This is a genomic window from Pseudomonas sp. NPDC087804, assembly GCF_044742965.1.
Taxonomy (GTDB): domain Bacteria; phylum Pseudomonadota; class Gammaproteobacteria; order Pseudomonadales; family Pseudomonadaceae; genus Aquipseudomonas; species Aquipseudomonas rustica.
On sequence record NZ_JBIUVN010000007.1, the window covers coordinates 92,427 to 150,097 of the forward strand.

Sequence of the window (57,671 nt, forward strand, 5' to 3'; positions counted from 1 at the left end):
CGATGGCAGTACTCCGTTGGGCGAACCGACCGCCAATGCCTCGGGTGACTGGAGCCAGGTCGTCACTGGTTTGACTGTCAAAGGTTACAGCCTCACGGCGCTGGCGTTGTATGGCGATGGTGCGGAGTCTGCGGCCCGAACCTTTACGGTGGCTCAATCCGTTGCGCCGACCATAGCCAATGTCACCGATTCCAAAGGCACTGTTGCCCATGGCGGGACGACGTTCGATCGCTCTGTCACCGTTACCGGCAAGGCCAGTCCGAATCAGAAAATCCGTCTGCGCGATGGCAGTACTCCGTTGGGCGAACCGACCGCCAATGCCTCGGGTGACTGGAGCCAGGTCGTCACTGGTTTGACTGTCAAAGGTTACAGCCTCACCGCACTGGCGTTGTATGGCGATGGTGCAGTATCGCCAGAACGAACGTTTACCGTCACCGCCGCCTTACATGACTGCACAGATTTCACTCTTGGAAACTTCAACGGCTGGCAAACCGTACCGGCGGGCGCGAACATACTGAGAATTGAAGGCGATAACTACTTGATAAGAATGCCCAGATTGATACCGGAAGTAAGAAAAACCTTTACTTTGCAGGCCGGCCAATACCAATTTACTCTTCGAGCTCGTAGTGACGATTCACGAGCGATTCTGCAGATAATGTTCCAGGATCGAAACATATGGGATTTGACGACGACTTGGGCAAACTACCACGCGTCTCTCACACTGACGGGTACCAGAAACGTAACTATCCAGCTAGCAAATGCCGGTAGCGAAGGGACCTACATAGATTTCGATGACCTTTGCGTAAAACTCATGACATAAAGGAGTTAGTGATTAAAAAAGCCTCGCGACCTGCGAGGCTTTTTTCGAATGAGCGTCAGACGGTTTCGTTACCAAAACCAACGCACCCCCAGTGTCGCCCCCCACGGCTTCTCAATATGTTCCCCATTCGAGTAATCAAAGTCCGCATGCACCTGCCACTTCTCGGACATCGCCACTGCCACACCTGCGCCAAACTCGCCGCGTGTGCCTGACAGGTCATTGTTGAATACGTTGTCGTTGACCTTCACTTCATTATTCTTCGCAAACTCATGAGCGACCGCCATGCGCAGATAAGGCTGCGCAATACTGGCCTTGCCGAACTCGAAGTTACGGCCAACCGTAACGCCCGCCTTGCCGAGCAAGGAACGCGTAGTGTCGCCGTCGGCTGTCATGTCGTTGTCCAGGGTGTAGCGTTTGCCCTGAATTTGCACCGCAGACCATTGGGTGAACGGTTCGATGAAGTAGCCGTCGGCGAGTTTGAATTGCCGACCAAATTCCGCCGAAGCGCCGAGGCCCCAGTTGTCGTAATCACCCTTGGCGCGGGTGGCATCGCTGAGGTTAACCTTGGACTCGTTGCGGAACCGGTTGAACTTGAGCACACCGTCGAAGTAGTAGCCGGTGTCGGCGTCCAGCCAGGTTGCGTAGGGCCCGACGTAGTAGCTTTTTACGGTGCCCGTGGTGCCGTGATCGAGATTCAGATCCGACTTGCTCGTCCCCGCCAGCACACCGACCAGCCACTGACTGTCGCCGACTCGCGCATCGGCGCCCAGCGAGATCCCTTGCTGATTTTGCTGATAGCCCACGCCCGAGCCATCAGCGACGTTGTACTGGCTGCCATAGGTGCGCATCCAGCCGCCGGACTGACCACCGTTCAAACGCAGTTCGCCCATGCGGGTGCGCAGTGACGACTGTTCGCCATACCAACTGGTGACCGGGGTGTTGAACAAGGCCAGAATCGACTGAGCACCGGGGCTGATGACTTCGGTGGTCGGATCGAGGTACCACTCTTTGCCGCCCTCGGCATTGGTTCGACTGGCCAGGCTGTAAGACCAGGTGCCGAGATCCACCGCACGATCGCCCGCCAACGTAAAACTGGCGCCATCGGTGGTGCCGGTACGCACCAGTACAACCTGCTCGGGGGCTACCGCATCCAGCCCGGAGGCCGCGACGGCAAGCCCGTAATTCCCCGTCGATTGTCCAGCCACTATGAGTTTGTCACTCTCGCCGCTGCCAAAATCGCCCTTCATCACAAACGTACCGGTGGTACCTGCCAACGTGCCGACGTTGAGTGTGTAATAAGTGCTGGTTGCCTCGGCAGCGCCAAACGTGACGCTGCCACCATTCATGGCCAACGTACCAATGTTGTCGTTACCCGTCAGCGTCCAGTTTGATTGGCTTTTGATGTTAACGCTGTTGACCTTGTCGAGACGCCCGGTGAGTTGCGACTGATTTTCCAGGGTGACCGACTCAGTGGTGTTTAACCCATTGACCAGTACGTCACCTGTCATCTGGCTTTGATTGAGCGTCAGATTGGCGGTGCTGTCATCGCTGATATTCAGGTTGCCGAGAAACGTGCTGTTGTTCAGCGCCATCTGCGTCGTCGAGTTACCGGCGACCCGGACATCGCCGGCGAGTTGACTTTGATCGAAGTTCAGATCGACGTGGCTGCCACCCGCGATGTTCACATTGCCGGTGAGTACGCTGTTGTTGGCAAAGTTCACGGCCGTCGTGTCGGGCAGGCTATCGATCAGTACATCGCCTTTCATCTGGCTCTGATCGAAGGTCAGGCCAGCGCTGCTGTTGCCGGTGAAGCTGACGTTGCCTTCCAGATTGCTGCCGTTGGCAAACACGAGGGTCGCGGTCGAGTCATTGACCAACACGTCGCCTGTCATTTGAGACTGGTCGAAGATAAGGTCGCCCTTGCTGTTATCTGCGATATCGATATTGCCGCGAAGTTCGCTGCGGTCAAGGTGCAGGGCAGTGGTGGAGGCTTCACCAACCAGCACGTCGCCCGCCATAAGACCATGTTGGAACGCGAGATTGGCCGTGCTGTTGTCAGCGACGTTCAGCTTGCCTTCAAGCGTACTGCCGACCACCTCCATCGTTACATTCGAAGCTTCCTGAACGTCCAGCAAGATGCCATTGCCGGAAAGCAGGCGTGTGTAATTAAGCACTTGAATATGAGAGGTCACCCCGGATGTCGCGAGGATCGCCGCGCCGGTCTGTCCTTGCACCTGGACATTATCAAGAATCACGTTGGCGCCGTTGCCTATGCCTTGAGTGTCGGGCCGTAAGCGAATGCCATGCAAACCACCCATGATGCTGCCGCCTTTGGCATGCACTTCTCCCCCAAAGGAATTCAGGCCCACCCCCGTCGCCGCAGTGGCCGTGAGGTGAGTATCGGTCATGACGGTCGTGCTGCCGCCGGACGTTTCGAGCCCTGCCGTTCGGCCAGTGATCTGGCTACCACTGATTACTGCGCTGGAGCCGGTGGGGCTGCCCGCCACCCGATTGACCGACATACCCATACGATCACCCGTCACAATGGCATCGGTCAGACTGGCACTGGCGTTGGTGACGGATACGCCGGCGTTGCCGGAGCGTCCGGCATAGGTTCCACCTACTGCGTTAAGAACGGATCCGCTGTTTATTAACACCTCGAACGTATTGGCACCGTTGGCATTCAATACACCGCCGTTGCGTGCGAGGTAGTTGTCCTGCGCCGTAGTCTGATCAATATTCAGCGTTTCGCCCGCTTCGATAAAGGTCGCTGCACACACTAGGGGGCTTGAAGAAAAAATGGGGACCAAGGTTAACCAGATAAAGTTTTTACTGATCAATCCTAACGAAAATTGAGGTGTACAAACGCCCATGAAACCTCCTTGAAACTTTCAGAAGACAAGCCTTCCCACGAATCAGATGATTAAAACGAGCGCACGATACAAGGAATCAGGTAATTACTCTGTAGGACTAATCTTAAGTTAAGCAAGAATTCACCTCCGCAAATGTAAGAAATTGACAGACGACAAAGCCCCCCGCCTGTCAACTTCAAAATTCACACAAAATATTTAAGGAAGAGGGCAGAAACCACCTTCATTATTGATCATTACAACCCTGACCTTATGTGACCCTCCCGATCGATCATGGCCATCAATCTCAGCGACATAGCTGATTTCCCCTTCTCCATCGCCGATCGTTTTCAGCGCTGTTTCGAACGGCAAATAAACCTCAAACCCAAGAACATGCTCTAGCCCCTTCAGCTCTTTTTCAAACAGAAAATCCTCAATGGGATCAGCATCTGGATCCGAGGACTTACCAACCCACTTGAACTTTAATTTCATGTTCGGTGCAAAATCCGTATCACCGTCAACTTTAACGATGGCACCCCAGCCCACCACCGGAATACTACGAAGTGAACTGCAGTTAAGGAACTCGCGATTGGCAGGATTGGTGTACAGATTCAGAATCTTGGGAGCTGGCAAGACGATTGGAATAATATAAGCGTCCACCGCGGTCGGTGGCGACGGGTTTTCATTGTCACCATTTGCCGTTGGGTTGGAAATAACATACCGCGCTGACTTAATACCATTACCACTGTCCAGGAACACTGCCTTGGGCAGTTTGAAAGGAATTTTAAATCCTGCGACCTCCGTCCCGTCAACCTCGTATTGCCCGTTGGGCGGTGGCACCTTAACGCCTTCCCAGACAAGATCGACGATATCGCCGTCCTTGTAACCGGTGTAAATAGTCAGATCAATATCAATATCATTGCCCACGTCCGCTTCTACCAACTTGTCATTGCCGGTGCTGCCTTTGACAATCAGTTTTGTCAGGTTCGGATTGCCCAACTCCGGATCGGGCTCAGGGTTAACCGGACCTGCAATAGACAAGTCAACCTTGAGGGGCACTGCGGTTCCTTCGGGATAAGGTTTGCCCTCCCGTAAAATCTCGTAAGTAAGCGTTACGTCTTTCGGCCCGGGATCAGTACCCTTCACATCCAGAAACGGCACATCAACAATCACCGCAGTCTTACCGTCAGTAGGTTTAGGTGGTTGAATTTTCCCATCAAAGGTTACGCGAACGGCGTCCCCTGGAATGCCATTATCAAACACCGGAATGACGACCCCTAACGAGGGAACTGCATCGTCCAGATCTATCAGATCATCATCTTCATGTAGTGGAACCTCTGGAGGCTTCAAAGCACTTGGGGTGGGTCGAAGCTGAATGGTGAATGTAAACGGATTGGATGACGGCCCGATATTGCCGACCCGATCTTCGTATTTACAATAAAAAATATGCTGGCCTTCGCCCATCGTTTCGATAATGTTTTTTTCAATTTTTATTTCAATGGGTAACGTCGTGTCTTCGACAACTTTATAAGAACCCACCGACACACCAGGGTCGCTCTTCCCATAATATCCGTTGTAAATATCACCTGGCTTAATATCACCTGGGGCATCAAGCGTCATGGTGATGCCATCGAGGTCAGCCAGAATATCTCGTGTCACCAGACCATCAATAACTTCAACCGGAGGAGTACCCGGCGTAGCGGGTAATCCAAAACCGGGAGCGGTAGTATCGATAAAAAATATCAACGATTCTGATTGACTGTCATTACCCCCGTATTCGATTTTGTAAGACAAATTGAACAACCCTGACGTCGTCGTAAAGGCTCCGCCCAATGTCATTAGAAATGGATTGTCTGGCACCATTGGAAGGTCTACCCATCCCCCAAACGGTACCCCGTCTTTACAAAGGGAGATAAATGTTTCATCGGGTTTTGCGCCAGGAGGAACTTGCACATCATTAAGTTTAACGGGGCAGTCTTTCCCCTGAAGGATAACTGGCAACTTGTGAATATCGTCCCCCGCGATCGGGCCCAACATCCCTTCAACTTGCGGCGCCGCACCGGCTGTCAATAAAGACTTACGCAAGGCACTCAACTGTTTGCGAGAAGATTTTTTTGCCGCCGACAACTCTTTAAAATAAGTCATAACCGATCTCCTGATCAAATAGACGCGCCAAGTCATTTGCTTCCACTACTGATTGACGAAGCGGACTCGGCATTCACTGCATTACACGATTTGAAACTGCTTCAGTCTTCCTGACACACATCATTAGTTGGCGAACAGATGTCGCCGCTGGGCATAGTCCGGTTGATGATGACAAAGTCCGGTCGAGACGTTCCGCGCCCGCCTCCTGACTTACGCAATTTGTAATACACCAGTGCGGAACCGTTATTGACCATGGGGGCGATCAACCTGTCGTAATCCGCAACGACAATATCGATGTCTGTGCCAGGCACCCGTGTCGGCAGCGGGTGTTCAATTTCCCGGTAAGTTCCGGGAATAGGTCGTGTACCGTTGGGCCCCGCGCATCCCTGCCATATAACAATGAGCGTATCGCCCTGCTCGATATTCGGGTCGGCGGGAATTCTTACCGTGACGCCCTCCCACAATCGGGGTCTGGCGCAACAATGGAGCACGCCTTCCTTTCCGGCATGGGGAAACAGTGGTTCCTTCATGTTGTCGATGACGACAATGTCGACCCTGACATGGGTCGGTAGCGACTGTTGCTGATTCACTCCGTTGTCGGTGGTGTAGAACACCGGCAAGGCCGGATTCTTTTTATCGCTGTCGATTACATGCCACGGCACGATAAAGGAGATCGGTTGACCGGCCACATCGCCAGGCTGAACTTTGTACTGAGCAACAGCCCCTGTGTAACTGCCCCAGTGAAGTTCCAGCAACTGTCCCGCTTCGGGTGCGTCGTACAGCGTCAGTGACACAGTGGCCGGGAATCCGTGATCCTCAGTGAGCAACGTGTTGAGGGTGGCTGAATGCTCCCCATACACCTCAACCAACGCGAGGTCTTCATTAATCAGGGCGGGTGCCTTGTCATGATCCTGGCCCGCCAGCGTCAGGTTGACTGCGACCGATATCTCTGGCGAAGGCCTTCCGTACGCCGCTCCCGGCCTTATTTTGTAGTAAATCTTTGCTCGAAATGGCCCGTCGCCTCTGTCGTGCAACGCCGGCCAGGGCACGGGGGCTTTCAACGGAAAACCGGCAAGATCCACGGGAATCTCGGCAAGCGCGATACCGTCCCAGAAAACCGCGACCCATTGCGCGGAATCCGCAAGGTCGTATTGATCGATCTCAACAAACAGCCCGTCCCGGGCCTGCTGCCGATCCACCAGACCTCTGGCGGACAGCGGAACCCTTGGAGGTGGCAGGGCACCGGGAGCGGGAGTCAGATCAACATTGATCGGCGAAAGAAAGGAGTGTCGCCCTTCATTCCCCGCGCGATCTCTGAGGAAGTAATAAAGGAAGCGTTTACCCGCGCCACCAGCACGAATTTCATCGGCGTACACCGTGATGTTCAGGCGTTTCGCGGCGATGTCTTCGGCACTGAATTCCTGCTCACGAACCGGGGTCTCGGTGTCCGGAGGGTCTTGCTCCGATGTCCAGTAATACACTGCCCGATCGCCGCTTTCGGCGTCGATATACCAAGGCACCAGCACGTTGACCTCACCCTCTTGCTCCAAGAAGATTTCGTCGACAGTGCCGCCCAATTCGGCGGGGAATATCACGGCCCCTGGCTTGTTGCCGAAATTGGGCTTGTTGGTATCGATCGTCAGGGTTTTACGGTCTCCGGGGTTCGGATTACTGCCGTAAATGGAGACGCGGATCGCCACTTCATACACGCCGTGCGACAGAAGATCCCGGGGCACATAAAGGGTTTGTGGCCAGCTGATGGGGTCGCTGGTCGGGTACCAACGCTCATCGACGTTATTGAAGACCCCGCCTTTGGGCATAAAACCCAACTCAACAAGGTCGAGCTCACCCGGTGCCATTCCTTGGCCGAAGTCTTCGAAGGTCACCGCCAGCCTGTCACCCAATGCTGTCAGCGGCAGCAATCCCTTGGGATCATCCGGATCGAGCACAGCGGGGACTTTGGGTGCTTCCATCGCGGCAGCTATTTCAGCGAGGCCATCGATCGGCGGCTCGGCAGGATGTTCATGCTTGTCCATTTCCCGGCCTTCCCTTATGAAAGTTGCGGAGCGGCGCGATTTGCGCCGTCAATGCATGGCTTCATTTAATGCGCGAGGGCAGGTTCTGACTACTGTCAGAAATTACAGGTTTTGCGACCGTTCGTCGGAGAACTGCCCACCTGAGCTTCCTCACACGCCGGGAATATCATTGAGATCCATTATTTTCAGACGTAAAAAAACCCGCCCTCCCTTTCAACCGGGAGCGCGGGTTTTGTCGTTTCAGCCTCGGATCAGACGGTATCGACCTTCAACGAATGATCGTTGAGCATGCCGGTGATGATAGTCGCCGTGTCGTGCCCGCTGGCAATCATCCCGCCGGCCCCCGGTGTTACACCGTAGTGGCTGGCGAGGTTGACGCCGGCCAGGTCGATGGTCTGGTTTGGCGTGGCACCGGCCATGGCGCTGACGTCGATGCTGGTGAGCACCGACGCGCCCGTGCCGGTGACGGTGAAGTGCAGGTAGTCATCGAGCGACGCCGTGGTGCCGTTTTCACCTTGCAGCAGTTGCGACAGGTCGAGCTTGTCGGTGCCGGGGGTGAAGTCGGTGATGGTGTCGTGGCCGCTGTTGCCCTTGAGGTACTGGAAGGTGTCGGCCCCTGCTCCGCCGGTCAGGGTATTGTTGCCCAGGCCGCCGATCAGCAAGTCGTCACCGCCGCCGCCGTTGAGGATGTCGTTGCCCAGCCCACCATTGATCACGTTGTTATTGTTGTCGCCGGTCAACGTGTCGTTGAAGTTCGAGCCGACGAGGTTTTCGATGCCCGTGAGGGTGTCAGTTCCGGCACCGAGGGTGTTTTGCGCACCGAGCAGGCCGAGGTTGACCGTGACGCCGGCGGTGGCGTGGGCATAGCTCGCCGTGTCCGTGCCGGTGCCGCCATCGAGAAGGTCATTGCCCGGGCCGCTGTAGAGCAAATCGTTGCCGGCGCCGCCGTGCATTTCATTGTTGCCGGAGCCTGCGGTAAGCACATCGTTGCCGTCGCCGGCGTTGATGATGTTGTTGCCGGTGCCTGCGACGAGGATGTCATCGCCGGAGGTTCCGGTGAGGGTGTGGCCGTCCTGATAGCTGATGCTGACGTTGGCAGTGTCGCTGCCGCCATGGTTGTCGTTGGCGGTGTAGGTGCCGTTGAAGTCCGGGGTGATGTCGTGGGCCCCGGCGTAGTTGAGGGTCATGGTCAGTTGGTAGTTTTCCGCCGCGTTGGGGTTACCGCCGCCGCTTGGATCGGCGATGTTGGTGATGTGGATCTGATAGGTCCCATTCGCGGCTGCCGTCAGCGTTTGCCCGTCTGCCAGCGTGGTGTAAGCGCCGCCGTTGATCGAGTACTCCATGGTGACGTGACCGGCCGCCAGGTTGTGATCCAGATTTAGGGTCTCACCCTGACGCAGATTGACGGTGATGCGGTCTTCATCGTTGGCGTTGCTGTTGGTCACTGCGCCGAGATAGCCGCTGACCACCAGCACTGCGGTCATGGTTGCCGCGTTGGCACTGAACGAATTGCGCACGTTAGCCAGGTTCTGGTTGGCCGCGGTATTGGCGTTGGTGCCAGTGAAGTTGATCGCCCCGGTGCCGGTGAAGTCCGCCGCTTTCGAGATCCAACCGGTATTGAACGTCGTTGGCGTGGCGTTGAGCGTATCGCCATTCGGATCGGTGTCGTTGGCCAGTAACAGTTCGCCCGGCACCACCACGTTGCTCGACAGCACGTTGGTGATGACGTGATCGTCCGCCGCCACCGGCGGCGCGTTGGGGATCACTTTCACGGTCAGTGTCGAACTGGCGAGGTCGCCGTCGTTGTCGCTGACGGTGAAGCCGATGTTCTCGGTGATCACCACGGCGGTGGTTTTCTGCGAGGTGTAGGTGTAGTCGCCGGTATCGAGGTTGATCACCAGCGTGCCGCCATTGTTGGTGGCGATGCTCACCGAATTGTTCACGGTGTTGAACGTGCCGTGGTTGGTGCCAACGTTAGTTAACGAACCCTGCCCGCTGAGCGCTTTCGGATCGTAGGTGTAGGTGGTGCCGTCGACGACGATGGTTTTGATAAAGCCGCCATCCGCGCCGAACGTACCGCCCTCGCCCAGTAGCGAACCGGTGACCGGTGCGCCGACCACCGTGCCCGAGAGCACCGAGTTGAGTTGGTTGAGATCTGTCACCACTACAGCGTTGGTGTTGGTGTGGGTGATGCCGTCGTACGCCACTGGATCGAGGTTGGCGTTGCTCACGCCGCTGCCCAGACCGATCGCGTAGTTACGGATGTTGTTGGCGTCGAGGAAGGCTTTCAGCGCGGTTTCATCCGCCGTGCCGATTTCCTGGCCAGTGGTCGGTTTACCGTCGGAGAAGAAGTAGCCAACATTCTGCGCGCCGGTGAGTTTGCCCGAGGTGTTGAACGCAGTCTGCATGGTCGCCACGGCGGCGTCGTAGTTGGTGCCGCCGCCCGCGGTCAAACCCGCCAGTATCGTCTTGGCAGTGGCGATATCGACCCACACCGAGGTGCGATCGGTAGCGCTGCTGCTGAAGGTCACCAGTTGCACCTTCACGTCGCCGAGATCGTCGTATTTGTCGAGCAAGGCACTAATGGCCTGCTTGGCCAGCGCCAGCCGCGACAGACCCGGCACGCCGGAGGCGTCGGCCATACTGCCGGAGATGTCGAGGACGATCAGCAGGTTGGAATCGATCTCCACCGCCGCCACCGAACGATCGGAAGCCACGGCTTTTGGCACGTCATCGACGATGTTGACGACGATGGTGCTGGTGGTGCTGTTGCCCAGCGCATCGGTGGCTTTGTAGGTGAAACTTTCGCTGAGGGTGTTCGCGCCGTCGTTGGCGTTCGGCGAGGTTTTCGGCGCCGAAGTCAGCGTGTAGGTGTAGGTGCCGTCGGCATTCAGCTGGATCTGCCCGTAGCTGCCGGTGGCGCTGCCGACCAAGGTGTAGGTCAGCGCGCCGCTGCCGCCGGTGACCGCGCCGACCAGCGTGCCCGTCGCGGTTTCGCCGGTGTTGGTCGGCTCGCTGCCGGTGACCGTGCCGGCGGCCAGATCCTGGCCGTCCTTGGTCAGGTCGAGGGCTTTTTCGTAGACCGTGACGTCCTGATCGACCGAGGCAATCAGTTTGCTGTCGGCGACGTTGATGGTGATGGTCGTGGTGCTTTCATCGCCGTCGCTGTCGCGGATGGTGTAGGTGAACGTGTCGGTCGCGCCCGCAGGGCTCACCGAGTTCGGGTTGCTGTGATAAACAGCGTTGCCCGCAGCATCGAGGGTCAGGTAACCGAAGTTGCCGTTGATGTTGCTGTTGAGCCCGCCGATGGCCGAGGTGCCGGTGTTGCTGCCGGCGCGCACGCCGACCACCGCCCCGCCTGTTGCTGCGCCATCGGCGCCGGTGACGTCATTGCCCAGCACGCTGATGTTGACGGTACCGCCCTCGGCCACCGAGCCGGTGTCGGCTTTGGCGGTCGGCAGGTCATCGATGATGTTGACGTTGATCTGGCCGTTGGCAGTGCTGCCGTCGGTGTCCGTCGCCACCACGTTGAAGTTCTCGGTGAGGCTGTTGGCACCATTGGCGTTCGGGTGGGTTTCGTTGTCGACCAGGGTGTAGCTGTAACTCACGACACCGGTGGTCGGGTTGTAATTAGTGATGGTGAAGGTGCTGCCCAGCGGCGAAACCACCGATTGCGGGAAGCCTGCGGCGACACCGTTGGTCACCACGGCAATGCCGCCGACCGTCAGGGTTTGCAGGCCGTCGAGGGCGGTCACGGTGAAGGTGCCGCTTTGGGTCAGCAAGGCTGTGTTCGGGCTGGTGCCGTCGCTGAGGTTTTTCTCGTAAACGGTGAGTTCGCCGCCGTTGACGTCGAGACCGTTGAGCACCACCGGATCGTCATTGTTGTGGATGTTCAGCACCAGGTTGGCGGTGCTGACGTCGCCATCGGCATCGGTCAGGGTGTAGGTGAACGTCTCGGTGCCGTTGCCACCGCCGTGCAGATTTTTGAAGTCGGCATCGGTGGTGTCCAGCGTGTAGGTGTACGAGCCGTCGGCGTTGAGCACCAGTTTGCCGTAGGTGCCGGTGAAGGTGCCGGGAGTAATCGGCCCGCTCGCGACCACGTCGGCGCCTTGCACATCGTTGGTCAGCACGTTGCCGGTGAGGGTCAACAGGCTTTCCGAAGCGCTGTTGCCGTTGCTGTCGTTCACTGCATGTGGCACGTCGTCGACGATGCTGACGACGATGGTGCTGGTGACGATGTTGCCCAGCGAATCGGTGGCCTGATAGGTAAAACTTTCGGTCAGGATGTTGGCGCCGTCATCGGCATGCGGCGTGGTGGTCGCCGGCGATGTCAGGGTGTAGGTGTAGGTGCCGTTGGGGTTGAGGACAATCTGTCCGTAGTTGCCGGTGGCACTGCCGACCAATGCATAGCTGATCGCGCCGACCGCGCCAGTGACCGAGCCGACCAGGGTGCCGGACGCGGTTTCGCCGGTGTTGCTCGGGTCGCTGCCGGTGACCGTACCGGGGGCCAGATCCGCGCCGTCCTTGGTCAGGTCGAGTGCTTTCTCGAACACGGTGACATCGGTGTCGCTGGTCGCATACAGTTTGCTGTTGGCGACGTCGATGGTGATGGTTGTGGTGCTTTCGTCACCGTCGGAATCGCGCACGGTGTAGGTGAATACATCCACCGCGCCCGGGCCGTTCACCGCATTGGGATTGCTGTGGTAGACGGCGTTGCCGTTGGCATCCAGGGTCAGGTAGCCGTAGGTGCCGTTGATGTTGCTGTTCAGGCCACCGAGGGCCGAGGTCGACGTGTCGGCGCCGGCACGCACGCCAACCACCGCGCCGGTCGCCGCCGGGCCATCGGCGCCGCCGATATCGTTGTCGAGCACATTGCCGCTGACGGTTCCGCCCTCTGCCACCGACGCGGCATCAGGGTGGGCGCTCGGCAAATCATCGACGATGTTGACGTTGATCTGGCCGTTGGCGGTGCTGCCATCGGTGTCCGTCGCCACCACGTTGAAGTTCTCGGTGATGCTGTTGGCGCCGTTGGCATTCGGGTGGGTTTCGTTATCGACCAAGGTGTAGCTGTAGCTAACGACACCGGTGGTTTCGTTGTAACCGGTGATGGTCAGCGTGCTGCCCAACGGCGTGGTGATCGATTGCGGGAAACCTGCGGCGACGCCACCGGTCACCACGTTGATGCCGCCGACGGTCAGGGTTTGCAGACCGTCGAGAGCAGTGACGGTGAAGGTGCCGCTCTGGGTCAGCGCCGGGGTATTGGGGTCGGTGCCGTCACCGAGATTTTTCTCGTAGACCGTCAGTTCGCCGCCATTGACGTCGAGGCCGTTGAGCACCACTGGATCGTCATTGTTATGGATGTTCAGCACCAGGTTCGCGGTGCTGGTATCGCCGTCGGAGTCGGTGATGGTGTAGGTGAAATTCTCGGTACCGTTGCCGCCGCCGTGCAGATTTTTGAAGTCGGCATCGGTGGTGTCGAGGGTGTAGGTGTACGTGCCGTTGGCGTTGAGCACCAAGGTGCCGTAAGTCCCGGTGAACGTACCGGCGGTCACCGGCCCGCTGGCGACACGGTCGGCGCCCTGCACATCGTTGGTCAGGACGTTGCCGGTCAGCGTCAGTTGGCTTTCCGACGCCGTGGTTGTATTGCTGTCGTCCAGCGCTTTAGGCAAGTCGTCGACGATGTTGACGTCGAGGGTCGCGTTGGCGGTGGTGCCGTTGTCATCGACGACGGTGACGGCGAACTGCTCTGGCAGATTGTTTGCGCCGTTGGCGGTTGGGTGCGCTTCGTTATCGACCAGGGTGTAGCTGTAACTGACGACGCCGGTGGTTTCGTTGAAACCGGTGATGGTCAGTGTGCTGCCCAATGGCGTGGTGATTGATTGTGGGAAACCTGCTGCTACGCCGTTGGTGACGACGGCGATGCCGCCAACGGTCAACGTGGTGACGCCGTCGAGTGCGGTGATGTTGAAGGTGCCGCTTTGCGTCAGTGCACCGGAGTCTGGTGCGCTACCGTCGCTGAGGTTTTTCTCGTAAACGGTGAGTTCGCCGCCGTTGACGTTGAGGCCGTTGATGATCACCGGATCGTCGTTGTTGTGGATCTGCAGCACGAGGTTTGCGGTGCTGGTATCGCCATCGGAATCGGTGATGGTGTAGGTGAAGGTTTCAGTGCCGTTACCGCCACCGTGCAGCGCTTTGAAATCGGCGTCGGTGGTGTTCAGCGTGTAGGTGTACGTGCCGTTGGCGTTGAGCACCAATGTGCCGTAAGTCCCGGAGAACGTACCGGCGGTGATTGGGCCGGCATTCGGGCCGGTAGGTACGCGATCGGCGCCTTGTACGTCGTTGGTCAGTACGTTGCCGGACAGGCTCAGCAGGGTTTCTGAGGCGGTGCCGGCGTTGCTGTCGTCCACGCCTTTTGGCAGGTCGTCGATGATGTTTACATCGAGGGTCGCATTGGCGGTGGTGCCGTTGTCATCGACGACGGTGACGGCGAACTGCTCTGGCAGATTGTTTGCGCCGTTGGCGGTTGGGTGCGCTTCGTTATCGACCAGGGTGTAGCTGTAGCTGACGACGCCGGTGGTTTCATTGAAACCGGTGATGGTCAGTGTGCTGCCCAATGGCGTGGTGATTGATTGCGGGAAACCTGCTGCTACGCCGTTGGTGACGACGGCAATGCCGCCCACGGTCAGCGTGGTCACGCCGTCGAGTGCGGTGATGTTGAAGGTGCCGCTTTGCGTCAATGCACCGGAGTCTGGTGCGCTGCCGTCGCTGAGGTTTTTTTCGTAAACGGTGAGTTCGCCGCCATTCACGTTGAGGCCGTTGATGATCACCGGGTCGTCGTTGTTGTGGATCTGCAAGACGAGGTTTGCGGTGCTGGTATCGCCGTCGGAATCGGTGATGGTGTAGGTGAAGGTTTCTGTCCCGTTGCCGCCACCGTGCAGCGCTTTGAAATCGGCGTCAGTGGTGTTGAGGGTGTAGGTGTAAGTGCCGTTGGCGTTGAGCACCAATGTGCCGTAAGTCCCCGCAAACGTACCGGCGGTGATTGGCCCGGCATTCTCGCCGATGACCACACGGTCGGCGCCCTGCACATCGTTGATCAACACGTTGCCAGTGAGCGACAGATTGGTTTCCGAGGCGGTGCCTGCGTTCGAGTCATCCACGCCTTTTGGCAAGTCATCGACGATATTCACATCGAGGGTCGCATTGGCCGTGGTGCCGTTATCGTCGACGACGGTGACGGCGAACTGTTCTGACAGGTTGTTTGCGCCGTTAGCGGTTGGGTGCGCTTCGTTGTCGACCAAGGTGTAGCTGTAGCTGACGACGCCGGTGGTTTCGTTGAAACCGGTGATGGTCAGTGTGCTGCCCAACGGGGTGGTGATTGATTGCGGGAAGCCTGCGGCTACGCCGTTGGTGACGACGGCGATGCCGCCAACGGTCAACGTGGTCACGCCGTCCAGCGCAGTGATGTTGAACGTGCCGCTTTGAGTCAGTGCACCGGAATCTGGTGCGCTGCCGTCGCTGAGGTTTTTCTCGTAAACGGTGAGTTCGCCGCCGTTGACGTTGAGGCCGTTGATGATCACAGGATCGTCGTTGTTGTGGATCTGCAAGACGAGGTTCGCGGTGCTGGTGTCGCCGTCGGAATCGGTGATGGTGTAGGTGAACGTCTCGGTGCCGTTACCGCCACCGTGCAGCGCTTTGAAATCCGCATCGCTGGTGTTCAGCGTGTAGGTGTAAGTGCCGTTGGCGTTGAGCACCAAAGTCCCGTAAGTCCCCGCAAACGTACCGGCGGTGATCGGCCCGGCAGTCTCGCCAGTGGCCACGCGGTCGGCGCCCTGCACATCGTTGGTCAACACGTTGCCAGTGAGGCTGAGATTGGTCTCCGAGGCGGTGCCGGTGTTGCTGTCATCCACCGCTTTTGGCAGGTCGTCGATGATGTTCACATCGAGGGTCGCATTGGCAGTGGTGCCGTTGTCATCGACGACGGTGACGGCGAATTGCTCTGGCAGAGTGTTCGCGCCATTGGCGTTCGGATGCGTTTCGTTATCGACCAGCGTGTAGCTGTAACTGACCACGCCTGTCGCCGCGTTGAACCCGGTAATGGTCAACGTGCTGCCCAGCGGCGTCGTCACCGATTGCGGAAAACCAGCCGCGACACCGTTGGTGACCACAGCAATACCGCCGACGGTCAGCGTGGTGACGCCATCGAGTGCCGTCACCGTGAAGCTGCCATTTTGCGTCAGCGCTGCCGAATCAGGTGAACTTCCCAGGGCCAGGTTTTTCTCGAAAACCGTCAGCTCGCCGCCCGCAATATTCAAACCGCCGAGGGTCACCGGGTCGTCGTTGTTGTGGATCTGCAAAACCAGATTCGCGGTGCTGCTATCGCCGTCGGAATCGGTGAGGGTGTAGGCGAAGGTTTCGGTGCCGTTGCCACCGCCGTGCAGCGCTTTGAAATCGGCATCGCTGGTATTCAGCGTGTAGGTGTAAGTGCCGTTGGCGTTCAGCACCAGGGTGCCGTAAGTGCCGGTGAACGTGCCGGGCGTCACCGGGCCGGTGGCCACGCGGTCAGCGCCTTGCACATCGTTGGTCAGCACGTTGCCGGTCAGCGTCAGCAAGGTTTCCGAAGCGGTTGAGCTGTTGCTGTCATCCACCGCGCGCGGCACGTCGTCGGTGATGTTGACGTCGAGCGAACCGGTCGCGGTATCGCCATTGCTGTCGCCGGCAACCACGGTGAATTGTTCACTGAGGTTGTTCGCGCCATCGCCCGCTGCATGGGTGTCGTTGCCGTTGAGGGTATAGCTGTAGGTGACGACACCGGTGCTTGCGTTGTAGCCGGTAATGGTCAGGGTGTTGCCCAATTGCGTGGTGATCGACTGCGGGAAACCGACCGCTACACCACCGTTGACCAGGCTGATGCCGCCGACGCTGAGGCTGGTCAAACCGTCCGGCGCGTTAACGGTGAAGCTGCCACTTTGGGTCAGCGCTGCCGGATTGGCGGCCGAGCCGTCAGGCAGATTGGCTTCGTTGAGGTTCAGCTCGCCACCCGGCACGGACAGGCCGTTGAGGGTCACCAGGTTGTTGACCGGTGGCGGCACAATCACTGGTGTGTCGTCGCCGTTGTCGATCACCACGTTGTGGCGTTCTTCGGGGAATTCAGGAATGCCGCCGAACCCGGCGGTGGGGAAACCGATGATCGGATCAACCCGCCCGCCGACTTCCGTCAGCAAGACAAAACTGTGACCACCGCCCGCTTCACCTGGCGCGCCACCCGGAGCGTTTGGCCCGGCGGCAGTGGCTTCAGCGGTTTTCGACGGGTCATCACCGGCGGCGATGGCTTTCTGGATTTGCTCAACGTCGGTCAGTTGCGCTTCGCTCGGCGTCACCGCCTCGGCCGCGTTCACGTGCGCGGCTTGATCGGCGAGCAGTTGCCCGGACAGGGTCATGCTGCTGCCGCGCCCAAGGGTTAGCTCTTTGCCATTTTGCAGATGAACGGCGACGGCGCCTTCGGCCCCGGTGATCAATTGATCGCCGGCAAACAGCCGATCGCCTTCGACCAAGGCGCGTTTTGTGCCATCCGCTGCCTGTGCGAAAACCTGACCAATGACTTTAGTGACGGTACCGATGAGCGTTGCCATGTGAATTCCTCCGCTGCCGACCACTGTCGGCACTGGTTAACGAAGTAGCCCATGGCTCAATCGGGTTGCCGTGGCGACGCTCGCGCCTTCGACAGTTCGTTCGCAGGTTGCGCCGTTCAGGAAACATCAGTGCTATCAAGCACTTGAAAACCCTGATCAATGCAGCATTCCCACGAGCGCTACGTAACGCCGGTGAATCACTCGAGTGACAAAAATCTGTCGCTCCCCAGACGCTACGCGTCCCTCCCCTTCAGCAGTACTTCGCCGTATGTCGCAAAGTGAATGGAACTTTCCTCAAGCCTTTCTGCGCTCCCTAGCGCGCATAAAACAAAGGCTTTCGAGCTGAACAATGTGCCGGATTTTACAAACCGCATAAGTTTTTTTCGGAATAAGCCTTATGAAAATTTTTTCTTAGCTACGCTTCATTATGTTCTTAGCTCTGTTGTTACAAGAGTGAAACGCTTTCCACTAAAAATATCGTCAAATTTTTGGCGACAGTAACACACCATCAGGACTCAGGGAGATGCACCCATGCGCGTTTTAACCCCCCTCTGCAGCGCGGTTTTGCTGGCCATGGCTTGCACATCCCAAGCCCAGGCCATGAACCTCACCGAGGCGATCCAAAGCACCATCGCCACCCACCCGGAACTCGCTTCGCGCGTGGACGCACGCCTGTCGGCTGATGAACAAGTCAAAGTCGCCAAGGGCGGTTTCTATCCGTCCGTCGATTTGAACGCCGCCTACGGGCGCGGCTACAGCGACAACACCAACACCCGCGCCTTCGGTAACCACGACACACGAATTCTCAATTACACCCAGTCCGAGCTGCGCTTGCGGCAAATGCTGTTCGACGGTTTCAACACCGCCAACGAGGTTGAGCGCACCAAAGGCGTGTCCAATTCGCGCGCCTACTACGCGCAAGGCACCGCTCAGGATCTGGCCCTGCGCACCATCGAGGTCTACCTCGAAGTGCTCAAGCGCCGCGAACTGGTGACCCTGGCCACGAACAACCTGCAAGCGCACTTGCGCGTCAACGATCAGATTGGCCTGCGCACCGAGCGTGGCATCGGCAGCACTGCCGACTCCGATCAATCGGTGGCGCGTAAAGCGCTGGCGCAAAACAACCTCGACACCGCTGAAGTCGATCTGGCGGATGCCGAGTCGAACTTCTTCAGCGTCGTCGGGCGCATGCCTGATGAACTGGAAGCCCCGGCCACGACCCGTGGCGAGTTGCCGACCACCCTGCCGGAAGCCCAGCAGAGCATGGTCGAAAACAACCCGTACCTGAAATCGGCGCAGGCCGACGTGCAATCGGCCGAGAGCCAATACGAAGTCGCCAAGTCGCCGTTCTACCCACGTTTCGACGCAGAAGCAGCGGTGGGCGCGAACAACAACGTGCAGGGCGATGAAGGTCACGACAACGAATGGCGTGTCGGCGTGATCATGAACTACAACCTGTTCCGTGGCGGCAGCGACAAGGCGCGACTGGCCTCCGATGCGCACCAGATCAATCAGGCAATGGACATCCGCAACAACGCCCTGCGTCAGCTCAACGAGAACATTCACTTGGCCTGGAACGCCATGCTCAACGCGAAGAAACAGACCCCGACCGCCCGCGAATACGCGGAAACCACCAAGCGTGTACGCGCCGCGTATCAGGATCAGTTCGGCCTCGGCCAACGTACCCTGCTTGACTTGCTCGACAGTGAAAACGAGCTCTACAACGCCAACCGTCGCTACACCGAAATCCGCTACACCGAGGAATATTCGATGTACCGCGTGCTGGCGAACATGGGCCAGTTGCTGAGCAAACAACGGGTGGTGCTGCCCGCCGATGCGATCGCCTCCAGCGAAGTGAAAAACGAAGCCCGCCTCCCAGAGCTGAAATAACCCCTCTGTAGGAGCTGCCGAAGGCTGCATGATCGTTCCCACGCTCTGCGTGGGAATGAAGCCCGTGACGCTCCGCGTCACTGGACGCAGAGCGTCCCTAGAGGCATTCCCACGCAGAGCGTGGGAACGATCATGCAGCAGGGTTGATGTGGGTGTCCGAGCCAGTTCAAAGGAGCGATCAATATGACCAGCATGGAACCCGGCAACTCTGGGGTCGATCCGCGGCTGAGCTTCGATGATCCGTTACTCGACGGTCTGTTGATTCTCTGCAAACTGCATGGCGCGACAGTCAGTCGCGCCAGCCTGAGTGCCGGGCTGCCGCTGAACAAACAACGTCTGAGCCTCGATTTGTTACCCCGCGCTGCTGCTCGTGCGGGGTTGCAGGCGCGGATGTTGCGCCGTGAACTCAAAGACATCTCACCACTGAACCTGCCAATTCTGTTGTTGCTCAACGACGGTCGCACCGCCGTGCTGCGGCGTTTCGGCGATGACGGCAAAGCGCTGATTCTGCCCAGCGAAGCCGATGGCGGCGAGCAATGGGTCAGCCGTGAAGAACTCACCGAACACTACAGCGGCCAGGCCTTGTTCGCCCGGCCGCGCCACGAACTTGAAGACCTGCGCTCGCCGCTGGTGCCGCGCGTGCATGCCTGGTTTCGCGATACCCTGAAGCTGTCGAAATGGCTTTACGGCGACGCGATTCTCGCCAGTTTCCTGATCAACCTGCTGGGCCTGATGGTGCCGCTGTTCGTCATGCAGACCTACGACCGCGTGGTGCCAAACCAAGCGACATCGACCTTGTGGGTGCTGTCGATCGGTCTGTTGATCGGCACCGGTTTCGAACTGGTGCTGCGGGTGGTGCGTGCGCACTTGCTCGACACCGCCGGCAAGAAAACCGATGTGATCCTTTCCGCGACTTTGTTTGAACGCATCACCGGCATGTCGATGAAGGCGCGGCCAGCGACCATCGGCGGGTTTGCGCAGAGCATTCATGACTTCCAGGGTCTGCGTGAATTCCTCACCGCCGTCACCCTGACCAGCCTGATCGACCTGCCCTTCGTCGTTTTGATGCTGGTGGTGATAGGCCTCCTCGGCGGCTGGCTGGTGGTGATTCCGATGTTGGCGTTTCCGATCACGATCATTTTCGCTTTGGCGATTCAGGTGCGTCTGCGCGACACCGTGCAGAAAAGCCTGAGCCTCGGCGCCGAACGCCAGGCCGTGTTGATCGAAACACTCGGCGGTCTGGAAACCCTCAAGGCCTGCAGTGCCGAAAGCGAGCGCCAGCACAAATGGGAAAGCACCCACGGCGCCCTCACCCGCCTCGACAGCCATGCGCGCAATCTCTCGGCGCTGGCAACCAACGGCACATTGTTCATTCAGCAGTTCTCGGGGATGGCGACGATTGTCGCCGGGGTTTACAGCATCATCGCCGGCAACCTCAGCGTCGGTGCGCTGGTCGCCAGCTACATGCTCGGCAGCCGCGTACTCGCGCCGCTGGGGCAGATCGCCGGGCTGATCACCCGTTATCAGCAAGCGCAATTGACCATGAAAAGCACCGACGCATTGATGTCGTTGCCGCAGGAACGCGACGGCAAACAGCGGCCGCTGGAACGCACGCAACTGCAAGGCGCGCTGGACGTCAGCGGCGTGACCTTTCACTACAACGGCCAGAATGCGCCGGCCCTGAGCAACATCAGTTTCAGTCTCAAAGCCGGTGAGCGGGTTGGCATTATCGGTCGCAGTGGCTCGGGTAAAAGCACCTTGGCGCGGTTGGTGATGGGTTTCTATGAGCCAGAAGAAGGCCAGTTGCTGCTCGACGGTCTCGACCTGCGGCAACTGGATGTCGCGGATCTGCGCCAGCAAATCGGCTATGTCGCCCACGACCTGCCGCTGCTGGCGGGCAGCCTGCGCGATAACCTCACCCTCGGCGCACGCTACGTCAGCGATTCGCGGATGCTTGAAGTGGCTGAGCTGACCGGCGTCACCGAACTCGCTCGCCAGCATCCGCAAGGTTTTGATCGGCCGGTCGGTGAGCGCGGGCAATTGCTTTCCGGCGGCCAACGCCAAGCGGTATTACTCGCGCGTTCGCTGTTGCTCGACCCGCCGATCATGCTCCTCGACGAACCCACCAGCGCCATGGACAACAGCAGCGAAGACATCCTGCGCCAGAAACTTCATGGCTGGGTGCAAGGCAAAACCCTGCTGCTGGTCACCCACCGCACCTCGATGCTGAGCCTGGTGGATCGGCTGCTGGTACTCGACAACGGCCGGATCGTCGCCGACGGCCCGAAAGAAGCAGTCATCGAAGCACTGCGCAAGGGCCGCGTCGGCTCTGCGGCGGTGTAGATGCTTAACCATAATTTATGGCTTACACAAAAAAGTGCCCTGCATTGCACAGAACCTGTGCCTTACACAAAACCTGTGGCGAGGGGATTTATCCCCGATTGGGTGCGCAGCGCCCATGAGTTTTTTGAGGCTGCTGCGCAACCCATCGGGGATAAATCCCCTCACCACAGGAAAGCTTTTTGGCCACAGGCATTTTCTGTGGCCACCAGGGAAGTTCTCTGAACACAGGAAGTTCTCTGGGCACAGGAAGGTTCTGTGGCGAAGGGAAGCTCCCTGGCCACTGTTGGGTCATCCAGTTTGATGTTTCTTAATTGAGGGGTATCGCCCCATGTCGGCATCTTCAGATAGCAAATCTCGCGGCTACTTCGACAGTTTCGGCAAAAGCGCCGAGGCTGAGTTCATGCCGGAAACCGCCGGGGCCGCGTTGCAGGATTCGCCGCGCTGGTCGCGGATCACCGTGTGGCTGGCGGCAGGGCTGCTGATCAGTGCGGTGGTCTGGGCCAAATTCGCCGTGCTCGAAGAAGTGACCATGGGCGAAGGCAAGGCGATTCCGTCGAGCAAGATTCAGGTGATCCAGAACCTTGAGGGCGGCATCGTTACCGAGATCTTCGTGCGTGAAGGGCAAATGGTGAACAAGGGCGACACCCTGCTGCGTCTGGATGACACGCGCTTCCGTTCGAACAAAGGCGAGAGCGAGGCCGATCGTTATGCGCTGACGGCGCAGGTCGAAAGACTGTCGGCCGAAGCGGAAGGCCGGCCGTTCAAGCTCTCCGATGAAGTGGTCGCCAAAGCGCCGCAAGTCGCTGAAGACGAGCGCTCGCTGTATGACCAACGCCAGCGCCGACTGGCCAGTGAACAACGAACCCTCAGCGAACAACTGCGGCAGAAAACCCAGGAACTGGCGGAATTTCGTTCCAAGCAGGGCCAGTTCAGTTCCAGTCTGGCCTTGCTGCAGCAAGAAATGAACATGTCCGAACCGCTGGTGAAAACCGGTGCAGTGTCGCCGGTGGAGATCCTGCGATTGAAGCGCAGCGCGGTGGAGATCCGAGGTTCGCTGAACGCCACCACACTCGCCATTCCCCGCGCCGAATCGGCGATTGCCGAGATCCGCAGCAAGATCGACGAATCCGAACAAACCTTCCGCTCCGAAGCCGCCAAAGAGCTAAATGAGAAACGCACCGACCTGTCAAAAATCACCGCGACCAGCATCGCCATCGACGACCGGGTCACCCGCACCACCGTGACTTCACCGGTGCACGGCGTGATCAAGCAATTGAAGGTCAACACCATCGGCGGCGTGGTGCAGCCGGGCAGCGACATGGTTGAAATCGTGCCGCTGGAGGACAACCTGCTGATCGAAGCCAAAGTGCGCCCGCAGGATGTGGCGTTTCTGCATCCGGGGCAGAAGGCGATGGTCAAGTTCAGTGCTTATGACTACACGATTTACGGCGGGCTGAGCGCCAAGCTTGAGTTGATCGGCGCGGACACGATTACTGATGACAAGGGCAACAGCTTTTACCTGATTCAGGTGCGCACCGATAAAAACCATTTGGGCGGGGATGTGAAGCCGTTGCTGATTATTCCGGGAATGGTTGCGACGGTGGACATCATTACCGGCGAGAAAAGTGTGCTGGATTACTTGCTGAAACCGGTGCTGAAGGCCAGAACCGAGGCGATGCGCGAGCGGTAGCGAATGATCGTTCCCATGCTCCGCGTGGGAATGCCGCCCGGGACGCTCCGCGTCCCTTTGCGACTGTGACGCAGAGCGTCACTGGATGAATTCCCACGCAGAGCGTGAGAACGATCATCTATCGCCATGATTACGCTGAAAGGTCTCCTCCCCCATCGCCGCAATCTGCCCCTCGATCAACGCTTCAAAGGGCTTGAGCAACGGTTCAAACGAAACCGGTGCCTCCAGCGTTTGCAATGCCTGCACAATCGCCTCAACCGTCGACAACGCCCCCGGCCCCGGGGCCTTACGCAATCGATAGCGCGACACCCCGCCCTCGGCCAGCGTCACCCGTGGCAACGCCGCCAGCAGTGGATTGAGGTGCAGCATCTTGCGCGCTTTACGCCACGTTCCATCAGGCACCACCAGTAACAACGGCTCATCCGACTCAGCGTAAGCCTGCATCGGCTGCGCATCATCGGCGGGAAACAACAACCGCGCCCGATAGCCCGGCTGATTCAGCAACGTCGGCAAATCCTCAAACACCTCACCCACAATCAACTCGGCATTGCTCAACCCCAGCGCCGCCAATCGCGCGGTGTTCAACGCATGATTGACCTCGCTCGGATGCTGCAACAGCAACACTCGCGTGCGGCTGTCGAGGCTGGGGATCAGCGGGCACAGGCAATGGGTTTGTGGGCGCAGGCAGCGCGGGCATTGAGGTCTGGACATACTTATTTTTCCTACAAGCTAAGCCTGATTGAGCTGTGCTTTGAGCAAATCACGGAAGGTCTGGATCAGCGGCTCGCGGCTACGGCCCCGGCGCATGATCATAGAGAACGGCGCCTGATAACCGAACGTCGCCGGCAGCAATACGCGCAAATCCCCTTTGTCGGCCCACGCCTGCGCGTAATGCTCCGGCAAGTAACCAATGTAGGCGCCGGACAGCACCAGAATCAGCTGCGCCTCCATACTTTCCACGGTCGCAGCGCTGTGCTTGAAACCGTGACGCGCCAGCTCGGCCTGACTCCAGTAACCACGACCGACCATGCGCTGCTGGGTGATGACTTGCTCAGGGATGCGCCGCTCGTTGAACAACGGATGGCGGCTGCTGCAATACAACCAGTGCTGCTCGCGGTACAGCGGCATATAGACCAGACCGCTCATCCGTGTGGAGAACGCGCCGATGGCCAGATCGAGGCGATTGTCCTGCACGCCGAGTTGCAATTCGTAGGGGCTCATCACCGATAAATGCAGGTGCACCGCCGGGTGTTCCTGGCTGTAACCGCCGATGGCTTCGGCGAACGGCAAGGCCTTGTCGCTGACCGTGGAGTCGATCACGCCGAGGTTGAGCGTGCCGCGCAATTCGCCCTTGAGCGCGGCGGCGTATTGCTCGAACCCTTCGAGTTCGGCGAGCAGGCGCAGGGTTTCCTGATGGAACAGCTCGCCCTTGCTGGTCAGGCTGAACCCGCCGCGCCCGCGATGGCACAGCACCAGACCGAGCGCGGCTTCGAGCTGGCTCATGTAGGTGCTGATCGCCGAGGTCGACAGGTTGAGTTCCTGCTGCGCATTGGCGAAACCCTGATGGCGCACGACGCTGACGAAGATGCGCAATAGTTTCAGGTCGGGTAAAGCGTTGGCCATGTGGCTCTCCAAACATCGGACTTTTCCCCTGTAGGAGCTGCCGAAGGCTGCGATCTTTTGATCTTTGTTTTTAGGGTCAAGATCAAAAGATCGCAGCCTTCGGCAGCTCCTACAGGGATATTTAACCAGGTAAAGAGTCTATCCCGGGCCTCGCCATTAGTTTAGAAAAATCTGAACTAAGTATTTGCCCGTAGCGATTCTTTCCCCTCACTACATTTCGCATCATCGGCCCCACAGCGGCGTCCGAACCTGTGCTCAACGGCGCGCCGATATAAATAAAACAAAGACGATGAGGCCCTACCCGTGGACAAGATTCTTCACCAACCACTGGGCGGCAACGAAATGCCGCGCTTCGGCGGCATCGCCACCATGCTCCGACTCCCCCATGTACCGACCGCTGCCGGCCTGGACGCTGCCTTCGTAGGCGTGCCACTGGACATCGGTACTTCGCTGCGCCCCGGCACCCGCTTTGGGCCACGCGACATTCGCACCGAATCGGTGATGATCCGCCCTTACAACATGGCGACCGGCGCTGCGCCGTTCGACTCGCTGGCCGTGGCCGACATTGGCGACGTGGCGATCAACACCTTCAACCTGCTCGACGCCGTGCGCATCATCGAAGAAGCCTACGACAACATCCTCGAGCACAACGTGATCCCGATGACCCTGGGTGGCGACCACACCATCACCCTGCCGATCCTGCGTGCGATTCATAAAAAGCACGGCAAGGTCGGTCTGGTGCACATCGATGCCCACGCGGACGTCAACGATCACATGTTCGGCGAGAAAATCGCCCACGGCACTACCTTCCGCCGCGCGGTTGAAGAAGGTCTGCTCGATTGCGACCGTGTCGTGCAGATCGGTCTGCGCGCTCAGGGTTACACCGCTGACGACTTCAACTGGAGCCGCGATCAGGGCTTCCGCGTGGTTCAGGCTGAAGAGTGCTGGCACAAGTCGCTGGCACCGCTGATGGCTGAAGTGCGCGAGAAAGTCGGCGGCGGCCCGGTGTACCTCAGCTTCGACATCGACGGCATCGATCCGGCCTGGGCACCTGGCACCGGCACCCCGGAAATCGGTGGCCTGACGACCATTCAGGCGATTGAAATCGTTCGCGGCTGCCAAGGCCTCGACTTGATCGGTTGCGATCTGGTAGAAGTCTCGCCCGCTTACGACACCACCGGCAACACCTCGCTGCTGGCCGCCAACCTGCTGTACGAAATGCTCTGCGTACTGCCAGGCGTGGTTCACCGCTGAGGGTTGCGTCATGAACGAACGTGATCAGGTTCTGCAAGCGGCCGCCGAGCTGGTGGCTGCCTTTGCCCGTAACGATCGCGAGGCTTACTTCGGCGCGTTCAGCGCCGATGCAAGTTTCGTTTTCTACACCCTCGAACAGCCGTTGCTGTCGCGCGATGCCTATCAGGCCTTGTGGGACAGCTGGCGCGCCGAGGATGGCTTCGAGGTGCTTGCGTGCACCTCGAGCAACGCCTTCGTCAGCCTGCAAGGTGACGTGGCGATTTTCATCCATGACGTGGCCACCGAGCTGCGCATGCAAGGGGAGCAACACTTCAGCCAGGAGCGCGAGACGATTGTTTTCAAGAAACAAGCGTCGAGCCTAGAACAACAAGGCCATTGGCTGGCCTGCCACGAACATTTGTCCGCGATGCCGGAAGGGCTGCCATCCCCTTAGCCAAAACAGGTGACGCTCACGAACGATGAGCGCGCCTTTGTGATCGGAGCAGATCATGAATAACAACAACAACGAAAAAAGCCTTAGCAGCATTGAAACAAACGGGGTCGAACAGATCCCGGATCATGAGCGCGACGCCCGACCCAGCGACCTGTTTCGCTTGATCTTCGGCGGCGCCAATACCTTCGCCACCGCCGTGCTCGGCAGTTTCCCGGTGCTGTTCGGTCTGTCTTTTCAGGCCGGCGTCTGGGCGATTGTGCTGGGCGTGGTGGTCGGTGCGCTGATCCTTGCGCCGATGGGCCTGTTCGGCCCGCTCAACGGCACCAACAATGCTGTGTCATCGGGTGCGCATTTCGGTGTGCACGGGCGGATCGTCGGCTCGTTCCTGTCGTTGTTGACGGCGATCGCGTTCTTCTCACTGTCGGTGTGGAGTTCGGGTGACGCGCTGGTGGGTGGTGCCAAACGTCTGATCGGCCTGCCGGAAACCAACCTGACCCTGGGTCTGGCCTACGGCTTGTTCGCGTTGCTGGTGCTCACCGTGTGCATTTACGGCTTCCGCATCATGCTGTGGGTCAACCGCATCGCGGTGTGGGCCGCGAGCCTGTTATTCCTGCTCGGCATTTTCGCCTTTGCCCCCGCCTTCGACAGCCAGTACGCCGGCAGCGTGGCCCTCGGTCAGGCAGGTTTCTGGGCGGCGTTTATCGGCGCCGCGCTGGTAGCGATGAGCAACCCGATTTCCTTCGGCGCCTTCCTCGGCGACTGGTCACGCTACATCCCGCGCACAACCCCGAAAGCCCGGATCATGCTGGCGGTGATCGCGGCACAGTTGGCAACCCTGATTCCGTTTTTGTTCGGCCTGACCACCGCGACCATCGTCGCGATCAAGGCGCCGGACTACATCGCGGCGAACAACTATGTCGGTGGTTTGCTGGCGGTGTCGCCGAGCTGGTTCTTCCTGCCGGTGTGCCTGATTGCAGTGATCGGCGGCATGTCCACCGGCACCACGTCGCTGTATGGCACCGGGCTGGACATGTCCAGCGTGTTCCCGCGCGTGCTGTCGCGGGTGAAAGCGACGCTGTTGATCGGCGTGCTGTCGATTGCCTTCATCTTCATCGGTCGCTTCGCGGCGAACCTGGTGCAGAGCGTGTCGACCTTCGCCGTGCTGATCATCACCTGCACCACGCCATGGATGGTGATCATGATCATCGGCCTGTTGGTACGTCGCGGTTTCTACTGCCCGGATGACCTGCAAGTGTTCACCCGCGGCGAACAGGGCGGACGCTACTGGTTCAACCACGGCTGGAACTGGCGCGGTCTGGGCGCATGGATCCCGAGCGCGGCGGTCGGCCTGTGCTTCGTCAACCTGCCAGGGCAATTCGTTGGCCCGCTGGGTGAAATGGCCGGCGGCATCGACATCAGCTTGCCGGTGACCCTGGGCCTGGCTTCGGTGGTGTACCTGACGCTGCTGAGCCTGTTCCCGGAACCGCGGGAAGTGTTCGGCCCGAAGGATGCACGGAGCCAAGGCGCGGAGTCGCCGGTTAAAGCGGCAATGCGACAAGCCGCCTGATTTACGCATGAACCGTAGGAGCAAGGCTTGCCCGCGAAGAACGATAACGCGGTCAGCCTGCTTGACCCTGGCGCGCCCATCGCGGGCAAGCCTTGCTCCTACAGGTTTGGTTTTTGTTTCACCATAAAAAAGACAATCGGAGACACGCCATCATGGCTTTGGATTTATTCGTCGTCCTCATCTACGCAGCCGGCATGCTTTTGCTCGGCTATTTCGGCATGCGCAAGGCCAAGACCAACGAGGACTTTCTGGTCGCCGGTCGTAACCTCGGCCCAAGCCTGTACATGGGCACCATGGCCGCTACCGTGCTCGGTGGTGCGTCCACCGTCGGCACCGTTCGCCTTGGCTACGTGCATGGCATCTCCGGTTTCTGGCTGTGCGCCGCGCTGGGTTGCGGGATTCTCGCGCTGAACCTGTTTCTGGCCAAACCGCTGCTGAAACTGAAAATTTACACCGTTACCCAAGTGCTGGAAAAGCGCTACAACCCGATGGCTCGCTCGGCCTCCGCGCTGATCATGCTGGCCTACGCACTGATGATCGGCGTGACCTCGATCCTCGCGATCGGCACCGTCCTGCAAGTGCTGTTTGACCTGCCATTCTGGGTTTCGGTACTGGTCGGTGGTGGCGTGGTGGTGATCTACTCGGCGATCGGCGGCATGTGGTCGCTGACCCTGACCGACATCGTCCAGTTCATCATCAAGACCGTCGGCCTGATGTTCATCCTGTTGCCGATCTGCCTGTACCGCGTGGGCGGTTGGGACGAGCTGGTGCTGAAGTTGCCGGCCACCGCGTTCAACTTCACCACGATCGGTTGGGACACGATCATCACCTACTTCATGATCTACTTCTTCGGCATCCTGATCGGTCAGGACATCTGGCAACGGGTGTTCACCGTCAAGAACGAAAAAGTCGCCAAGTACGCCGGTAGCGCCGCCGGCATCTACTGCATCATCTACGGCCTGGCCTGCGCCCTGATCGGCATGGCGGCACACGTGCTGATTCCCGATCTGTCCAACGTCAACAACGCCTTCGCCGCCATCGTCAAACTGTCGCTGCCGGACGGCATCCGGGGTCTGGTGATCGCTGCCGCACTGGCCGCCATGATGTCTACCGCCAGCGCCGGCCTGCTCGCCGCTGCCACCACCATCACCGAAGACCTGCTGCCGAAACTGCGCGGCGGTAAACAGTCGAGCCTGGGCATCAACCGCCTGTTCACCCTGCTGACCGGTGTTGTGGTGCTGGGTATCGCTCTGGTGGTAAACGATGTGATCAGCGCGCTGACCCTCGCTTACAACCTGTTGGTGGGCGGCATGTTGATCCCGTTGATCGGGGCGATCTTCTGGAAACGCGCAACCACTGCCGGCGCGATTGCCAGCATGGGCCTGGGTTTCGCCACCGCGCTGCTGTTCATGATCAAGGACGGCCTTGATGCCAACACGCCGATCTACTACAGCCTGGCTGTGGGCCTGATCAGTTTCGTGGTGGTCAGCCTGGTCTCCCCTCGCCCGGCTACCGTGGCGAGCGCGATCTAAGCTTGATGTAACGACTTGATGCTTTCTTCGACGGGTGTGGCGTCGGTTGCCACACCCGTTTTTTTCGTCTGTAGAAAAGTGCTGATGAAGATGCTTCACTCAAGCAGAACAACGACTAGAAAAAACTGCCATGAGAAGAGCTGCCGTGCGTGCCGCCGTGCACCGGTTCATCCGCCGTCTGCTGGAGAACCACGACTTCAACGACCACACCAGCCTGGTGCAATTGGGGTTGGAAAAGGCCGATATCGAGGATTTGATCTTTCATCTGGAAGATGAATTCGGACTGACGGCGTTCACCGCCGAAGAAGACCGCATGCTCAAGACGGCGAAGACCGCGAATGACTTGAGCCGGTTTTTAATAGAGATTGGACGGCATTGAAAGCAAAAGATCGCAGCCTTCGGCAGCTCCTGCACTGATCCATGTAGGAGCTGCCGAAGGCTGCGATCTCTTGATCCTTAAAGAGGCACTTACCGCCGGCGCGGCTGGCGGCGACGCTGCTCGTCATCGGTGCGGATCGGGACAGGTTGCAGAGGCGGTTCGATCAAGCCGAGGGCAACACCCAAGTCGTGCAGCCAGTTTTGAATTTTCTCTTTCATCGTCATGCCCCCTTCAGGGTGGTGCTGAGCGACCGGAATTCTGAGGCCGCTTCGCACTGATAATAGTCCGAAGTCCTACGCAATGCTCGGCGAAATCCGCAATGATCTGTTACTGAATGGAACAGAATCTGCAGCCATTGGTTCAAGCCGTTTCTCGCACATCCGCCGAAGCCGCGGGATAGACAGCCTGCAGCACTTCTATCCACGCATTCGGATCGGCCCCGACCCTGCCTTTGGCCCCATGAGCCATGTTGTCGCACCCCCTGAATGCTCGGCCAGCGGCTACTGACCCAGCGCTTTGCGCAAACGCCGACGCACCCACTGTTCGGCGCTGACGAAGGTGATGCCGAGTAACACCAGCACGGCGCCGATGATGAAGTTCAGGCTCAGCTCTTCGCCGAGCAGAATCACGCCGAAGGTCACGCCGAACAGTGGCGTCATAAACGAAAACACCGCGAGATTGGCCGCCAGATACCGACGCAACAGCCAGAACCACACCAGGTAACTGAAGAACGACACCACCAGCCCTTGGAACAGCACACTGGCCACCGCCACCGTGGTCAGGTTGACGTGAGTGATCTGGCCGCTGAACAGCGCGATCAACAACAGCCCGACGAAACCGACCATCAATTGATAGAACAGGGTCAACGTCACCGGCGCGTCCGACAGACGCGAGGCACGCACGACCACGGTGGTCGCGCCCCAGCAGGCACCGGCCAGAATCCCGAAGAAGTCACCGAGCAGCATGCTCCGGTCGAGGTTGTCCCACGACACACCGCCGGCGAAGGCAATCGCGATGCCGAGAAACGCCAACAGAATCCCCAGCCATTGCAGCGGCCTTAGACGCTCGCTGGACAGCAGAAAATGCACGCCCAACGCGGTGAAAATCGGCGCGGTGTAGAGGAATACCGACATGTGCGCGGCCGTGGTCAGTTGCAGGCCTTCGGAGATAAAGAAGAATTCCAGACCGAACAGCGCACCGGCGAGCAAACCGCCGCGCCAGGTGTTGCCGACCTGATCCCAACCGCCCTTCCAGCAGATCAACAATCCTACGAGCAACGCGGAAATGCCTGACCGCCCCGCCGCCTGCATCACCGGTGCAATGTCCGGCGCGGCCCACTTGATCATCACTTGCTGCACGCCCCAGATCAGGCACAGGCCGATCATCACTTGCAGGGCAAACCGGTCGGCATTGCGCCGCTCGACACTCACCGCAACACCTCGAACACACACAACATGGCAGGCCATCCAATGGTCAGAAAACAGTGTTGGGGATTATCAATGAGTCGGGCGGAAAAAGCCGTCTGGAAAAGACATTTGTTTCTTCTGTAGCGTCAGCGGTGAATGGCCGTCGGCTGCGCCGCCATTCGCGAGCAAGCCCGCTCCCACAATGGCAACGCATTTCAAATGTGGGAGCGGGCTTGCTCGCGAAGAGGCCGGCAACAACACCACACATTACGGATCAGACCTGCCCAAACCGCCTCACCACCAAAAACCCAACCGCACAAGCCACAGCCGTCGCCACCATCCCCCACACCCAATCCATCAACGTCACCTGCACCGACCACCCACGCAACGTCGCCCAATTCGTCAGGTCATACGTCCCATACGCCACCAGCCCCAACAACGCCCCCCTCTTCACCGCCCATTGCCAACTCAGCGCGGGCAACACCACAAACACCACACAACCCAAAACATACAGGCAATAAAAAACCGCGGCCGGTAACAGCAGCGGTTTTTCCAGCATCAGCGAACCGAGCAGTTCGCGGTAGGTCGGCGCCATCAACAGCCCCAGCCAGATGCCGTCGAGCAGAAGAAACGTCAGCAGCGTGGCGACGTAGGCAATCAGCGATCTTTTCATCTCACCACCCTCAATGTAGGAGCTGCCGCAGGCTGCGATCTTTTGACCCTCAACATCAAAAGATCGCAGCCTGCGGCAGCTTCTACATGGGGCTGGCGTGGGCTCAGGTTAGTTCAATGCGATCGGCATGAATAACGATCTTGCCTTCCTTGTACAGCGAACCGATGGCCTTCTTGAAGTTGCCTTTGCTGACGCCGAACAGGCTGCTGATCAACGCTGGATCGCTCTTGTCGCTGACCGGCAGCGTGCCGTCGTTGTCGCGCAACTTGGCGAGAATCTTCGAGTTGAGGCTGCTCGCTGCTTCCTGACCCACCGGTTGCAGGCTCAGGGCGATCTTGCCGTCGGCGCGCACTTCCTTGATGTAGCCCTTCTCGCTCATGCCGGCACGCATGAACTTGAAGATTTCATTCTTGTGGATCAAACCCCAGTGCTTGTTGTTGATGATCGCCTTGAAGCCCATGTCGGTGGCTTCGGCGACCAGCAGATCAACTTCCTGGCCCTGGCTGTAATTGGCCGGGGTTTTGTCGAGATAGCGATCCAGCCGCGCGGTGGCGGTGATGCGGCGGGTGTGCTTGTCGAGGTAGACGTGCACCACGCAGTACTCGCCGGCGGTCATCTGGCGCTTTTCTTCGGAATACGGCAGCAACAGATCCTTCGGCAGCCCCCAATCGAGGAACACACCGATGCTGTTGACTTCAACAACTTTCAGACTGGCAAATTCGCCGACCTGAACTTTTGGTTTCTCTGTGGTAGCGAGAAGTTTGTCTTCGCTGTCCAGATAAACAAAAACGTTGAGCCAATCTTCATCTTCGCTGGGAATATCTTTAGGGATATAACGGTTGGGCAAAAGAATCTCGCCGTCCGCACCGCCGTCCAGATATAAACCAAAGTTAGTGTGTTTAACCACTTGCAAACTGTTGTAACGCCCGACTAAAGCCATTTCCAGAACCCTCATTACGTGGGCGGCATTCTACCCGTTTTTGCCGCGAACGTTCGCCGGCAGATTCTCGGTTTCGGCTAAATCTGCGCCACGCCTTGATTTTCCTTGATCGCCGACGAGCGAGGTGCCGCTCGTCAGTCTGCCAGCGAGGGTTTCAGCCGCGACATAATGTCCCGTCAAACAGCAATGATCTTATTTAAAACAGCAGGTTAGCTGGATATTCCAATTAATTAACCGCGAATAATGCAGCACCGCACTGGGTTATTCCCGGGGATATTTACCAAGCAATTGTCAAGTAATTACTGTACGATGCCTGGCCGAGTTACTTTTCTACAGGTTAATGGCCGCCATGCGTGTAAAAGCATCCAACAGCAAAGCAAAGCCAGCTCCAGCCGTTGAAACCAGCGAATCGATCAACGATCAAATCGCAGCGTTCCTCAAGTCCGGCGGCGAGATCCAGCAAATTGCCAAAGGCGTCAGTGGCCAGACGTTCGGCCCGTCCAAGCAGATCAGCCTGGGCAAGAAGTAACACCCGGTTTTACACCCGTCCAGAGGCGCTTTGAGCTTCGAAGCGCCTGGACTGGCACCGCGCAACACCCTCCCCGTTTTAAACAAACCAAACAGCAAATATTCAAAAATCGACGAACGGCCTTCAATGCCGAGCATTCGCCGGTATCCTTGCACGCGTCTAGATCAAGCGTTTCAGCAGGCCCGCCGTCCTGCGCTCGCTGTTCATGGAGTGACGCATGCGCACATCTTCCTGTTTATTGCTTGTAGGCCTGCTCGCGGCAACGACTGCGCACGCGCAGATTTTCCAGCGTGAACTCGGTGATTTCGACCTCAAGCTCGGCACCACACCCAGCCGCAGCATGGCGCAGGGCCTGGTCAAACCGGCGGCGGTCGGTTCGTTCCACGGCGGTCTCGATCTGAGTCACGACAGTGGCCTTTACGTCGGTCAGTACGCACCGAGCATGGGCATCTCGCCGGGCAAGAACCTTGAAATCGACTCCTACGTCGGCTTTAAACAACCATTCGATCAGTTGCTCGGCTACGAAGTCGGGATGATTCATTACAGCTATCCGAAGGTCGACACCCTCGACAGCCAGGAAGTGTTCGGTGGCCTGACCCTGCTCGGCAGCCGCTTCGGCATCGCGCTGAGCAACGACCCGGATAAACAGAACAACACCCTTTTCGCCGACCTTGGCGGCAATCAGCCGTTCGGCATCGGCGTCAGCATGAAATACACCACCCACCAGTTGAACTCGCCCGTGGCGGTGGACGGCGGCTACGTCAGTAGTTTTACCGATTGGTCGGTGAAGTTCTCCCGCCCGGTGATGGGCGTCGATCTCGATCTCATCTACAGCAACTCCAGCCTCAGCGGCAGCGATTGCTCGGCCTATTCCGGCCACAACAGCCAGTGCGACGGCCTCGTCACGCTCAAGGCCGAACGCGCCTTCTATTGATCGGCTGAACTGCCGGGCTCATTCTGCGTTCACATAAACATCAGACCCTCAGGCTGGCCATCGCAAGGATTCGCCCATGTCTCGCTGGTTCAAGCACATTGCCGCGCTATTGATGTTCACCCTCGCCCTCGGCGCCTGCAGCCGCGTCGGCCTGGCCTATCGCAACCTCGACGTGATCATTCCGTGGACGCTCGGCGACTACGTCGACATGAACGGCGAGCAGAAAGACTGGTTCAACGAGCGCCTCAAGGAACACCTGAACTGGCACTGCACCACGCAGTTGCCGGGTTACCTCGACTGGCTGGATCGCTTGCAAACCATGGTCGAGACCAATCAGGTCACCGACGCCGCCCTGCAAGCGCGCACCGCCGAAGCCAAGCAAGCCATCGCCGAAACCGCGAAAGAGATCACGCCGTCAGCCATCGAATTGCTGCAAGGTCTGGACGACAAGCAAGTGGCGGAGATGAATGAAGCGTTCGCCAAGGACTTGCGCAAACGCCAGCAGGATTACGTCAATCCGCCGCTGGCCCAGCAGATCAAGGAACGTGGCGAGCGCATGACCAAACGCCTAAACGACTGGCTCGGCCCGCTCAGCCCTACGCAAGAACAGCGCGTAGTGGCCTGGACTAACGCTCTCGGCGATCAGAACACCCAGTGGATCGCCAACCGCGCGCATTGGCAAAAGCAGTTCAGTGCCGCCGTGGCGCAACGCAAGAGTGCAGAATTCCCACAGCGTATCGAGACGCTTCTGGTGAATCGCGAGAGTTTGTGGACAGCGGATTACCGTAAGGCCTACGCCGATACCGAAGCGCAGGCGCGCTCGTTGTTCGTGGATTTGATGGCGGAGAGCACGCCGCAGCAGCGCCAGCGCTTATTGAAAAAAATCGAAGGGGTACGCAAAGACTTCAACGACCTCAAATGCCTGAAGGCTTCCAAACAGGGCTGAAGATCAAAAGATCGCAGCCTCCGGCTCCTACACAAACCCTGTAGGAGCTGCCGAAGGCTGCGATCTTTTGATTTAACAACAATGCTCAGGCGATCTGGGCTTTCGAGGCGACGTCATCAAACGTCGCTTCATCCAGCGCATCGGCCTGTTCATCCAGCACCTGACGCGGGTGGTCATTGCCGGGAATGCTGCTGTCGATCAGGCTCAGCAAGCTCGAACCGCGCGGGGTCAGAGAAAAATTGTTGCCGGTGCTGCCCTCTTCATCCGGACGCGGCTGGATAAAACCGCGCAAAAGCAACAGCCGTTCATAGTCGCAGGCCACCGTTTTCAGGTGATCCAGATTCTCGATCGGCTCGCCGGCGCTGGCTTTCTCCGCCGCGTAATCCTCAGCGTAGGCGCGAGGGGCGAAGCTGTGGCCGGCGCTGTTTTGCACTTCGTGCAGCAAGCGTTCAATCAAATCCCAGTTATAAGTCGTCATCCTGATTCAACCTCCGGTGCGCATGATTTGGGGCGCGTACCTAGGTTGTGACCGGAGGCTGGCGCAGCCGTTCAGCCGTATTTCCTTCAGCGACCGACCGGCGGTCTGTCGATTTCCCGGCGGGTTGAACGACTAGTCTGAAACAGACGGTTTCAACCCCGCAGGAGAAATCATCATGAACGTTGAGAATCATCCGGTGGTATCGCGCGAAGCATGGCTCGCCGCCCGCAAACAACATCTAGAACACGAAAAAGCCTTCACCAAAGAGCGCGATCGCCTCAGCGCTGAGCGCCGCGCCTTGCCTTGGGTGAAAGTCGACAAGGACTACCACTTCCAGGGCTCGAACGGCGAATTGAAGCTGGCTGACCTGTTTGGCGACCACAGCCAATTGGTGATCTACCACTTCATGTTCGCCAAGGATTGGGAGGAAGGCTGCCAGGGTTGCTCGTTCCTCAGCGACCACATCGACGGCGCCAACCAGCATTTGGCCCACCACGATATCGCCGTGGTTGCGGTGTCCCACGCACCGTTTAACCAGTTTCAAGACTTCAAACAACGCATGGGCTGGAAGTTTGACTGGGTATCGTCAGAGGGCTGCGACTTCAACTATGACTTGGGCGTATGCGCCCGTGCCGAGGATGTTGCCGCCGGAAAGGCTACGTACAACTACGAAAAAACTGACAGCGCAGAGGAAGAAATGCCCGGGCTGAGCGTGTTTTACAAGGATATCGCCGGAAACATCTTCCACACCTATTCCACCTACGCCCGGGGTCTGGACATGCTGGTTGGCGCCTACAACTACCTCGACCTGACGCCGAAGGGCCGCAATGAAGACGAGATCATGGAATGGGTGCGGCATCATGATCGGTATGAAGGCGCGACAAAATCCAGCTGCTGCCACGGCAAATGATCGCCCTTTGTGGGAGCGAGCCTGCTCGCGAAAGCGTCGTGTCAGCCACCATGAACAGTGCCTGACATACCGCTTTCGCGAGCAAGCTCGCTCCCACAGGTTCGCACACAGGTTCTGCCACAGTTTCTGAACTTTTCACAGGCTTTGCCCCTCAACCGGTTAACCCGCCTTAACCGGAACTGAGGCCTGCCCCCATGAAAACCCTGATCAAGCTCACCCTCGCCGCCACCCTTGCCTGCGCCCTGCCCGTCTGGGCCTGCACGCCTGAGGAGGCGACCGCCAAACGTGAACAACTGGCCAAAGAGGTCACCAAGCTCACTGAACAGAATCCGGCCAAGGCCAAAGAGATCAACGCCGAGTTGCAGAAAATGGATCTGGGCACGGCCAGCGCGGATCTGCCGGACAAGTGCCAGTTGATTGATCAGCGCTTGAAAGAGTTGGGTACGGCGGAGAAGAAGGCGGAAGGCTAAAGCGAAGATCGCAGCCTTCGGCAGCTCCTACAGAGGGGCGAAAAAAAACCCGGACATTGTCCGGGTTTTTTTATCCAGCCTGAAACGACTTACTCAGCCGCTGGCTCTGCCGGCTTGCGGCGCTTGAGCGGGGCCATGCCGTCGCTGCTCACCAACGAGTCCGGCTTCGGACGGTTGGCGCTCTTGCGCTTGGTCGGCGTCTTGGCGGCGGTTTTCTTCTTGTCGCCCTTGGCGTCGGTCTTTTTCTTCTTCACGCCAACGGCTTTACCCGAGGCCTTGACCTTTTTCGGCCCGCCGTAGGTGCCTTTGACTTCCTTGACGGTGCGGCGCTCGAAGCTCTGCTTGAGGTAGCGCTCGATGCTCGACATCAGGTTCCAGTCGCCGTGGCAGATCAACGAGATTGCCAGACCGTCGTTACCAGCACGGCCGGTACGACCGATGCGGTGCACGTATTCGTCGCCGCTGCGGGGCATGTCGAAGTTGATCACCATGTCCAGACCATCAACGTCCAGACCACGGGCCGCCACGTCGGTGGCCACGAGGATCTTCACGCCGCCCTGCTTCAGACGGTCGATCGCCAGTTTGCGATCCTTCTGGTCTTTCTCGCCGTGCAGTACGAACGCTTTGTATTCCTGAGCCACGAGGCGGCCGTAGATGCGGTCGGCCATGGCGCGGGTGTTGGTGAAGATGATCGCCTTCTGATAGGTCTCGTTGGCCAGCAGCCAGTTCACAATCTGCTCTTTGTGCTGATTGTGGTCGGCGGTGATGATTTGCTGACGAGTGGTCGAGTTCAACTGGCTGACCGCGTTGAGCTGCAAGTGCTCAGGGTTGTTCAGCACTTTGGCGATCATTTCGCGCAGGCCGGAACCACCGGTGGTGGCCGAGAACAGCATGGTTTGCTGACGGTTCGTGCATTCGTCGACCAGACGCTGAACGTCTTCGGAGAAGCCCATGTCGAGCATGCGGTCGGCTTCGTCGAGCACCAGCACTTCGACTTCTTTCAAATCGAGGTTGCCGGCGTTGAGTTGCTCGATCATGCGGCCCGGGGTGCCGATGAGGATGTCCGGCACTTTGCGCAGCATCGCGGCCTGTACCTTGAAGTCTTCACCGCCAGTGATCAGGCCGGATTTGATGAACGTGAACTGCGAGAAACGCTCAACTTCCTTCAGGGTTTGCTGGGCCAGCTCGCGGGTCGGCAGCAGGATCAGCGTCTTGATGCTGACGCGAACCTTGGCCGGGCCGATCAGGCGATTGAGGATCGGCAGAACGAAAGCGGCGGTTTTGCCGCTACCGGTTTGCGCAGTCACCCGCAAATCACGTCCTTGGAGCGCCAGCGGGATGGCCGCGGCTTGCACAGGCGTTGGCTCGACAAATTTCAGCTCGGCCACAGCTTTAAGCAGGCGTTCGTGCAGGGCGAATTGGGAAAACACGGGTGCTACCTCGAAGATATGCAAAAAAACAGCTGCATAGGTTACCGGTTTCGAGCGCTCAGGCCGAGTTTCTTTATGCAAACGGCAGCAATCAGTGGTTTTTTTGTTGCCTGATTTGTCTCCAAACGTAATGCCTGGCGTCTTAAATGCTCTAATCGGCCATCGCGTCTTACAGAAGAATCGTTTCACTTATGGATATCAAACAGCTCTGGCTCAACGCCCAGGACCTCTGGGGCACCCTCGAACAGCATCCGATCCTGCAAGCCAGCCTGGCGCTGATGCTGCTGTTGGTGATCGCGCTGGTACTCGGACGAGTGGCGCGCTACCTGATCCTGCACGCCAGCCGCATGCTCGGTCGCCAGCCGGCGTTTCACTGGATCAACGATTTACGCCACAACAAAGTGTTTCAGCGCCTGGCGCAGATCACCCCGTCGCTGGTGATTCAGTTCGGCCTGCACCTGGTGCCGGAACTGAGCAAAACCGCGATGAACTTCCTCGGCAACGTCGCGCTGGCGTTCACCATCCTGTTTTTGCTGCTGACCATCAGCGCGCTGCTCAATGCCCTGCTCGACATCTACGCGCGCACCGAACACGCCCGCACGCGCTCGATCAAAGGCTACGTGCAACTGGCGAAAATGGTTCTGTATGTGTTTGGCGGGATCATCATCGTCGCCACCCTGATCGACCGCTCGCCGCTGTTGCTGCTCTCCGGTCTCGGTGCGATGTCGGCGGTGATTCTGTTGGTCTACAAAGACACGCTGCTCTCGTTCGTCGCCAGCGTGCAGCTGACCAGCAACGACATGCTGCGGGTTGGCGACTGGATCGAAATGCCGCAAGTCGGCGCCGATGGCGATGTGGTCGATATCACTTTGCACACGGTCAAGGTGCAGAATTTCGACAAGACCATTGTGTCGATCCCGACGTGGCGCTTGATGTCCGAGTCGTTCAAGAACTGGCGTGGCATGCAGCAATCCGGCGGACGGCGGATCAAACGCAGCCTGTTCATCGACGCCAGCGGCGTGCGGTTCATCCGCGATGACGAGGAAGAAAAGCTCTCGCAGGTGCATTTGCTCACCGATTACATGAGCCGCAAGAAAGCCGAGCTCAAGGCGTGGAACGAGGCGCAGGGCAATGTCGCGGCGATGTCGGCCAACCGCCGGCGCATGACCAATATCGGCACGTTCCGCGCGTATGCGTTGGCGTATTTGAAGAGTCATCCGGAGATTCAACCGAACATGACCTGCATGGTGCGGCAGATGCAGACCACGGCGCAGGGCATTCCGCTGGAGATCTACTGCTTCACCCGCACCACGGCGTGGGCGGATTACGAGCGGATTCAGGGGGATATTTTTGATTATCTGCTGGCGGTGTTGCCGGAGTTTGGGTTGAGTCTGTATCAGCAGCCGAGTGGTGGGGATTTGCGTTCGGGCCTGTTGCCAGCGGTGCTCGGCTCGGCCAGCATCCCCGAGCCACAAAAACACCTCATGTAGCCCAAAATTCCCCTGTAGGAGCTGCCGAAGGCTGCGATCTTTTGACCTTAAAGATCAAAAGATCGCAGCCTTCGGCAGCTCCTACGGGGATTATGCGGTGCGTCGGATGCCGAGGCGGCTGATCCACACGGCAGCAAGGATGACGCTCCCCCCCAGGAACAACCGCCCCAGCTCCTCATGCTGATTCCAGATCAGCAGATTCAGCAGCAACCCCACCGGCACATGCAAATTGTTCATCACCGCCAACGTGCCGCCATTGACCATGCACGCGCCCTTGTTCCACCAGTACATGCCCAGCGCGGTAGAGACCAGTCCGAGAAACAGCAGCACGCCCCACTGCAGCGGCGCTTCCGGCAGAAAATTCGCTTTGCCGAACAGCAAGAACGCCGGCAGCACCACCGCCAGCGCGCCGACGTAGAAGAAGCCGAAACGTCGGTAATGCGGCAGATCGCTCGGGTGTTTTGCCACCAGATGTTTGTACATCACCTGCCCGGCGGCGTAGGTGAAGTTGGCCAGTTGCAGCAACAGGAAGCCCATGAAAAAGTCCGGGCTGATGCTGTCGAAACGAATCACCGCCGCCCCACTCACCGCCACCAGTGCGGCGATCAGCGCCCACGGGTTGAAGCGGCGGTTCAGCGCGTCTTCGATCAACGTCACGTGCAACGGCGTGAGGATGGTGAACAGCAACACTTCCGGCACCGTCAGCACGCGGAAGCTCAGGTACAGACAGACGTAGGTCACACCGAACTGCAACGCGCCGATCATCAGCATGCCGCGCATGAACGACGGTTCGACCGAGCGCCAGCGGGTCAGCGGGATGAACACCAGCCCGGCCAGCACCACGCGCACCAGTACGGCGAAGTAACTGTCGACATGACCGGCCAGGTATTCGCCAATCAGACTGAAGGAAAACGCCTGGATCAGCGTGACAAAAAGTAGATAGCCCATGCTCGCCTCGGTTTTGAATGGCGGCGACGATAGCGGTTTTCGATTCTGCAACCAACACAAATCCCCTGTAGGAGCTGCCGCAGGCTGCGATCTTTTGATCTTGATTTTAAAAAAACAGGATCAAAAGATCGCAGCCTTCGGCAGCTCCTACACGGGGGATTGGTGAATCCCGGGCAAAAAAAAGCCCGATCTCGCTAATGCGTCAATCGGGCTACAGCACTCAGGAGCAACAAGTGCAAAGGGAGGTTCGATGCGCGTGGAACCTTGAAGGGGTTGCGCCAGGTCACTAGACCATCCAGAGATTATCTGGCGATTAACCTGTCAAGCGACCTGGGACAGTTTGGCGTTGGCCTGGTTGAGGCCCTTCTCTTGGAAGTCGCCACCGAGGTTCATGCCTTCGGCGTGGATGAAGGTCACGTCGTTGATACCGATGAAACCCATGACCTGACGCAGGTACGGTTCCTGATGATCCGCCGGGCCGCCGGCGTAGATGCCGCCGCGAGCGGTCAGCACGTAGGCACGCTTGCCGCTGAGCAGGCCTTGCGGGCCGGTTTCGGTGTACTTGAAAGTCACGCCGGCACGCAGCACGTGGTCGAGCCAGGCTTTAAGGGTGCTCGGGATGGCGAAGTTGTACATCGGCGCGGCCATCACTAGCACGTCGGCGGCGAGCAGTTCATCAGTCAATTCATTGGAGCGATCCAGCGACGATTGTTCGCTGGCGTTGCGCTGTTCGGCAGGCTTCATCCAGCCACCCAACAGGTTGGCGTCCAGATGCGGTACCGGGTTCACGGCGAGGTCACGCACGGTGATCTGATCGGCAGGGTGTGCAGCTTTCCACTGGCTGATGAAGGTCTGGGTCAGTTGACGGGACACCGAGTCTTGCTGGCGGGCGCTGCTTTCAATGATCAGAACGCGGGACATGTTGTGTAGCCTCCATCCGAGAATGTTGTAAGTCGATGGAGTGAAGGTTAAACAGAGTTGAATCGATGAAAAAGCGCAAATAATTGCTGCAAAGTATCGAATAATTCGTTTAGATGCTGACACCTACCCTGTAGGAGTGAGCCTGCTCGCGATGGCGTAGTGTCAGGCACCATTAATTTATCTGACACACCGCTATCGCGAGCAGGCTCACTCCTACAAGGGATCCGGGGTTATTTCGGGACGCAGGTCAGTTTGATGCGCAACTTGATGATCGAGCGGGTGAACTTGGCCGTGGCGTTTTTATGTTTGCCGGCCGGGACATCGATGCTGCGGGTGCGCGGCGCCTCGGGGCCGTTGCTGAACACGGCCTTGCACGTCGCATCGACATCGCCGTAGTTGGCGACCCGAATGGAGCCGATGTCGTTGTCGGTGTCGTAGGTTTCGTAGTCGATCTTCAAACCGTTGAGATCCTTTTCCACGTCGATCGGGTACGCGAACGCCGTCAGCGGCAGCAGCGCCAGCAACACACAACAGAATTTTTTCATTCGGCAGTCTCCATGAGGGACCGCCAGCTTAGGACAAGAGGAGCTATTGATGAAAGCGCCCCGCGTGACCCTGGATCAATGGCGAACATTGCAGGCCGTGGTCGACCATGGCGGATTTGCCCAGGCCGCCGAGGCCCTGCACCGCTCGCAATCGTCGGTGAGCTATACCGTCGCGCGCATGCAGGATCAGCTCGGCGTGCCGCTGTTGCGCATCGATGGGCGTAAAGCCGTGCTCACCGAAGCCGGCGGCGTGTTGCTGCGTCGTTCGCGGCAACTGGTGAAACAGGCCAGTCAGCTCGAAGACCTTGCCCATCACATGGAACAAGGCTGGGAAGCGGAAGTGCGGCTGGTGGTCGACGCCGCTTACCCGAGTGCGCGCATCGTCCGCGCGCTCACCGCGTTCATGCCGCAAAGCCGTGGCTGCCGCGTGCGTCTGCGTGAAGAAGTGTTGTCGGGTGTGGAAGAAGTCCTGCTCGAAGGCGTGGCCGACCTGGCCATTACTGGCCTGAGCATTCCCGGCCACCTCGGGGCGGAATTGAGCGACGTCGAGTTCATCGCCGTCGCCCACCCCGATCACCCGCTGCACCGGCTCAATCGCGAACTGAGTTTTCAGGATCTCGAAACGCAGATGCAAGTGGTGATCCGCGACTCCGGCCGCCAGCAACCCCGCGATGTCGGCTGGCTCGGCGCTGAACAGCGTTGGACGGTCGGCAGCCTCGCCACCGCCGCGACATTTGTCAGCAGCGGTCTGGGTTTTGCCTGGTTGCCTCGGCACATGATTGAACGAGAACTCAAGGATGGCTCGCTCAAGCTGCTACCGTTGGACAGGGGCGGCACCCGCAACTCCAGCTTCTATCTGTATTCGAACAAAGACAAACCCCTGGGCCCGGCGACGCAAATCCTCATCGAACTGCTGCGCACCTTCGATACGTTGCCTTTGGATGCGCCGTACGCCGCCCCTGAACAAGCCTGACACGGAGTCCACCGATGGCGTATTTCGAGCACGAAGGTTGCAACCTGCACTACGAGGAATATGGCCACGGTACGCCGTTGCTGCTGGTTCACGGGCTCGGTTCGAGCACGCTGGACTGGGAAATGCAGATCCCGGCTCTCGCCGCGCACTACCGGGTGATCGTTCCGGATGTTCGCGGCCACGGCCGCTCGGACAAACCCCGTGAGCGCTACAGCATCGCCGGTTTCAGCGCCGACCTCCTCGCGCTGATCGAACATTTGAACCTCGGCCCGGTGCATTACGCCGGGCTGTCCATGGGCGGCATGATCGGTTTTCAGTTCGCCGTCGATCACCCGCAATTGCTTAAAAGCCTGACCATCGTCAACAGCGCGCCCGAGGTCAAACTGCGCAGCCGTGATGACTATTGGCAGTGGTTCAAACGCTGGAGCCTGATGCGCGTGCTCAGCCTCGCAACCATCGGCAAAGCCCTCGGCGGCAAACTTTTTCCCAAGCCGGAACAGGCCGATCTGCGGCAGAAAATGGCCGAACGCTGGGCAAAAAACGACAAACGTGCTTATCTCGCCAGCTTCGATGCGATTGTCGGTTGGGGCGTTCAGGAACGACTTTCCCGCGTGACCTGTCCAACCCTCATCGTCAGCGCCGACCGCGACTACACACCCGTCGCGCTGAAAGAAACCTATGTAAAACTGCTGCCTGATGCACGGCTGGTGGTGATCGACGATTCGCGCCACGCCACCCCGCTCGACCAACCGCAACGCTTCAATCAAACGCTGCTGGAGTTTCTCGCCACAGCCGACCTTCAATCTCAGGATCACTGACCCATGCTGAAAAAACTCGCCCTCGCCGCCGGTACCGTTCTGTTTGCCGCCAACCTGATGGCAGCAACGCCAGCCAAGGCGCCACACGTGCTGCTGGACACCACCAACGGCCAGATCGAAATCGAGCTGGATCCGGTCAAGGCGCCAATCAGTACCAAGAACTTCCTTGAGTACGTCGACAGCGGCTTCTACACCAACACCATTTTCCACCGCGTGATTCCGGGCTTCATGGCTCAGGGCGGCGGTTTCACCCAACAAATGCAACAGAAAGACACCAAGGCACCGATCAAGAACGAAGCCAGCAATGGCCTGCACAACGTTCGCGGCACGCTGTCGATGGCGCGCACTTCCAACCCGGATTCGGCCACCAGCCAGTTCTTCATCAACGTGGCTGACAACGCCTTCCTCGACCCGGGCCGTGACGCCGGTTACGCGGTATTCGCCAAAGTGGTCAAGGGCATGGACGTGGTCGACATCATCGTCAACTCGCAGACCACCACTAAAAGCGGCATGCAAAACGTGCCTGTCGACCCTGTGATCATCAAGTCGGCCAAGCGCATCGACTGAGTACTGCAGGGCATATCGAGCGGCGCCGGGCTGATCCCGCGCCGCTCACACTGATAAAAGGAGAGCCCGCATTCCGGGCGGTTATCTGATGCTCTATCGCCGTTTCGAACAACTGATCGACATATTCCGCGACGCCCCCACGGCGTCCCCTCCAGACCGTGTCTGGCCCTTCTATGTTTACTACCTCAAACAGGTCTGGCCGAGTTTCGCCGCCCTGCTCGTCGTTGGCCTCTTCGCCGCGTTGATCGAAGTGGCGCTGTTCAGTTACCTGAGCCGCATCATCGACCTGGCCCAAGGCACGCCGAACCCGAATTTCTTCAGCGACCACGCCCTCGAACTGACGTGGATGGTGGTGGTTGCCCTTGTGTTGCGGCCGATCTTTTTTGGCCTGCACGACCTGCTGGTGCATCAGACGCTGAGCCCCGGCATGACCAGCATGATCCGCTGGCAGAACCACAGCTATGTGCTCAAGCAGAGCCTGAATTTCTTCCAGAATGACTTCGCCGGGCGCATCGCCCAACGCATCATGCAGACCGGCAACTCGCTGCGTGATTCTGCGGTGCAAGCGGTGGATGCACTGTGGCACGTGGTGATTTACGCGATCAGCTCGCTGGTGCTGTTTGCCGAAGCCGACTGGCGTTTGATGATCCCGTTGCTGCTGTGGATTGCCGCCTACATCGGCGCGCTCTACTACTTTGTGCCACGGGTCAAACAACGCTCGGTGGAAGCCTCCGACGCGCGCTCGAAACTGATGGGGCGCATCGTCGACGGCTACACCAACATCGCCACGCTGAAGCTGTTCGCCCACACCAATTTCGAACAGCACTACGCCAAGGAAGCCATCGAAGAACAGACCGTCAAAGCGCAACTGGCCGGTCGCGTGGTCACCAGCATGGACGTGGCGATCACCACCATGAACGGCTTGCTGATCGTCGGCACTACCGCGTTGGCCCTGTGGTTGTGGACGCAATCGTTGATCACCGTCGGCGCGATTGCTTTGGCGACCGGCCTGGTGATTCGCATCGTCAACATGTCCGGCTGGATCATGTGGGTGGTCACCGGCATTTTCGAAAACATCGGCATGGTGCAGGACGGTCTGCAGACCATCGCGCAACCGGTCAGCGTCACCGATCGCGAAGACGCCAAACCGCTGCAAGTGGCCCGTGGCGAAGTGCGTTTCGAGCACGTCGACTTTCACTACGGCAAGAAGCGCGGGATCATCGGCGACCTCAACCTGAACATCAAACCCGGCGAGAAAATCGGTTTGATCGGGCCTTCCGGCGCTGGCAAATCGACCTTGGTCAACCTGCTGCTGCGCCTGTACGACGTCGAGGGCGGGCGCATTCTGATCGACGGGCAGAACATCGCCGACGTCGGTCAGGAAAGCCTGCGTGCGCGCATCGGCATGATCACCCAGGACACTTCGTTGCTGCACCGTTCGATCCGCGACAACTTGTTGTACGGCAAACCGGACGCGACCGATGCCGAGTTGTGGGACGCGGTGCACAAGGCGCGCGCCGATGAGTTTATTCCGCTGCTGTCGGACGCCGAGGGCCGTACCGGTTTCGATGCGCACGTCGGCGAGCGCGGGGTGAAATTGTCCGGCGGTCAGCGTCAGCGCATTGCGATAGCACGGGTGCTGCTCAAGGACGCGCCGATCCTGATCATGGACGAAGCGACCTCGGCGCTGGACTCGGAAGTCGAAGCAGCGATTCAGGAAAGTCTTGAAACCTTGATGCAGGGCAAAACCGTGATTGCGATCGCGCACCGGCTCTCGACGATTGCGCGGATGGATCGGCTGGTGGTGCTGGAGAACGGCAAGATCGCCGAGAGCGGTACTCATGCTGAGCTGCTCGCGCATCGCGGTTTGTATTCGCGGCTGTGGGCGCACCAGACCGGGGGGTTCGTCGGTATCGACTGATGCACTGAATGATCGTTCCCACGCTCCGCGTGGGAACGCAGCCCGTGACGCTCCGCGTCACTGGACGCGGAGCGTCCCTTGAGGCATTCCCACGCAGAGCGTGGTAACGATCACTGTAGGAGCTGCCGCAGGCTGCGATCTTTGCTTTTTGCCCTGCTGGAAATCCGTAAAAACCCTGCTGTACTCAGCCAAGGCTTCGGAACGGAGCCTGTCGTAAGTCTGCAAGGATGCACAACTCGATGCAGTCTCGATAGCAGCGCTATCAAGGACTCTTCTCATGTCTCTGTTGAAACGTTCAGCTACGGAGTTGTTGGGTACGTTCTGGTTGGTGTTGGGTGGTTGCGGCAGTGCGGTGATCGCCGCGTCTTCGCCGCTGGGTATCGGCGTGCTGGGGGTGGCCCTGGCGTTTGGTCTGACGGTGCTGACCATGGCGTTCGCCATCGGCCACATCAGCGGATGTCATCTCAACCCGGCCGTGTCGGTCGGTCTGGTCGTCGGCGGTCGATTCCCCGCCAAAGAGTTGCCTGCTTACATCATTGCCCAAGTGCTCGGCGCGATTCTCGCGGCGGCGCTGATCGCTCATATCGCCAGCGGCAAGGAAGGTTTCGATATTGCCTCCGGCCTCGCGTCCAACGGTTATGGCGAGCATTCTCCCGGCAAGTATTCGATGGCGGCAGGGTTTGTCACTGAGCTGGTGTTGACCGCGATGTTCGTGATCATCATCCTCGGCGCGACCGACAGACGCGCACCACCGGGGCTGGCACCGATTGCGATTGGTCTGGGCCTGACGCTGATCCACTTGATCTCGATTCCGGTCACCAACACCTCGGTCAACCCGGCGCGCAGTACCGGGCCGGCGCTGATGGTGGGCGGCTGGGCGATTGCGCAGTTGTGGATGTTCTGGGTGGCGCCGCTGATAGGCGCGGTGGTGGGCGGCGGGATCTACCGCTGGCTGGGCAAAGAAGAAACCTGAGCCCAACACAAAACCCGTGTAGGAGCTGCCGAAGGCTGCGATCTTTTGATCTTGGTTTTTAAAAGGCCAGATCAAAAGATCGCAGCCTTCGGCAGCTCCTACATGGGTTCTAGGTTTGGCGGTAGGGCAAGGCTGTTCGGGCTTCTTCGGCGTAGGCGAGAACGCCGGCGCGTTCTTGCTCGAGGAAATCTTTGACTGCTGCTTTCAAGCCCGGATGACGCAAGTAATGCCACGAATGGGTGATCACCGGCTCAAACCCGCGAATCAATTTGTGTTCACCCTGAGCACCCGCATCAAAGCGCTGAAAGCCATTGGCAATCGCGTAATCCATGCCCTGATAAAAACACGTCTCGAAATGCAGCCGATCAAACTCCGCCAGGCAGCCCCAATAACGTCCGTAGAAACTGTCGCCACCGACCAGACTGAAGGCCATCGCCACCGGCCGTGAACCCTGTTTTGCCAACACCACACGAATGGCTTCGGGCATGCGCTCAGCGAGCAAACTGAAAAACTCCCGCGTCAGATAAGGCGCTTGCCGGCGCACCGCATAGGTATTGGCGTAGCAGGCATAGACGAAATCCCACTGCGCCTCATCCAGTTCACGCCCCTCCAGCCATTCAAACTCAAAACCCTGCCCCGCCACTTGCTCGCGCTCTTTGCGCATCTGCTTGCGCTTGCGCGAAGCGAGCACGTCGAGGAAGTCTTGAAAGTCGCGATAACCCCGATTTTGCCAGTGATACTGACAGCCGATGCGCTGCAGCCAACCGGGTTGCTCGGCCATCGCTGCATCGGTAAACGGGTCAGTGAAATTGATGTGCGCGCTGGAAAGCTCTTCGATCTCCAGATAACCCGGCAGGCTTTTCAGCAGTTCGAAACCGTCCTCGACATTCGCCGCCAACAAGCGCGGGCCGCTGACCGGGCTGAACGGCACAGCGATCAACAGTTTGGGGTAATAGTCGATACCGGCGCGGGCACAGGCGTCGGCCCAGCCATGATCAAACACGTACTCACCGTAGGAATGCCACTTGCGGTAAGTGGGCAACGCCGCAATCAGTCGATCATCTTCGATGTGCAGCAAATGCTCCGGCAGCCAACCGGTGTGCGGGCCAACGCTGCCGCTGTCTTCCAGCGCACTGAGAAAGGCATGCCGCAGAAACGGCTGATTCTCGGGCACCAGCGCATCCCAACTCGCCGGGGCAATTTCTGACAGGTTTTGCAGGCGTTGCAACGGCATCAACGGGCTCTCCACATCGGGGCTTCAAAGCCCGGCGAGTATCGCTTATCAACGTGCTTTGCACACGCTCCTTCGGCCGACACCGCTCTAAATCAATCGTTCCGGCCAAACACCCATCGTCATCATCCTGCCATCACTGTGCCACTGCACTGTCATAAACCATCGCGATACTGGCGCCTGTTTTTAGAGCGTCGGGTTATAGCCCGGCCACTGTTTTCCGACCTTCAACCGTCGGTTGTGTCCAGGATGGTTCAGCCATCCCCTTTCATCTTCGGAGATTGCTATGCGTCTTGCTTCCACGAAAACTGCGGCAGCCCTGTGTGGCGGCCTGTTGCTGGCCATGAGTGTTCCGGCCAGCGCCGCAGTCGACGCCAAACTGCTCGACATGCTTAAAGCCAACGGCTCGATTTCCCAGGCGCAGTACATCGAACTGCAAACCGAACTGGCCAAGGATCAGAAGGCTCAGCAAATCGCGCAGCAGGCGCAGCAAGAGACCAATGAACAAGTCGCGGCTGTCGCGAAGAAGACCAACGAGCAAAGCGCTTTCGATCAGAAACTGGCGTGGGCAGCGAAGACTCAATTCAAGGGTGATGTACGCATCCGTCAGGAGACCGTCAAGATCGACGGCGAATCCAACAACGGCGGTCGCGACAAGGATCGCCAGCGTATCCGTGCCCGCCTCGGCGCCTACACCGAGATCAACCCGCAAGTCGACACCGGCATCCGCATCGCCACTGGCGGCGGCGACGACGCTCGTTCGACCAACCAGGATCTGGACAACTATTTCGACAAGAAGCAGATCTGGCTCGACTTGGGTTACATCGATTACCACCCCGATCAGATCAAGAACCTGCACGTGATCGGCGGCAAGATGCTGCAACCGTGGGTGAGCATGGGCGATGTGATCTGGGATGGCGACATCAACCCGGAAGGTCTGGCCGTTACTTACAAATACCCACTGGGCAGCACCGCCGAACTGTTCGGCAGCCTGGGCAACTACACCCTCAAGGACAACGTCGATGGCGAAGGCGTGCAGTTCCGTCACGACCTGCGTCTGACCGCCGGCCAGTTGGGTAGCCGTCTGGCGATCACCGACAACCTGAAATTGACCGTCGGCGGCAGCGTTTACGCCTACCAGAACGACGAAGACAGCCGCTGCACCGGCACCTCGACACCGTGCGCGCTGTCGGTCAACGGCAACTCGGCGAACAACGAATTCCGTCTGTATGAAGGGTTCAGCCAACTCGACATCGGCGGTCTGGCTATGCCTCTGTCGTTCTACGGTCAGTACGTGAAAAACAACGACGCCGTGACCGACGCGGACACCGCCTGGCTGATCGGCGCCAAGTCGAAAGTCTTCGGTTTCAACCTCGATTACAACTACCGTGATGTGCAGCGCGACGCCGTGGTGGGGGCCTTGACCGACTCCGACTTCGCCAACGGCACCACCGGCTCGCGTGGCCACAAGTTCAAGGTCGGTTACGACATCGACAAGAACTTCGCCATCGGTGCCACGTACTTCCTGACCAAGGCCGACTTCGCCAGCCGTACTCAGCGTGACGCGGACACCAACACCCTGCAACTGGATGCCGAAGCCAAGTTCTAACCGCGTCAATTTAGCCCGGTGCGGGCGGGACGATCCCCATCATCCGTTCGTTTCACCCGCACTGCGCTACTCCCTTGTAGGAGCTGCCGAAGGCTGCGATCTTTTGATCTTGTTTATTAAGGTCAAAAGATCGCAGCCTTCGGCAGCTCCTACAGGTCTTTGCGGCGTTGTTCGGCGAGGCGTTCGGCCAAGGAATCAACGCCCTCCTCCGGTTTTTCCGGCATCGCCTTCAACGTGGCCTGCATCAAGCGCATCTGCCGAATAAAGCGGCGGCAATTGGGGCAGAACATCAGGTGATGACGCACCATCAGTTTCTCGCGGAAGCTCAACTGGCCATCGAGATAATCGCTGGAGCGCGCCACTTGTTCTTTACAGGTCAGCATTCCCCGGTCTCCTCAAAATGCTCCACCGTGGCGAAGACTTTCAGCCGCGCCCGATGCAGCAGCACACGGACATTGGAGAGCGAGATCTCCAGAAGATTACAGATCTCTTCCAGCTCCAGACCCTGCCGTTCGCGCAGCAGCAAAACACTGCTTTGCAGCTCCGACAGACTGAGCAACGTGTGCTCAAGACAGTCGCGCAATTCACCTTCGGTGAGCAGTGCTTCGGGGGTGTCCTGGTGCCAGGCGAACGGGGCGATCAGCCAATGGCCGTCGCCGGGGGAGAAGCGGTCGTCGTCGATGCTGCCGTGGGGTGACGGCAAATCATCCATCAGCACTTCGCGGCGATTTTGCTTGTAGCGGCTTTTGGCGGAGTTGGCGGTGATGGTCAGTAGCCAGGTTTTCAGGCTGGAACGACCTTCGAAGGTGCCGATGTGGCGAACCACGGAGAGCCAGGCATCCTGCACCACTTCTTCGACGTGACGCTGACCGACGATGGCATAGGCCACGGCGCGCATCGCGCTTTGATAGGTGCTGACCAGTTCCTTGAAAGCCTTCTGCTCACCGGCCAGCAGGCGTTCGAGCAGTTGAGTGTCGTCCGTTGCGGCCATGCATTACCTCTCTGAAAGCAAAAGATCGCAGCCTGCGGCAGCTCCTACAAGGATCAGTGCAGGAGCTGCCGAAGGCTGCGATCTTTAAGGCGCAATCAACGTTTACGCAGGATCACGCTGCCGATTGAGTAACCGGCACCGAACGAGCTCAGCACGGCCAGCGAACCGGCGGCGAGATCGTCCTGATATTTGTGGAACGCGATGACCGAACCCGCCGAGCTGGTGTTGGCGTAGGTGTCGAGAATCACCGGGGCTTCTTCTTCAGTGGCTTCGCGACCGAGCAACTTGCGCACGATCAGGTGGTTCATGCTCAGGTTGGCCTGGTGCAGCCAGAAGCGCTTCACGTCGCCGACGTTGAGTTGGTTCTCTTGCAGGTGCTCACCGATCAACTCGGCAACCATCGGGCAGACATCCTTGAACACCTTGCGGCCTTCCTGCACGAACAGCTTGTCGCGGGCACCGACGCCCTCTTCTGCTGCGCGGTTGAGGAAGCCGAAGTTATTACGGATGTTATTGGAGAACTTGGTCAGCAGTTTGGTGCTGACCACGTCGAACTGGTGCTTGGAGGTGGCGGTGTCAGCACGCTCGATGATCACCGCAGTCGCGGCGTCGCCGAAGATGAAGTGGCTGTCGCGGTCACGGAAGTTCAGGTGACCGGTGCAGACTTCCGGGTTGACCATCAGGATCGCCCGGGCCTGGCCCAGTTGCACGCTGTTGGCGGCGGCCTGAATGCCGAAGGTCGCCGAGGAGCAAGCGACGTTCATGTCGAAACCGAAGCCTTGAATGCCCAGCGCTTCCTGGACTTCGATGGCGATGGCCGGGTAGGCGCGTTGCAGGTTGGAGCAGGCGACGATCACGCCGTCGATGTCAGCGGCGGTTTTGCCGGCGCGTTGCAGGGCCTGTTCGGCTGCGCCGATGGCCATCTGGCAGAGCACCGACCATTCGTCGTTGGAACGCTCGGGCAGGCGCGGGGCCATGCGCTGCGGGTCAAGGATGCCGTCCTTGTCCATGACAAAGCGGCTCTTGATGCCCGAAGCTTTTTCGATGAAGGCTGCGCTGGATTCGGTCAGGGCCTGGACTTCGCCGTTGGCAATGGCCTCGGCGTTGTCGGCGTTGAACTGCGCGACGTAAGTATTGAAAGACTGCACCAGCTCTTCGTTGGAGATGCTGTTGGCCGGGGTGTACAGGCCGGTGCCGCTGATGACGACGTTATGCATGGTCGTTTCTCTAATCTGTTCAGGCAGAAAGTGCTGGAACCGTCGTACCAACACACAAAAGGTCTATTCCCATCCGGGGGACGCAAACCTGGCATCGTTTTATTCCGCCACGCGACACGGCCGAAGGCTCTGGGTCGCGAAACCGGCGTTTATGGTCGCGAAGTTTGCCATAAACGCAGGCTTTTGGCGCCTTTCTCAAGATCAACACGAATGATCGTTCCCACGCTCCTGCGTGGGAATGCAGCCCGTGACGCTCCGCGTCACTGGACGCGGAGCGTCCCCAGAGGCGTTCCCACGCAGAGCGTGGGAACGATCAGCGGTGAGGGCTCAGGGTTCGACCTGGCTCCACTGTTTGCTCAGGCGTTTGTCGGAGATCGGAGTTTTCGTGCCCAACTGCTGGGCGAACAGTGAAACCCGGTATTCCTCCAGCCACCAGCGGTACAGCTCAAGTTGCGGATCGCGTTTGCCTTCCTGTGCATGCTTGGCGGCGCGAGCCTGATATTGCGCCCAGAGACCGGCCAGTTCGCCGCTCCAGACGCGATCCTTCTGCACCTGCGCGCCAAGTTTCTCGAAACGCTGCTCTACCGCTTTCAGGTAACGCGGGATTTCTTTGAGCCACTGCATCGGCGTCTCGCGCACGAACCCCGGATACACCAGGTTACTAATCTGCTGCTTGATGTCGTTCAGTGCCACGGCCTGAGCCAGATCAATCTTGCCCTTGAAGCGTTTCTGCAAACCGTGCCACAGCTTGAGAATCTCCAGGGTCAACCGCGCCACACGTTCAGCGTGCTCGGTCCAACCGCCGCGTTTGCGCTCCGCCAACGCCGCCAGACCGGCGCCGTCACGCGGCAACGGGTCTTCGCCTTCGAGAATGCAGCTGTCGAGGCTGGCCAGCAGAATGTCTTCGACCAGCGCATCGACCCGGCCCAAATCGCGATAGAGCAGGCCCAACTCAGTCTGCCCCGGCAACTTGCTGCGCAGAAACTTCGCCGGCTCGGCCAGTTGCTGCATCAACAAACGCTGCAACGCACGACGATGCTGGAATTCGGCCTCGGCCGGGGTCGAGAAACGCCCTTCCTTGACCGTACCGCCCTCTTCGACCAGCGCCGGATACACCGTCATCGACAGCCCGGCGATCTTCTGTTGAGTCTTTTCCGCAACCGGTGCGAAGACTTTCGCCTCTACCGGTTGCTGACTTTTCGCACTCTGCGGCACCGCTAACGCGGCCTGACTGGCCTCGGCAAAACGCGCGGTCAGCTCGGCCAGATCACGTCCTTCACCGAGGAATTTGCCTTGGCCGTCGACGATTTCCAGGTTCATCCGCAGATGCCCTTCGACGCCTTGCTCAGCCTCCGCCCACGCTTCATCGCTGACCCGCGCGCCGGTCATGCGCAACAGCTCACGGCCCAGCGCTTGCGGCAACGAACCCTCGGCGAAAGTCATGCGTTGCAACGCAGCCTTGATGAAGTCCGGCACCGGCACGAAATTCTTGCGCAAGGCTTTCGGCAAGTTACGCACGAGGGCGATGCACTTGGCCTCGATCAGCCCCGGCACCAGCCACTCCAGACGCTCCGGCGGCAGCATCGGCAACAGCGGCGCCGGCACACGCAAGGTCACGCCGTCGCGCGGGTGGTTGGGTTCGAAGTGATAAGTCAGCGCCAGTTCCAGATCGCCGATGTGCAGCGTGTCCGGGTAATGCATCGCGGTGACTTCACTGGCCTCGCGGGCCAGCACGTCTTCTTCGCGCATGATCAACAGCTGCGGATCTTTCTGGCTATTGATGCGATACCAACTGTCGAAGGTCGCGGTCTGGTGAATCTCCGCTGGCAAGCGTGCGTCGTAGAAGGCGTAGAGGGTTTCTTCGTCGGCAAGAATGTCGCGGCGACGTGCCTTCGCTTCGAGTTCGTCGAGTTGTTCCAGCAGTTGTTTGTTCGCGGTCAGGCACTTGGCTTTCGACTGAATTTCGCCGCGCACCAGACCTTCGCGGATAAACAGCTCGCGGGAAACCACTGGATCCACCGGGCCGTAATGCACGGGGCGACGACCAACCACGATCAACCCGAACAGAGTGATCTGCTCGAACGCGACGACCTGGCCGCGCTTCTTTTCCCAATGCGGTTCGAAGTGGTTTTTCTTGATCAGGTGCCCGGCCAGCGGTTCGATCCAGTCGGCGTCGATCTTGGCGACCATGCGCGCGTAAAGCTTGGTGGTTTCCACCAGTTCGGCGGTCATCAACCATTGCGGACGCTTCTTGCCGATGCCCGACGACGGATGAATCCAGAAACGTCGCTGCCGCGCGCCGAGGTAATCGCCGTCCTCGGTTTTCTGGCCGATCTGGCTGAGCAAACCGACCAGCACAGCTTTGTGCAGCTTCGGATAATCCGCCGGCTCTTTATTCAGGCTCAACTGCATGTCGCGGCAGATCAGGCTTAACTGGCGATGGGAATCACGCCACTCGCGCAGACGCAGGTAGTTGAGGAAGTTCTTCCGGCACCAGTTGCGCAGCGGACTCGCGGTCAGGGCTTGGCGCTGTTCTTCGAAGCCACGCCAAAGATTCACCAATCCGGCGAAATCCGAGTCGATGTCTTTCCACTGCGCGTGGGCTTGATCCGCAGCTTGCTGACGCTCCGGCGGGCGCTCGCGCGGATCCTGAATCGACATCGCACTGGCGACGATCAGCACTTCCTGCAAGCTGCCCAGTTTCGCCGCTTCGAGCAGCATGCGGCCCATGCGCGGGTCGACCGGCAGACGCGCCAATTGGCGACCCAACGGCGTTAGCTGGCTGTTGCGATCCACCGCCGAGAGTTCTTGCAGCAGGTTGAAACCGTCGCTGATCGCCTTGCCATCCGGCGGCTCGATAAACGGGAACGCGGTGATCTCGCCGAGGCGCAGATGCAGCATCTGCAAAATAACCGCGGCGAGGTTGGTGCGCAAAATCTCCGGATCGGTGAATTCCGGACGCCCGAGGAAATCTTCTTCGCTGTACAACCGAATGCAGATGCCCGGCTCGACCCGGCCGCAACGGCCCTTACGCTGGTTGGCGCTGGCCTGGGAAATCGCCTCGATCGGCAGACGCTGCACCTTGGCGCGGTAGCTGTAACGGCTGATGCGCGCGGTGCCGCTGTCGATCACGTAACGGATGCCCGGTACGGTCAGCGACGTCTCGGCGACGTTGGTCGCGAGCACCACGCGACGGCCCGGGTGCGACTGGAAAATCCGCTGCTGCTCAGCCGGCGACAGGCGCGCGTACAGCGGCAGAATTTCAGTGTGTTTGAGTTGGGCTTTGCGCAGCATGTCGGCAGCGTCACGAATCTCGCGCTCGCCGGGCAGGAACACCAGCACATCGCCGGGACTGCGGCGTTCGCTGCGTTCGTAAGCGGCGATTTCATCGAGGGTGGCGAGGATCGCCTGATCCACCGTCAGGTCATCCTCGACACGGTTGCCCTCTTCGTCCTGCTCCAGGGTCAGCGGTCGATACCAGGTGTCGACCGGGAAGGTACGGCCGGAGACTTCAACAATCGGCGCGTCGTCGAAGTGCTTGGAGAAGCGCTCCAGATCGATGGTCGCCGAGGTGATGATGACTTTCAGATCCGGGCGGCGCGGCAGCAAGGTTTTCAGGTAACCAAGCAGGAAGTCGATGTTGAGGCTGCGCTCGTGGGCTTCGTCGACGATGATCGTGTCGTAGCGTTCGAGGTAGCGATCGTTCTGGGTTTCCGCGAGCAGGATGCCGTCGGTCATCAGCTTGATCAGGGTGTTGGCATCGCTCTGATCTTCGAAACGCACTTGATAGCCGACCAACGACCCGAGCGGCGTGCCGAGTTCTTCGGCAACCCGACTGGCCACACTGCGTGCTGCAATCCGGCGTGGCTGGGTGTGGCCGATCAAGCCGTGCTGACCGCGACCGATCTCCAGACAGATTTTCGGTAATTGCGTGGTTTTACCCGAACCGGTTTCACCGGCGATGATCAAGACCTGGTGCTTTTCCAGCGCTTTCTTGATCTCGTCGCGCTTGGCGGCGATCGGCAAACTGTCGTCGTAACGAATCACCGGCAGGCTGGCCTTGCGCGCGAGCACCTGATCACAGGACGCCTGCATGCGCGTCACCCACTGGGCCAGTTTGGCCTCATCAGGTTTTTTGCGCAGCTCAAGCAACTGCCGCCGCAGCCGGTGACGGTCGGCGAGCATGGCGTGTTCGAGGTTTTTCAGCAGTTTGTCGATGGAGGGCGATTCGTCGGTCATCGGGTACGCAATTCGGTCGTCTATTTGTGCAGGGGGCCGATTGTCGCAGATTTGCCTTCGATTGGCCTGCTTCCCCTGTAGGAGCTGCCGAAGGCTGCGATCTTTTGATCTTGTTTTTTTAAAAGCAAAATCAAAAGATCGCAGCCTTCGGCAGCTCCTACAGAGGAGTTATTCGTTGTCCAGGCCTTTGCGCCGATACGGGAAGACGTCGATGATTTTGCCGGCGCGAATCGCCTCCTGCAGGCTCTTCCAGTAATCCGCGTTATACAACTCGCCATGCAGCTGATCGAACAACTTGCGTTGCCCCGAATCAGCGAACAGA

41 protein-coding genes and 1 pseudogene (1 of these 42 only partly in view) are annotated in these 57,671 nt (G+C 59.0%); 21 read left to right on the forward strand and 21 right to left on the reverse strand.

Annotation, left to right across the window (positions count from 1 at the left end; translation table 11 throughout):
• Positions 1–820: pseudogene (locus tag ACIOMO_RS13220) on the forward strand (hypothetical protein); the annotation flags it as partial.
• Positions 821–888: 68 nt separating this feature from the next.
• On the opposite strand, the gene ACIOMO_RS13225 reads toward ACIOMO_RS13220, so the two are convergent.
• The 4 genes from ACIOMO_RS13225 to ACIOMO_RS13240 form a co-directional block, all read right to left on the reverse strand.
• Complete coding sequence (locus tag ACIOMO_RS13225; protein WP_401241180.1) at positions 889–3,600, reverse strand: autotransporter outer membrane beta-barrel domain-containing protein; 2,712 nt, start codon at positions 3,598–3,600, stop codon at positions 889–891.
• Between the two features lie 288 nt (positions 3,601–3,888).
• Entirely contained in the window at positions 3,889–5,814 is a 1,926-nt protein-coding gene (locus tag ACIOMO_RS13230; protein ID WP_401241182.1) for a hypothetical protein, read from the reverse strand.
• Positions 5,815–5,915: 101 nt separating this feature from the next.
• Positions 5,916–7,850, reverse strand: a complete 1,935-nt coding sequence (locus ACIOMO_RS13235) for a hypothetical protein (protein ID WP_401241185.1) — start codon at positions 7,848–7,850, stop codon at positions 5,916–5,918.
• A 251-nt stretch (positions 7,851–8,101) separates the two neighbouring features.
• Positions 8,102–17,479, reverse strand: coding sequence for a retention module-containing protein (locus ACIOMO_RS13240; RefSeq protein ID WP_401241187.1), 9,378 nt, complete (start codon positions 17,477–17,479; stop codon positions 8,102–8,104).
• 531 nt (positions 17,480–18,010) lie between these two features.
• Between ACIOMO_RS13240 and ACIOMO_RS13245 the strand changes: the two genes are divergently transcribed.
• The 3 genes from ACIOMO_RS13245 (at position 18,011) to ACIOMO_RS13255 (ending at position 23,402) form a co-directional block, all read left to right on the forward strand.
• Positions 18,011–19,369 carry a TolC family outer membrane protein gene (locus ACIOMO_RS13245; RefSeq protein WP_053118214.1) on the forward strand — a complete coding sequence of 453 codons (1,359 nt, stop codon included), beginning with the start codon at positions 18,011–18,013 and terminating at the stop codon, positions 19,367–19,369.
• Positions 19,370–19,552: 183 nt separating this feature from the next.
• Positions 19,553–21,712 (forward strand): type I secretion system permease/ATPase, encoded by a 2,160-nt coding sequence (locus ACIOMO_RS13250; RefSeq protein ID WP_400649080.1) that lies wholly within the window; start codon positions 19,553–19,555, stop codon positions 21,710–21,712.
• A 328-nt stretch (positions 21,713–22,040) separates the two neighbouring features.
• Positions 22,041–23,402 carry an HlyD family type I secretion periplasmic adaptor subunit gene (locus ACIOMO_RS13255; RefSeq protein WP_053118210.1) on the forward strand — a complete coding sequence of 454 codons (1,362 nt, stop codon included), beginning with the start codon at positions 22,041–22,043 and terminating at the stop codon, positions 23,400–23,402.
• 114 nt (positions 23,403–23,516) lie between these two features.
• On the opposite strand, the gene ACIOMO_RS13260 is transcribed toward ACIOMO_RS13255, so the two are convergent.
• Complete coding sequence (locus ACIOMO_RS13260; RefSeq protein WP_053118208.1) at positions 23,517–24,113, reverse strand: tRNA-uridine aminocarboxypropyltransferase; 597 nt, start codon at positions 24,111–24,113, stop codon at positions 23,517–23,519.
• Positions 24,114–24,131: 18 nt separating this feature from the next.
• Complete coding sequence (locus ACIOMO_RS13265) at positions 24,132–25,025, reverse strand: LysR family transcriptional regulator (RefSeq protein ID WP_053118206.1); 894 nt, start codon at positions 25,023–25,025, stop codon at positions 24,132–24,134.
• 303 nt (positions 25,026–25,328) lie between these two features.
• Here ACIOMO_RS13265 and speB point away from each other — a divergent pair, with 303 nt between their 5' ends.
• From speB to ACIOMO_RS13290, 5 genes are all read left to right on the forward strand, one after another.
• Positions 25,329–26,279 (forward strand): agmatinase, encoded by a 951-nt coding sequence (gene speB, locus ACIOMO_RS13270; protein ID WP_008086245.1) that lies wholly within the window; start codon positions 25,329–25,331, stop codon positions 26,277–26,279.
• 10 nt (positions 26,280–26,289) lie between these two features.
• The gene (locus tag ACIOMO_RS13275; protein ID WP_053118199.1) at positions 26,290–26,712 is read left to right on the forward strand and encodes a nuclear transport factor 2 family protein; all 423 of its coding nucleotides are present in this window, start codon (positions 26,290–26,292) and stop codon (positions 26,710–26,712) included.
• 55 nt (positions 26,713–26,767) lie between these two features.
• On the forward strand, positions 26,768–28,279 hold the full coding sequence (locus ACIOMO_RS13280; protein ID WP_401241193.1) for a purine-cytosine permease family protein: 1,512 nt from the start codon (positions 26,768–26,770) through the stop codon (positions 28,277–28,279).
• 152 nt (positions 28,280–28,431) lie between these two features.
• Positions 28,432–29,811 carry a sodium:solute symporter gene (locus tag ACIOMO_RS13285; protein ID WP_053118194.1) on the forward strand — a complete coding sequence of 460 codons (1,380 nt, stop codon included), beginning with the start codon at positions 28,432–28,434 and terminating at the stop codon, positions 29,809–29,811.
• A gap of 130 nt (positions 29,812–29,941) precedes the next feature.
• The gene (locus ACIOMO_RS13290) at positions 29,942–30,190 is read left to right on the forward strand and encodes an acyl carrier protein (RefSeq protein WP_159814647.1); all 249 of its coding nucleotides are present in this window, start codon (positions 29,942–29,944) and stop codon (positions 30,188–30,190) included.
• Between the two features lie 89 nt (positions 30,191–30,279).
• Here ACIOMO_RS13290 and ACIOMO_RS13295 read toward each other — a convergent pair whose 3' ends face one another.
• The 4 genes from ACIOMO_RS13295 to ACIOMO_RS13310 all read right to left on the reverse strand — a co-directional run bounded on the left by ACIOMO_RS13295 (position 30,280) and on the right by ACIOMO_RS13310 (position 33,209).
• On the reverse strand, positions 30,280–30,408 hold the full coding sequence (locus ACIOMO_RS13295; RefSeq protein ID WP_003184145.1) for a PA1414 family protein: 129 nt from the start codon (positions 30,406–30,408) through the stop codon (positions 30,280–30,282).
• A 282-nt stretch (positions 30,409–30,690) separates the two neighbouring features.
• Positions 30,691–31,620 (reverse strand): DMT family transporter, encoded by a 930-nt coding sequence (locus ACIOMO_RS13300; protein WP_401241197.1) that lies wholly within the window; start codon positions 31,618–31,620, stop codon positions 30,691–30,693.
• A gap of 250 nt (positions 31,621–31,870) precedes the next feature.
• Positions 31,871–32,269 (reverse strand): DUF2177 family protein, encoded by a 399-nt coding sequence (locus ACIOMO_RS13305; protein WP_401241200.1) that lies wholly within the window; start codon positions 32,267–32,269, stop codon positions 31,871–31,873.
• Between the two features lie 103 nt (positions 32,270–32,372).
• Positions 32,373–33,209 (reverse strand): S1 RNA-binding domain-containing protein, encoded by an 837-nt coding sequence (locus tag ACIOMO_RS13310; protein WP_053118186.1) that lies wholly within the window; start codon positions 33,207–33,209, stop codon positions 32,373–32,375.
• A gap of 340 nt (positions 33,210–33,549) precedes the next feature.
• On the opposite strand from ACIOMO_RS13310, the gene ACIOMO_RS13315 reads away from it, so the two are divergent.
• The 3 genes from ACIOMO_RS13315 to ACIOMO_RS13325 all read left to right on the forward strand — a co-directional run bounded on the left by ACIOMO_RS13315 (position 33,550) and on the right by ACIOMO_RS13325 (position 35,618).
• Positions 33,550–33,738: a hypothetical protein gene (locus ACIOMO_RS13315; RefSeq protein WP_016702300.1), complete on the forward strand. Its 189-nt coding sequence runs from the start codon at positions 33,550–33,552 to the stop codon at positions 33,736–33,738.
• 217 nt (positions 33,739–33,955) lie between these two features.
• Positions 33,956–34,672, forward strand: coding sequence for a TorF family putative porin (locus ACIOMO_RS13320; RefSeq protein ID WP_053118184.1), 717 nt, complete (start codon positions 33,956–33,958; stop codon positions 34,670–34,672).
• A gap of 76 nt (positions 34,673–34,748) precedes the next feature.
• Complete coding sequence (locus ACIOMO_RS13325; RefSeq protein WP_401241204.1) at positions 34,749–35,618, forward strand: DUF6279 family lipoprotein; 870 nt, start codon at positions 34,749–34,751, stop codon at positions 35,616–35,618.
• Between the two features lie 85 nt (positions 35,619–35,703).
• On the opposite strand, the gene ACIOMO_RS13330 is transcribed toward ACIOMO_RS13325, so the two are convergent.
• On the reverse strand, positions 35,704–36,096 hold the full coding sequence (locus tag ACIOMO_RS13330) for a transcriptional regulator (protein WP_401241207.1): 393 nt from the start codon (positions 36,094–36,096) through the stop codon (positions 35,704–35,706).
• 175 nt (positions 36,097–36,271) lie between these two features.
• Between ACIOMO_RS13330 and ACIOMO_RS13335 the strand changes: the two genes are divergently transcribed.
• Together ACIOMO_RS13335 and ACIOMO_RS13340 are read left to right on the forward strand one after the other, a co-directional pair.
• Positions 36,272–37,006 (forward strand): DUF899 domain-containing protein, encoded by a 735-nt coding sequence (locus tag ACIOMO_RS13335; RefSeq protein WP_401241210.1) that lies wholly within the window; start codon positions 36,272–36,274, stop codon positions 37,004–37,006.
• Between the two features lie 194 nt (positions 37,007–37,200).
• Positions 37,201–37,476, forward strand: coding sequence for a hypothetical protein (locus ACIOMO_RS13340; protein ID WP_053118177.1), 276 nt, complete (start codon positions 37,201–37,203; stop codon positions 37,474–37,476).
• Between the two features lie 89 nt (positions 37,477–37,565).
• Here ACIOMO_RS13340 and ACIOMO_RS13345 read toward each other — a convergent pair whose 3' ends face one another.
• Positions 37,566–38,906 (reverse strand): DEAD/DEAH box helicase, encoded by a 1,341-nt coding sequence (locus ACIOMO_RS13345; protein ID WP_053118174.1) that lies wholly within the window; start codon positions 38,904–38,906, stop codon positions 37,566–37,568.
• 191 nt (positions 38,907–39,097) lie between these two features.
• Here ACIOMO_RS13345 and ACIOMO_RS13350 point away from each other — a divergent pair, with 191 nt between their 5' ends.
• Positions 39,098–40,396 carry a mechanosensitive ion channel family protein gene (locus tag ACIOMO_RS13350; protein WP_053118172.1) on the forward strand — a complete coding sequence of 433 codons (1,299 nt, stop codon included), beginning with the start codon at positions 39,098–39,100 and terminating at the stop codon, positions 40,394–40,396.
• 90 nt (positions 40,397–40,486) lie between these two features.
• Here the strand turns inward: ACIOMO_RS13350 and ACIOMO_RS13355 are convergent, their stop codons facing one another.
• The 3 genes from ACIOMO_RS13355 to ACIOMO_RS13365 all read right to left on the reverse strand — a co-directional run bounded on the left by ACIOMO_RS13355 (position 40,487) and on the right by ACIOMO_RS13365 (position 42,810).
• The gene (locus ACIOMO_RS13355) at positions 40,487–41,344 is read right to left on the reverse strand and encodes a carboxylate/amino acid/amine transporter (protein ID WP_212550537.1); all 858 of its coding nucleotides are present in this window, start codon (positions 41,342–41,344) and stop codon (positions 40,487–40,489) included.
• Positions 41,345–41,665: 321 nt separating this feature from the next.
• Positions 41,666–42,265, reverse strand: a complete 600-nt coding sequence (locus ACIOMO_RS13360) for an FMN-dependent NADH-azoreductase (protein ID WP_053118168.1) — start codon at positions 42,263–42,265, stop codon at positions 41,666–41,668.
• Between the two features lie 230 nt (positions 42,266–42,495).
• Positions 42,496–42,810 carry a hypothetical protein gene (locus ACIOMO_RS13365; protein WP_053118166.1) on the reverse strand — a complete coding sequence of 105 codons (315 nt, stop codon included), beginning with the start codon at positions 42,808–42,810 and terminating at the stop codon, positions 42,496–42,498.
• Positions 42,811–42,859: 49 nt separating this feature from the next.
• On the opposite strand from ACIOMO_RS13365, the gene ACIOMO_RS13370 reads away from it, so the two are divergent.
• The 5 genes from ACIOMO_RS13370 (at position 42,860) to aqpZ (ending at position 48,062) form a co-directional block, all read left to right on the forward strand.
• On the forward strand, positions 42,860–43,783 hold the full coding sequence (locus ACIOMO_RS13370) for a LysR family transcriptional regulator (protein ID WP_008086429.1): 924 nt from the start codon (positions 42,860–42,862) through the stop codon (positions 43,781–43,783).
• A 14-nt stretch (positions 43,784–43,797) separates the two neighbouring features.
• A complete protein-coding gene (locus ACIOMO_RS13375; RefSeq protein WP_401241216.1) occupies positions 43,798–44,601 on the forward strand; it encodes an alpha/beta fold hydrolase in 804 nt (267 codons plus the stop codon).
• 3 nt (positions 44,602–44,604) lie between these two features.
• Positions 44,605–45,168 (forward strand): peptidylprolyl isomerase, encoded by a 564-nt coding sequence (locus tag ACIOMO_RS13380; RefSeq protein WP_053118162.1) that lies wholly within the window; start codon positions 44,605–44,607, stop codon positions 45,166–45,168.
• Positions 45,169–45,256: 88 nt separating this feature from the next.
• Positions 45,257–47,089 (forward strand): ABC transporter ATP-binding protein, encoded by a 1,833-nt coding sequence (locus ACIOMO_RS13385; RefSeq protein WP_053118159.1) that lies wholly within the window; start codon positions 45,257–45,259, stop codon positions 47,087–47,089.
• Positions 47,090–47,366: 277 nt separating this feature from the next.
• Positions 47,367–48,062 carry an aquaporin Z gene (gene aqpZ, locus ACIOMO_RS13390; protein WP_401241220.1) on the forward strand — a complete coding sequence of 232 codons (696 nt, stop codon included), beginning with the start codon at positions 47,367–47,369 and terminating at the stop codon, positions 48,060–48,062.
• A gap of 109 nt (positions 48,063–48,171) precedes the next feature.
• Here the strand turns inward: aqpZ and ACIOMO_RS13395 are convergent, their stop codons facing one another.
• Positions 48,172–49,296 carry a GNAT family N-acetyltransferase gene (locus tag ACIOMO_RS13395; RefSeq protein ID WP_400750606.1) on the reverse strand — a complete coding sequence of 375 codons (1,125 nt, stop codon included), beginning with the start codon at positions 49,294–49,296 and terminating at the stop codon, positions 48,172–48,174.
• A 283-nt stretch (positions 49,297–49,579) separates the two neighbouring features.
• Here ACIOMO_RS13395 and ACIOMO_RS13400 point away from each other — a divergent pair, with 283 nt between their 5' ends.
• Positions 49,580–50,902: a putative porin gene (locus ACIOMO_RS13400; protein ID WP_401241223.1), complete on the forward strand. Its 1,323-nt coding sequence runs from the start codon at positions 49,580–49,582 to the stop codon at positions 50,900–50,902.
• Between the two features lie 149 nt (positions 50,903–51,051).
• Here the strand turns inward: ACIOMO_RS13400 and ACIOMO_RS13405 are convergent, their stop codons facing one another.
• The 5 genes from ACIOMO_RS13405 to aceK all read right to left on the reverse strand — a co-directional run.
• Positions 51,052–51,285, reverse strand: coding sequence for an anti-sigma factor (locus ACIOMO_RS13405; RefSeq protein WP_053118152.1), 234 nt, complete (start codon positions 51,283–51,285; stop codon positions 51,052–51,054).
• The gene (locus tag ACIOMO_RS13410) at positions 51,279–51,893 is read right to left on the reverse strand and encodes an RNA polymerase sigma factor (protein WP_053118150.1); all 615 of its coding nucleotides are present in this window, start codon (positions 51,891–51,893) and stop codon (positions 51,279–51,281) included. The genes ACIOMO_RS13405 and ACIOMO_RS13410 overlap by 7 nt, the downstream gene beginning before the upstream one ends.
• Positions 51,894–51,988: 95 nt before the next feature.
• Positions 51,989–53,110: a beta-ketoacyl-ACP synthase III gene (locus tag ACIOMO_RS13415; protein WP_053118148.1), complete on the reverse strand. Its 1,122-nt coding sequence runs from the start codon at positions 53,108–53,110 to the stop codon at positions 51,989–51,991.
• Between the two features lie 327 nt (positions 53,111–53,437).
• A complete protein-coding gene (hrpA, locus tag ACIOMO_RS13420; protein ID WP_401241227.1) occupies positions 53,438–57,349 on the reverse strand; it encodes an ATP-dependent RNA helicase HrpA in 3,912 nt (1,303 codons plus the stop codon).
• A gap of 168 nt (positions 57,350–57,517) precedes the next feature.
• A protein-coding gene (aceK, locus tag ACIOMO_RS13425; RefSeq protein ID WP_401241230.1) for a bifunctional isocitrate dehydrogenase kinase/phosphatase crosses the window boundary here: on the reverse strand, positions 57,518–57,671 show its end. The gene runs 1,568 nt beyond the window's last position; the window shows 154 of its 1,722 coding nt (coding positions 1,569–1,722); its start codon lies off the right edge, out of view; it ends in the stop codon at positions 57,518–57,520.

What these genes read in the sequence shown, in the direction of transcription:
- ACIOMO_RS13405 (WP_053118152.1), bottom strand. Translation starts at nt 51,285, where the DNA reads ATGCTGACCTGTAAAGAACAAGTGGCGCGCTCCAGCGATTATCTCGAT.
- ACIOMO_RS13280 (WP_401241193.1), top strand. Translation starts at nt 26,768, where the DNA reads ATGAATAACAACAACAACGAAAAAAGCCTTAGCAGCATTGAAACAAAC.
- ACIOMO_RS13380 (WP_053118162.1), top strand. Translation starts at nt 44,605, where the DNA reads ATGCTGAAAAAACTCGCCCTCGCCGCCGGTACCGTTCTGTTTGCCGCC.
- aqpZ (WP_401241220.1), top strand. Translation starts at nt 47,367, where the DNA reads ATGTCTCTGTTGAAACGTTCAGCTACGGAGTTGTTGGGTACGTTCTGG.
- ACIOMO_RS13320 (WP_053118184.1), top strand. Translation starts at nt 33,956, where the DNA reads ATGCGCACATCTTCCTGTTTATTGCTTGTAGGCCTGCTCGCGGCAACG.
- ACIOMO_RS13255 (WP_053118210.1), top strand. Translation starts at nt 22,041, where the DNA reads ATGTCGGCATCTTCAGATAGCAAATCTCGCGGCTACTTCGACAGTTTC.
- ACIOMO_RS13315 (WP_016702300.1), top strand. Translation starts at nt 33,550, where the DNA reads ATGGCCGCCATGCGTGTAAAAGCATCCAACAGCAAAGCAAAGCCAGCT.
- ACIOMO_RS13305 (WP_401241200.1), bottom strand. Translation starts at nt 32,269, where the DNA reads ATGAAAAGATCGCTGATTGCCTACGTCGCCACGCTGCTGACGTTTCTT.
- ACIOMO_RS13355 (WP_212550537.1), bottom strand. Translation starts at nt 41,344, where the DNA reads ATGGGCTATCTACTTTTTGTCACGCTGATCCAGGCGTTTTCCTTCAGT.
- ACIOMO_RS13395 (WP_400750606.1), bottom strand. Translation starts at nt 49,296, where the DNA reads ATGCCGTTGCAACGCCTGCAAAACCTGTCAGAAATTGCCCCGGCGAGT.
- ACIOMO_RS13350 (WP_053118172.1), top strand. Translation starts at nt 39,098, where the DNA reads ATGGATATCAAACAGCTCTGGCTCAACGCCCAGGACCTCTGGGGCACC.
- ACIOMO_RS13240 (WP_401241187.1), bottom strand. Translation starts at nt 17,479, where the DNA reads ATGGCAACGCTCATCGGTACCGTCACTAAAGTCATTGGTCAGGTTTTC.
- ACIOMO_RS13265 (WP_053118206.1), bottom strand. Translation starts at nt 25,025, where the DNA reads ATGGCCAACGCTTTACCCGACCTGAAACTATTGCGCATCTTCGTCAGC.
- ACIOMO_RS13235 (WP_401241185.1), bottom strand. Translation starts at nt 7,850, where the DNA reads ATGGACAAGCATGAACATCCTGCCGAGCCGCCGATCGATGGCCTCGCT.
- ACIOMO_RS13360 (WP_053118168.1), bottom strand. Translation starts at nt 42,265, where the DNA reads ATGTCCCGCGTTCTGATCATTGAAAGCAGCGCCCGCCAGCAAGACTCG.
- ACIOMO_RS13375 (WP_401241216.1), top strand. Translation starts at nt 43,798, where the DNA reads ATGGCGTATTTCGAGCACGAAGGTTGCAACCTGCACTACGAGGAATAT.
- ACIOMO_RS13295 (WP_003184145.1), bottom strand. Translation starts at nt 30,408, where the DNA reads ATGAAAGAGAAAATTCAAAACTGGCTGCACGACTTGGGTGTTGCCCTC.
- hrpA (WP_401241227.1), bottom strand. Translation starts at nt 57,349, where the DNA reads ATGACCGACGAATCGCCCTCCATCGACAAACTGCTGAAAAACCTCGAA.
- ACIOMO_RS13275 (WP_053118199.1), top strand. Translation starts at nt 26,290, where the DNA reads ATGAACGAACGTGATCAGGTTCTGCAAGCGGCCGCCGAGCTGGTGGCT.
- ACIOMO_RS13340 (WP_053118177.1), top strand. Translation starts at nt 37,201, where the DNA reads ATGAAAACCCTGATCAAGCTCACCCTCGCCGCCACCCTTGCCTGCGCC.
- ACIOMO_RS13325 (WP_401241204.1), top strand. Translation starts at nt 34,749, where the DNA reads ATGTCTCGCTGGTTCAAGCACATTGCCGCGCTATTGATGTTCACCCTC.
- ACIOMO_RS13260 (WP_053118208.1), bottom strand. Translation starts at nt 24,113, where the DNA reads ATGTCCAGACCTCAATGCCCGCGCTGCCTGCGCCCACAAACCCATTGC.
- ACIOMO_RS13230 (WP_401241182.1), bottom strand. Translation starts at nt 5,814, where the DNA reads ATGACTTATTTTAAAGAGTTGTCGGCGGCAAAAAAATCTTCTCGCAAA.
- ACIOMO_RS13365 (WP_053118166.1), bottom strand. Translation starts at nt 42,810, where the DNA reads ATGAAAAAATTCTGTTGTGTGTTGCTGGCGCTGCTGCCGCTGACGGCG.
- ACIOMO_RS13290 (WP_159814647.1), top strand. Translation starts at nt 29,942, where the DNA reads ATGAGAAGAGCTGCCGTGCGTGCCGCCGTGCACCGGTTCATCCGCCGT.
- ACIOMO_RS13385 (WP_053118159.1), top strand. Translation starts at nt 45,257, where the DNA reads ATGCTCTATCGCCGTTTCGAACAACTGATCGACATATTCCGCGACGCC.
- ACIOMO_RS13285 (WP_053118194.1), top strand. Translation starts at nt 28,432, where the DNA reads ATGGCTTTGGATTTATTCGTCGTCCTCATCTACGCAGCCGGCATGCTT.
- ACIOMO_RS13310 (WP_053118186.1), bottom strand. Translation starts at nt 33,209, where the DNA reads ATGGCTTTAGTCGGGCGTTACAACAGTTTGCAAGTGGTTAAACACACT.
- ACIOMO_RS13335 (WP_401241210.1), top strand. Translation starts at nt 36,272, where the DNA reads ATGAACGTTGAGAATCATCCGGTGGTATCGCGCGAAGCATGGCTCGCC.
- ACIOMO_RS13400 (WP_401241223.1), top strand. Translation starts at nt 49,580, where the DNA reads ATGCGTCTTGCTTCCACGAAAACTGCGGCAGCCCTGTGTGGCGGCCTG.
- ACIOMO_RS13370 (WP_008086429.1), top strand. Translation starts at nt 42,860, where the DNA reads ATGAAAGCGCCCCGCGTGACCCTGGATCAATGGCGAACATTGCAGGCC.
- ACIOMO_RS13250 (WP_400649080.1), top strand. Translation starts at nt 19,553, where the DNA reads ATGACCAGCATGGAACCCGGCAACTCTGGGGTCGATCCGCGGCTGAGC.
- ACIOMO_RS13415 (WP_053118148.1), bottom strand. Translation starts at nt 53,110, where the DNA reads ATGCATAACGTCGTCATCAGCGGCACCGGCCTGTACACCCCGGCCAAC.
- ACIOMO_RS13410 (WP_053118150.1), bottom strand. Translation starts at nt 51,893, where the DNA reads ATGGCCGCAACGGACGACACTCAACTGCTCGAACGCCTGCTGGCCGGT.
- ACIOMO_RS13245 (WP_053118214.1), top strand. Translation starts at nt 18,011, where the DNA reads ATGCGCGTTTTAACCCCCCTCTGCAGCGCGGTTTTGCTGGCCATGGCT.
- ACIOMO_RS13330 (WP_401241207.1), bottom strand. Translation starts at nt 36,096, where the DNA reads ATGACGACTTATAACTGGGATTTGATTGAACGCTTGCTGCACGAAGTG.